The sequence below is a fragment of the Oligella ureolytica DSM 18253 genome, assembly GCF_000373745.1.
Lineage (GTDB): Bacteria > Pseudomonadota > Gammaproteobacteria > Burkholderiales > Burkholderiaceae_B > Oligella > Oligella ureolytica.
In genome coordinates, this window is the sequence record NZ_KB892346.1 from 1 (window position 1) to 57,671 (window position 57,671).

The 57,671-nt window shown below is 45.5% G+C and carries 52 protein-coding genes and 2 pseudogenes (1 of these 54 running past the window's edge); 25 read left to right on the forward strand and 29 right to left on the reverse strand.

What is annotated here, in order from left to right:
- On the forward strand, positions 1-258 hold a 258-nt coding region (locus B092_RS0111820; RefSeq protein ID WP_018574987.1), incomplete at its 5' end, for an IS3 family transposase.
- 73 nt (positions 259-331) lie between these two features.
- On the opposite strand, the gene B092_RS0111825 is transcribed toward B092_RS0111820, so the two are convergent.
- Both B092_RS0111825 and B092_RS0111830 read right to left on the reverse strand, forming a co-directional pair.
- Positions 332-1,396 (reverse strand): c-type cytochrome, encoded by a 1,065-nt coding sequence (locus tag B092_RS0111825; protein WP_197933403.1) that lies wholly within the window; start codon positions 1,394-1,396, stop codon positions 332-334.
- A gap of 11 nt (positions 1,397-1,407) precedes the next feature.
- Positions 1,408-2,079 (reverse strand): c-type cytochrome, encoded by a 672-nt coding sequence (locus B092_RS0111830; protein ID WP_018575441.1) that lies wholly within the window; start codon positions 2,077-2,079, stop codon positions 1,408-1,410.
- A 336-nt stretch (positions 2,080-2,415) separates the two neighbouring features.
- On the opposite strand from B092_RS0111830, the gene B092_RS0111835 reads away from it, so the two are divergent.
- Complete coding sequence (locus B092_RS0111835; RefSeq protein WP_018575442.1) at positions 2,416-3,429, forward strand: asparaginase; 1,014 nt, start codon at positions 2,416-2,418, stop codon at positions 3,427-3,429.
- Positions 3,430-3,438: 9 nt separating this feature from the next.
- On the opposite strand, the gene B092_RS0111840 is transcribed toward B092_RS0111835, so the two are convergent.
- From B092_RS0111840 to B092_RS0111850, 3 genes are all read right to left on the reverse strand, one after another.
- Entirely contained in the window at positions 3,439-3,993 is a 555-nt protein-coding gene (locus B092_RS0111840) for a DUF924 family protein (RefSeq protein ID WP_018575443.1), read from the reverse strand.
- 236 nt (positions 3,994-4,229) lie between these two features.
- Complete coding sequence (locus tag B092_RS0111845; RefSeq protein WP_018575444.1) at positions 4,230-4,778, reverse strand: single-stranded DNA-binding protein; 549 nt, start codon at positions 4,776-4,778, stop codon at positions 4,230-4,232.
- A 116-nt stretch (positions 4,779-4,894) separates the two neighbouring features.
- Positions 4,895-6,097: an MFS transporter gene (locus tag B092_RS0111850; RefSeq protein WP_018575445.1), complete on the reverse strand. Its 1,203-nt coding sequence runs from the start codon at positions 6,095-6,097 to the stop codon at positions 4,895-4,897.
- Positions 6,098-6,292: 195 nt separating this feature from the next.
- Here B092_RS0111850 and uvrA point away from each other — a divergent pair, with 195 nt between their 5' ends.
- From uvrA to B092_RS14440, 3 genes are all read left to right on the forward strand, one after another.
- Positions 6,293-9,214 (forward strand): excinuclease ABC subunit UvrA, encoded by a 2,922-nt coding sequence (uvrA, locus tag B092_RS0111855; RefSeq protein ID WP_018575446.1) that lies wholly within the window; start codon positions 6,293-6,295, stop codon positions 9,212-9,214.
- A gap of 53 nt (positions 9,215-9,267) precedes the next feature.
- A complete protein-coding gene (locus B092_RS0111860; RefSeq protein ID WP_018575447.1) occupies positions 9,268-10,014 on the forward strand; it encodes a GntR family transcriptional regulator in 747 nt (248 codons plus the stop codon).
- 214 nt (positions 10,015-10,228) lie between these two features.
- Positions 10,229-10,519 (forward strand): DUF4148 domain-containing protein, encoded by a 291-nt coding sequence (locus B092_RS14440; RefSeq protein WP_018575448.1) that lies wholly within the window; start codon positions 10,229-10,231, stop codon positions 10,517-10,519.
- A gap of 81 nt (positions 10,520-10,600) precedes the next feature.
- Here the strand turns inward: B092_RS14440 and B092_RS0111870 are convergent, their stop codons facing one another.
- From B092_RS0111870 to B092_RS16060, 3 genes and pseudogenes are all read right to left on the reverse strand, one after another.
- The gene (locus B092_RS0111870; protein WP_018575449.1) at positions 10,601-11,749 is read right to left on the reverse strand and encodes a deoxyguanosinetriphosphate triphosphohydrolase; all 1,149 of its coding nucleotides are present in this window, start codon (positions 11,747-11,749) and stop codon (positions 10,601-10,603) included.
- A 214-nt stretch (positions 11,750-11,963) separates the two neighbouring features.
- Positions 11,964-13,037: pseudogene (aroB, locus tag B092_RS0111875) on the reverse strand (3-dehydroquinate synthase); the annotation flags it as partial.
- The gene (locus B092_RS16060; RefSeq protein WP_018575451.1) at positions 13,034-13,588 is read right to left on the reverse strand and encodes a shikimate kinase; all 555 of its coding nucleotides are present in this window, start codon (positions 13,586-13,588) and stop codon (positions 13,034-13,036) included. The gene B092_RS16060 and the pseudogene aroB, both read right to left, overlap by 4 nt.
- A 173-nt stretch (positions 13,589-13,761) precedes the next feature.
- Here B092_RS16060 and B092_RS0111885 point away from each other — a divergent pair, with 173 nt between their 5' ends.
- The gene (locus tag B092_RS0111885; protein ID WP_018575452.1) at positions 13,762-16,236 is read left to right on the forward strand and encodes a penicillin-binding protein 1A; all 2,475 of its coding nucleotides are present in this window, start codon (positions 13,762-13,764) and stop codon (positions 16,234-16,236) included.
- A 209-nt stretch (positions 16,237-16,445) separates the two neighbouring features.
- Positions 16,446-18,608 carry a fatty acid oxidation complex subunit alpha FadB gene (gene fadB, locus B092_RS0111890; RefSeq protein WP_018575453.1) on the forward strand — a complete coding sequence of 721 codons (2,163 nt, stop codon included), beginning with the start codon at positions 16,446-16,448 and terminating at the stop codon, positions 18,606-18,608.
- 103 nt (positions 18,609-18,711) lie between these two features.
- Here fadB and cyaY read toward each other — a convergent pair whose 3' ends face one another.
- A complete protein-coding gene (gene cyaY / locus B092_RS0111895; RefSeq protein WP_018575454.1) occupies positions 18,712-19,044 on the reverse strand; it encodes an iron donor protein CyaY in 333 nt (110 codons plus the stop codon).
- Positions 19,045-19,138: 94 nt separating this feature from the next.
- Here cyaY and lptM point away from each other — a divergent pair, with 94 nt between their 5' ends.
- Genes lptM through B092_RS0111910 form a run of 3 tightly spaced genes read left to right on the forward strand, consistent with a single transcriptional unit; the run spans position 19,139 to position 21,987 of the window.
- Positions 19,139-19,459, forward strand: coding sequence for an LPS translocon maturation chaperone LptM (lptM, locus tag B092_RS0111900; RefSeq protein WP_018575455.1), 321 nt, complete (start codon positions 19,139-19,141; stop codon positions 19,457-19,459).
- A 44-nt stretch (positions 19,460-19,503) separates the two neighbouring features.
- A complete protein-coding gene (lysA, locus tag B092_RS0111905; RefSeq protein ID WP_018575456.1) occupies positions 19,504-20,811 on the forward strand; it encodes a diaminopimelate decarboxylase in 1,308 nt (435 codons plus the stop codon).
- 39 nt (positions 20,812-20,850) lie between these two features.
- Entirely contained in the window at positions 20,851-21,987 is a 1,137-nt protein-coding gene (locus tag B092_RS0111910; protein ID WP_018575457.1) for a CaiB/BaiF CoA transferase family protein, read from the forward strand.
- Positions 21,988-22,065: 78 nt separating this feature from the next.
- Here the strand turns inward: B092_RS0111910 and ccsB are convergent, their stop codons facing one another.
- The 3 genes from ccsB to B092_RS0111925 form a co-directional block, all read right to left on the reverse strand.
- On the reverse strand, positions 22,066-23,412 hold the full coding sequence (ccsB, locus tag B092_RS0111915) for a c-type cytochrome biogenesis protein CcsB (RefSeq protein WP_018575458.1): 1,347 nt from the start codon (positions 23,410-23,412) through the stop codon (positions 22,066-22,068).
- Positions 23,413-23,423: 11 nt separating this feature from the next.
- Positions 23,424-25,454: a cytochrome c biogenesis protein ResB gene (locus B092_RS0111920; protein ID WP_040608571.1), complete on the reverse strand. Its 2,031-nt coding sequence runs from the start codon at positions 25,452-25,454 to the stop codon at positions 23,424-23,426.
- A gap of 296 nt (positions 25,455-25,750) precedes the next feature.
- A complete protein-coding gene (locus B092_RS0111925) occupies positions 25,751-26,458 on the reverse strand; it encodes a c-type cytochrome (protein WP_018575460.1) in 708 nt (235 codons plus the stop codon).
- Positions 26,459-26,904: 446 nt separating this feature from the next.
- On the opposite strand from B092_RS0111925, the gene yihA reads away from it, so the two are divergent.
- The 8 genes from yihA to B092_RS0111965 all read left to right on the forward strand — a co-directional run bounded on the left by yihA (position 26,905) and on the right by B092_RS0111965 (position 37,782).
- Complete coding sequence (gene yihA / locus B092_RS0111930; RefSeq protein WP_018575461.1) at positions 26,905-27,531, forward strand: ribosome biogenesis GTP-binding protein YihA/YsxC; 627 nt, start codon at positions 26,905-26,907, stop codon at positions 27,529-27,531.
- 69 nt (positions 27,532-27,600) lie between these two features.
- Positions 27,601-28,617 carry a porphobilinogen synthase gene (hemB, locus tag B092_RS0111935; protein ID WP_018575462.1) on the forward strand — a complete coding sequence of 339 codons (1,017 nt, stop codon included), beginning with the start codon at positions 27,601-27,603 and terminating at the stop codon, positions 28,615-28,617.
- 63 nt (positions 28,618-28,680) lie between these two features.
- Positions 28,681-29,025, forward strand: coding sequence for a divalent-cation tolerance protein CutA (gene cutA, locus B092_RS0111940; RefSeq protein ID WP_018575463.1), 345 nt, complete (start codon positions 28,681-28,683; stop codon positions 29,023-29,025).
- Positions 29,022-31,088, forward strand: coding sequence for a protein-disulfide reductase DsbD (gene dsbD, locus B092_RS0111945; protein WP_018575464.1), 2,067 nt, complete (start codon positions 29,022-29,024; stop codon positions 31,086-31,088). Before cutA ends, dsbD begins: the two co-directional genes overlap by 4 nt.
- A 107-nt stretch (positions 31,089-31,195) precedes the next feature.
- Positions 31,196-34,867: a hydantoinase B/oxoprolinase family protein gene (locus B092_RS0111950; protein WP_018575465.1), complete on the forward strand. Its 3,672-nt coding sequence runs from the start codon at positions 31,196-31,198 to the stop codon at positions 34,865-34,867.
- Positions 34,868-34,938: 71 nt separating this feature from the next.
- On the forward strand, positions 34,939-35,913 hold the full coding sequence (locus B092_RS0111955) for a TRAP transporter substrate-binding protein (protein WP_018575466.1): 975 nt from the start codon (positions 34,939-34,941) through the stop codon (positions 35,911-35,913).
- A gap of 14 nt (positions 35,914-35,927) precedes the next feature.
- Positions 35,928-36,488 carry a TRAP transporter small permease gene (locus tag B092_RS0111960; protein ID WP_018575467.1) on the forward strand — a complete coding sequence of 187 codons (561 nt, stop codon included), beginning with the start codon at positions 35,928-35,930 and terminating at the stop codon, positions 36,486-36,488.
- The gene (locus B092_RS0111965; protein ID WP_018575468.1) at positions 36,481-37,782 is read left to right on the forward strand and encodes a TRAP transporter large permease; all 1,302 of its coding nucleotides are present in this window, start codon (positions 36,481-36,483) and stop codon (positions 37,780-37,782) included. Before B092_RS0111960 ends, B092_RS0111965 begins: the two co-directional genes overlap by 8 nt.
- Positions 37,783-37,846: 64 nt before the next feature.
- Here B092_RS0111965 and B092_RS0111970 read toward each other — a convergent pair whose 3' ends face one another.
- From B092_RS0111970 to B092_RS0112000, 8 genes are all read right to left on the reverse strand, one after another.
- Positions 37,847-38,077, reverse strand: a complete 231-nt coding sequence (locus B092_RS0111970; protein ID WP_018575469.1) for a hypothetical protein — start codon at positions 38,075-38,077, stop codon at positions 37,847-37,849.
- Between the two features lie 657 nt (positions 38,078-38,734).
- Complete coding sequence (efeB, locus tag B092_RS0111975; protein WP_018575470.1) at positions 38,735-40,030, reverse strand: iron uptake transporter deferrochelatase/peroxidase subunit; 1,296 nt, start codon at positions 40,028-40,030, stop codon at positions 38,735-38,737.
- A 3-nt stretch (positions 40,031-40,033) separates the two neighbouring features.
- Positions 40,034-40,954 (reverse strand): EfeM/EfeO family lipoprotein, encoded by a 921-nt coding sequence (locus tag B092_RS0111980; RefSeq protein WP_018575471.1) that lies wholly within the window; start codon positions 40,952-40,954, stop codon positions 40,034-40,036.
- The gene (locus B092_RS14445) at positions 40,926-41,669 is read right to left on the reverse strand and encodes an FTR1 family iron permease (protein WP_197933402.1); all 744 of its coding nucleotides are present in this window, start codon (positions 41,667-41,669) and stop codon (positions 40,926-40,928) included. The genes B092_RS0111980 and B092_RS14445 overlap by 29 nt, the downstream gene beginning before the upstream one ends.
- Entirely contained in the window at positions 41,657-41,782 is a 126-nt protein-coding gene (locus tag B092_RS16065; protein ID WP_255313354.1) for a hypothetical protein, read from the reverse strand. The genes B092_RS14445 and B092_RS16065 overlap by 13 nt, the downstream gene beginning before the upstream one ends.
- Before the next feature lie 22 nt (positions 41,783-41,804).
- Positions 41,805-42,152, reverse strand: coding sequence for a cupredoxin domain-containing protein (locus B092_RS0111990; RefSeq protein WP_018575472.1), 348 nt, complete (start codon positions 42,150-42,152; stop codon positions 41,805-41,807).
- Positions 42,153-42,248: 96 nt separating this feature from the next.
- Positions 42,249-42,806 (reverse strand): iron transporter, encoded by a 558-nt coding sequence (locus tag B092_RS0111995; protein WP_018575473.1) that lies wholly within the window; start codon positions 42,804-42,806, stop codon positions 42,249-42,251.
- 197 nt (positions 42,807-43,003) lie between these two features.
- Positions 43,004-43,345, reverse strand: coding sequence for a glutathione S-transferase family protein (locus B092_RS0112000; RefSeq protein WP_083907551.1), 342 nt, complete (start codon positions 43,343-43,345; stop codon positions 43,004-43,006).
- On the opposite strand from B092_RS0112000, the pseudogene B092_RS0112005 reads away from it, so the two are divergent.
- The 7 genes and pseudogenes from B092_RS0112005 to B092_RS0112035 all read left to right on the forward strand — a co-directional run.
- Positions 43,324-43,686 (forward strand): annotated as a pseudogene (locus B092_RS0112005) (hydantoinase B/oxoprolinase family protein); the annotation flags it as partial. The gene B092_RS0112000 and the pseudogene B092_RS0112005 overlap by 22 nt on opposite strands.
- Positions 43,687-43,801: 115 nt before the next feature.
- Positions 43,802-44,671, forward strand: a complete 870-nt coding sequence (locus B092_RS0112010; RefSeq protein ID WP_026253769.1) for a PPK2 family polyphosphate kinase — start codon at positions 43,802-43,804, stop codon at positions 44,669-44,671.
- 281 nt (positions 44,672-44,952) lie between these two features.
- Positions 44,953-46,122 carry a 4-hydroxybenzoate 3-monooxygenase gene (pobA, locus tag B092_RS0112015; protein WP_018575477.1) on the forward strand — a complete coding sequence of 390 codons (1,170 nt, stop codon included), beginning with the start codon at positions 44,953-44,955 and terminating at the stop codon, positions 46,120-46,122.
- 99 nt (positions 46,123-46,221) lie between these two features.
- Positions 46,222-46,566 (forward strand): c-type cytochrome, encoded by a 345-nt coding sequence (locus tag B092_RS0112020; RefSeq protein ID WP_018575478.1) that lies wholly within the window; start codon positions 46,222-46,224, stop codon positions 46,564-46,566.
- 9 nt (positions 46,567-46,575) lie between these two features.
- Positions 46,576-47,076, forward strand: a complete 501-nt coding sequence (locus B092_RS14450) for a hypothetical protein (RefSeq protein WP_018575479.1) — start codon at positions 46,576-46,578, stop codon at positions 47,074-47,076.
- 11 nt (positions 47,077-47,087) lie between these two features.
- A complete protein-coding gene (locus B092_RS0112030; protein WP_018575480.1) occupies positions 47,088-48,653 on the forward strand; it encodes an FAD-binding oxidoreductase in 1,566 nt (521 codons plus the stop codon).
- Positions 48,654-48,725: 72 nt separating this feature from the next.
- Positions 48,726-50,177 (forward strand): aldehyde dehydrogenase, encoded by a 1,452-nt coding sequence (locus tag B092_RS0112035; protein ID WP_018575481.1) that lies wholly within the window; start codon positions 48,726-48,728, stop codon positions 50,175-50,177.
- Positions 50,178-50,311: 134 nt separating this feature from the next.
- Here B092_RS0112035 and B092_RS0112040 read toward each other — a convergent pair whose 3' ends face one another.
- The 9 genes from B092_RS0112040 to ligK all read right to left on the reverse strand — a co-directional run.
- Positions 50,312-51,637, reverse strand: a complete 1,326-nt coding sequence (locus B092_RS0112040; protein WP_018575482.1) for a TRAP transporter large permease — start codon at positions 51,635-51,637, stop codon at positions 50,312-50,314.
- Positions 51,634-52,161, reverse strand: a complete 528-nt coding sequence (locus B092_RS0112045) for a TRAP transporter small permease (RefSeq protein ID WP_018575483.1) — start codon at positions 52,159-52,161, stop codon at positions 51,634-51,636. Before B092_RS0112045 ends, B092_RS0112040 begins: the two co-directional genes overlap by 4 nt.
- 71 nt (positions 52,162-52,232) lie before the next feature.
- Positions 52,233-53,279, reverse strand: a complete 1,047-nt coding sequence (locus B092_RS0112050; RefSeq protein WP_018575484.1) for a TRAP transporter substrate-binding protein — start codon at positions 53,277-53,279, stop codon at positions 52,233-52,235.
- A 62-nt stretch (positions 53,280-53,341) separates the two neighbouring features.
- Positions 53,342-54,328 carry an aldo/keto reductase gene (locus tag B092_RS0112055; protein ID WP_408637653.1) on the reverse strand — a complete coding sequence of 329 codons (987 nt, stop codon included), beginning with the start codon at positions 54,326-54,328 and terminating at the stop codon, positions 53,342-53,344.
- 54 nt (positions 54,329-54,382) lie between these two features.
- Complete coding sequence (locus B092_RS0112060; RefSeq protein WP_018575486.1) at positions 54,383-55,333, reverse strand: Gfo/Idh/MocA family oxidoreductase; 951 nt, start codon at positions 55,331-55,333, stop codon at positions 54,383-54,385.
- A 43-nt stretch (positions 55,334-55,376) separates the two neighbouring features.
- Entirely contained in the window at positions 55,377-56,219 is an 843-nt protein-coding gene (locus B092_RS0112065; RefSeq protein WP_018575487.1) for a class III extradiol dioxygenase subunit beta, read from the reverse strand.
- Positions 56,220-56,223: 4 nt separating this feature from the next.
- Entirely contained in the window at positions 56,224-56,622 is a 399-nt protein-coding gene (gene ligA, locus B092_RS0112070) for a protocatechuate 4,5-dioxygenase subunit alpha (protein WP_018575488.1), read from the reverse strand.
- Between the two features lie 11 nt (positions 56,623-56,633).
- Complete coding sequence (locus B092_RS0112075; protein WP_115148625.1) at positions 56,634-57,557, reverse strand: amidohydrolase family protein; 924 nt, start codon at positions 57,555-57,557, stop codon at positions 56,634-56,636.
- Positions 57,558-57,564: 7 nt separating this feature from the next.
- Positions 57,565-57,671: the 3' portion of a 4-carboxy-4-hydroxy-2-oxoadipate aldolase/oxaloacetate decarboxylase gene (gene ligK / locus B092_RS0112080; protein ID WP_018575490.1), read on the reverse strand. 586 nt of this gene lie beyond the right edge of the window; only the last 107 of its 693 coding nucleotides appear in the window; the start codon falls outside the window, past its right edge — the gene reads right to left on this strand; it ends in the stop codon at positions 57,565-57,567.

Genomic DNA, 57,671 nt, shown 5'->3' on the forward strand with positions numbered 1-57,671 from the left:
GACAGCTATCAGCAAACACTAGCGAGCCATGGCTTTACGCAAAGCATGTCGAGAAAGGGAAATTGCTTGGATAATGCGGTAATTGAGAGCTTCTTCGGTACACTTAAATGTGAATTGTTCTATCGTGAAAAATTTACTAGCATTGAACAGTTAGAGAAACGGATTCATGAGTATATTTACTACTATAATCATGAAAGAGTAAGTACAAAACTAAAGGGGCTGAGTCCTGTGCAATACAGAAATCAGTCCTCCTTATAAAAACTAACCGTCCAACTTTATGGGGTCAGTTCATCATATCCAAGAGGGAGCTTTTAACTTCATCAGTTATTTCTTACTCATCTAACGCCGTGTCTGGTTTTTTACCAAAATAACGAGGCTTCAACACATCGGGCTTTAAAAAATCCTTATAGCCAACATTATCATGATCAGCGAGCACCTTACCATCTACCTCTTTCCCATAATAAGTATGTTGATGGAACGTATCAGCGTAAAGCGCTAGAGTTTCAGCCATATCACCCGTATAGCGAGGGTCTTGTGGACGCTCCTGACTATCCACATAGGCAGCGATATCCCATGCATCCTCATCATTGATTAATGGCGCAGCACCCAAGGGCATGTTGTACTTAATAAAGCCGGCTAAGGTAAATACTCGAGAAATACCGGCACCCCAGTTATAAGAGCCATCGCCCCAAACTGGTGGAAACACAGCCTTTTCACCCGTAAATTGCCCCTGACCGTCTTGGCCATGGCAAACAGCACAATTCTGAGCATACAGCTCCTTACCGCGGATACGATCAGGCTCTCTACCCTCCGGCAGAGGTTCAGGTCTTGGGTAGCCGCGACCGTAGATTGGTGCATCAGGATAAACCGGCACCCCCTTGGCTAACCACTGATGATAGGCTGTTAAAGCCACCATTTCATCACTGCCATAAGCAGGTGGTTTACCATTCATAGAATAAGTAAAGCAACCGGCAATTCGCTCTTCGAAGTTGTTGACATGACCATTTTTACCACGATAATCGGGTAATGTAACTAAAGCAGGCCAGACCGGACCCGCAAAAGGTCGCGAACCAGCACCTACGTGACAACTTGAGCAATTCATATCATTAAAGACATTTTTGCCGCGTAACTGCTGCGTATCCACGAAGAGATCGTAGCCGTAGCGAATCACCTCTTTCAGGTTTTCGTTCATATCGGCCGCATCTAAATCTTCCATAGTTGGCGGGATATGTATTAACTGACCATCCTTTGGCTCCGGGAAACCAGGTAAAAGCTGTTTGAGCATCTGACGATCTTCTTCTGTCAGATCAGCGCCCATTTTAGTAAGTTGAGCGGCAGCGGGACTGGTTAATGCTAAACCCAAGCTCATACTCAATATGACAAATATTTTCTTCATTTTTGGCCTCCCTAATCCTCTTTAACAGCAGGCTGAGACGCCAAATAGGCGGCTACTGCTTCTATATCTTTTTCAGTTAAACGCTTTGCAACACGCGACATTAACTCAAGAGGATCGTTAGAACGAATCTCTTCCTTCCAGTCGTTAATCGCTTTTTTAAGATAGGCAGGATTTTGACCATTAATATTAGGAAAACTGACACCAATGCCATAAGCGTCTACGCCATGACAGGCCACACAAGCTGGAATATAGCGGTCCCAATCACCTTTATAAATTAATTTCTTACCATGAGCTAAGACATCATCACTCACTATTACTTCAAAATCATCTGCTTTAACAGCAGGTAATGAAGCATAATAATGACTGACATCATGCATTTGCTCATCCGTCAATAAGTCAGCAAAAGGCTTCATGCTGGCATTAACGCGTGTGCCATCTCTAAATGATTGAATTTGATGAATCATATAGTCCGGATTCATCCCTGTCAGTCGAGGTCTATATTCAAAGCCCTCGATACTTGAGCCCGAACCGGACTCCATATGACAGGCTATACAAAGCGCTGATACTTCTTTGCCGCGGTCTAACACGGCTTGATCGACCTCCGCACCGGTAGCAGTAGCAACTGCTAGTACACCGCTCATAAGTAACAATGCGTTAGCCATCTTCTTTGGCATAAACACCATACCAATCTCCTCCTCAAGAATAAAATAAATTGATTAAACTCACTTCCATAAGTAAATCAAAATGAAAGAATTAAATACCTCCTCTCTAAAGACTTACGTAACTGAACCACAAGCTGTGTATTGTTGTTTTGTTTTATTATAGACTTCTTATAACTAGAAGCTATTAGCATATATCAAAAACAAACGATGAAAATTACCTCTTAGACACGCTCTTTTCTCCAGCTACTTCAGATCACAATCCCCCCACTGCAGCCACTTCAACCTCTTCTCTAAACTTGCTAAACTACGTTGAACAATGGCGCCAATAGCCTAATAAATACAAACTAAGGGGGAAATATGTCAAATAATCATTTACCAACGATCGCTATAGGTTCTTTAGGCGGCACGATAAGCATGACGCAAGCGCATGGGCAGGACGGTATTATTCCCACACTCTCCGCTTCCGAACTCATCTCTTCTATCCCCGGCGTCAGTCAATTTGCCACTGTGCAGGCAAGCGCTCTCAATCAAGTCGCCAGCATTCACCTCAAACGAAGCGATCTCTTAGCTGCTTTGGATTGGGCTGAGCAACAAGTTGCCGCCGGTGCGGCGGGTGTCATACTCAGCCAAGGGACTGATACCTTAGAAGAAAGTGCATTTTTACTGGATTTGCTCTGGGTTCACGAGGAGCCTCTGATTTTGATGGGGGCAATGCGTGGCGCAACGGCCGTAGCGGCGGATGGTCCGGCTAATTTACTCAATGCCATTCAAGTGGCTGCAAGCAACAATAGCCGAGGTCGCGGTGTTTTGGTTGTCATGAATGAGCAAATTCATTATGCTCGCTGGGTTCAAAAAAAGCATAGTCTGAGCTTAGCCGCCTTTGTGTCCGATGTCGGCCCGGCCGGGACAATTGTTGAGGGTCGAGCGCTTTATTTTTCCGCTCCCCCTAAACGTATGACCTTCGCAAGACCTGCAGCTACGACTAAAACTGTCTTGCTATGGCTCAATCATTTAGATGAACATACTGAATTACTTAGCCAACAAGATATATTAGATCCGCTCGGTGAAAAATTTGATGGAATTATTTTTGCGGGAGTGGGTGCCGGCCATGTCAGCACATTGACAGCCCAATGGATCGCCAAATGGGCCAAACTAAAAGCAGTCATTATATGCACGGGAACCGGTTCTGGATCCACTAGCTTTGCTACCTACGGCTACCCGGGTGGTGAGATCGACTTACAAAATCACGGCGCCATCATGGGTGGCTTTTTAAGCCCTAAAAAAGCACGTTTACTACTTTGGATTATCTTAGAAAATGGCCTGAACCCCAAGGTAGCGGTTAGAGACTACCTTGGCAGTATGATTTACTAAAATAATAAGCTAGAACGAGGAGTTAGGCTCTTCTAAAAAGGCTAATTCCTCAGCTGACGATTCGCGACCTAATATCGTATTACGATGCGGATAGCGCCCAAAGCGATCAATTATTTCTTTATGCATAATTTCAAACTCCAAGGAAACCGAGTCTCCTAACTCAGTAAATAGCCTCAGGCCCTCTTCGTGAATCAGTGGTGATTCCGAATGCATATACGGCATAAGCGCCCATTTCTGTAGCGACGGATCGAGGGAGTGATACTCATCAGGCATATCGATCAGTGTCTGAGCTAAGGTCAACGCCATCGGGTCTTGTTGAAAGGCTTTAGACGTACCGCGAAAAATATTACGTGAAAACTGATCCAATACGATAATTTCTGCCACTCGACCTAAAGCAGACTGACGCCACCAATACAACTCGCCCTGTGCTGCCTGCTTAAGTGTGGAGCCAAAACGAGCCCGCAAGTCTTGGTCAAAACCTTCTGATACATCAAACCAAAAAGGCTGGGTTTCTTCGTCTAACCAAAAATCGATCACTTCTTTTGCTTCAGGGGAAATGCTCATCGTGACGCTCTCATCATGATAAAAGGAAATTTTATCTTAAACAAATAAGATGACGGTGTCGAGTAGCTGTGAAGGGACTTAAACAAAATTACAAACACTCCTGCCCCTACTTCAGATCGAAAAAAAACTCCAAGCAATCGACTTGGAGTTTTTTACTTTGGCATATTTTATTGACCTAAATCAGCTCTTAACGAGCGATATCAGACAGATGAAACGCCGGACGAACAGGCACGATATTAAAACGGCAGATCGTCATCTAAGTCATCAAATGAATCCACCGGTTTAGGCTGAGCTCTTTTTTGAGGAGCAGGAGTTTGGCTACGCTGAGCACCGCCGGAGCCCGGCATTGGGCGACTATTATCCTCAAAGCCGCCGCTACTGCCGCCAAAGCCGCCATCATCACCGCCATAACGACCAAAATCACCGCCGCTGCTGCCGCCAAAACCGGAGTCATCGCTGCGGCCACCTAACATCTGCATACGCTCACCAACCACTTCGGTTGCATAGCGCTCGATACCGTCACGATCGGTGTATTTATTAGTACGCAAGCGACCTTCAACGTAAACCTGACTGCCTTTACGTAAGTACTGCTCACACACCTCAGCTTGGCGACCAAAGAACACCACGCGATGCCACTCCGTGCTCTCATTTTTATTGCCATCTCTATCGTAAGCTACATGGTTCGTAGCAACTCGTAAGTTACTGACCTGAAGGCCACCCGGCGTGGCACGCGACTCGGGATCGGCTCCTAAACGTCCGACAAGAATTACTTTATTAACTGACATGCTCTCAAATCCTTAAAATATTTTAATTAATCCGTCAATCAGTGATCGACTTTATCCATCGCTTAATACGACCGGCGACTGCTTAGCAAGCGCCCTCTTTAACTCTTTTTATTTGGCTATTGTACAAAATTGATTTGTACTCGACGAGTGGCAAGGTAAGCGATAGCACATAAAACCATGGCCATAATAAAAACGCTGATACTGCCATAGTTGGCCGCCATGAAGCCGCCAAAAAAACCACCGGTCGCGACACCTAAAGCTTGGGTCATATTAAACACTCCTAACGCCAAACCCTTTTGTGCGGGCGGGCATGTACGAGATACGGCAGATGGTAAAAGCGCCTCTAATATATTAAAGGGGATAAAGTATAGCAATAAAGCAAACACCAGCATCACCAAACTGTACATACCCGAGATCATGATGCCAAGTGAGATGATAATACCCAATAACGTCAGTCCGATCGCTTCTTTGTGCTTACGCTTTTTCTCGGTCATCATCACAGCAGGAATCATAAAGATCAGTGACACCACAATGACCGGTAGATAAACTCGCCATAAATCGCCAATACTCATATCACCCAAACGAACTAAGACAGGCGGGATCACTACAAAAATGGCCATCAACACAAAGTGTAAACTAAACACGGACAGGTTCAATAACCACAAATCTTTGGAGCGAAAAACATCAAACATGGTCAATGAGCAATTAATCGCCTGATATTCCTGTGGCACGACCGGCACTATCCAAACCGCTAACAATAAGCACAAGAAACCTAGCAAGCTGATAGTCCAAAATAAGCCCGACAGCTCAAACCACTCCACTACTAAAGGTGCCATCACCATCGATACGGCAAAGCTGAGTCCGATAGACGCTCCGACCATAGCCATCGCACGCGAGCGCACCTCCGGGCGTGTCGCATCAGAAACCCATGCTGTAATGGCCGCGGAGACCGCGCCAAACCCCTGCACACCACGACCAATCGCTACCCACGTAACGCTGGGCGCTAACGCACAGATAATACCGCCGATAACAAATAACGCCATCCCGAAAATGACCACCGAACGGCGCCCAAAGCGATCAGATAAAATCCCCATCGGAATCTGCATCACTGATTGGGTCAACCCATACGCACCAATGGCAATACCAATCATGAGGGGATTATCCCCCTGAACTAAGGTTTTTGCAGCATCTGCGAATACCGGCGTCAGTAAAAACAGCCCCAACATACGAACAGCAAACAGCAGGGCTAGCGTAGCACTGGCTTTGCGCTCTAATGGGGTTAATTTAAGTTTTGTTTTGTGGCTTGTTTGAGTACTCATTTAGGCTCTTTTAAAAAAGGCTGAGCGCTGAAGGCTGAGCATAAAGGGACTAAGATAAATCGTCATGATCGTTTTATTATATCATTGAGCCCGATTTTTTAACGGTGTCATTTAACAAGTACAGCTCTTAACCATCGCGGCTTGCTAGTCTGGGTTATAGTAAAGGGTTCACATTAATCCCCGTTAGTAAAGTAGATGAGTAATCAATCCCCCTCAGACGAGCAGCATTATCTAGGCAACTCAAATAACGTGATTCGCATTCGCGGCGCACGTACACATAATTTAAAAAATATCGATTTAGATTTACCTAGAAATAAATTAGTGATTCTTACCGGGCTCTCGGGCTCAGGCAAGTCTTCACTTGCCTTTGATACGCTATATGCCGAGGGGCAAAGGCGTTATGTTGAAAGCTTGTCAACCTATGCTCGCCAGTTTTTACAAGTCATGGACAAACCGGACGTCGATTTGATTGAAGGTCTTTCTCCTGCGATTGCCATTGAGCAAAAGTCGGTTAGTCATAATCCTCGCTCAACCGTTGGTACCATTACTGAAATTAGCGACTATTTACGCTTATTATTTGCTCGTGTCGGCACTCCCTACTGCCCCACACACAAAGAACCTTTACAGGCTTTTTCTGTATCACAAATTGTTGATTTCGTACTTCAGCTACCGGCTGAGTCACGCATTATGATTCTAGCGCCTATTGTACCTGCGCCCGATCAGTCGTTACTCAGCCTAGTCCAAAGCTTACAAGCTCAGGGCTTTATTCGTGTGCGTATCGCCGGGGAGCTCTATGAGTTAGACCAATTACCGAGTGACTTGCCGGCAAACACCAGTCAAATAGAATTAGTCATTGACCGACTGCGCGTACGTGAAGAGCAAAAGCAGCGCCTTGCCGACAGTATTGAAACGGCACTTGAAGCAGCCAATGATCGCGTGCTGGTTGTCGATATGGAGCAAGCACAAGATCATGCGTTTTCCAGACGCTATGCCTGCGCTCATTGTGATTACCAATTGCCCGTCCTAGAGCCTAAGATGTTCAGTTTCAATAGCCCTGAAGGTGCATGTCCGAGCTGTGATGGGATGGGTATGGTGCAGGTATTTGACCCGGAAAAAGTCATTATCAGTGACGACTTGAGCTTACTCAATGGAGCGATTAAAGGCTGGGACCGTCGTAATCTTTTTAGTATGGCACTGCTTAATAGCCTTGCTACACATTATGACTTTGATTTAGAGCTGCCATGGGCGCAACTCCCCAAAGAAATTCAACAGATCATTCTCTACGGCTCCGGTGACACCGAAATTGACTTTGTTTATTTTAATGACAAAGGGAAAAGCACGATCAAACGCCATACTTTTGAAGGCGTACTGCCCAATCTACAGCGTCGCTGGGAAGAGACTGACTCTAATGCCGTACGAGAGGAATTAAATCAGTTACGCTCAACAATTCTCTGTCCATCTTGCGAAGGTTCACGATTACGCGAAGAGGTTCGCTATGTTAGGGTGGGTGATGTCATCGAAGGCAGTGCTCACGCAAACGCCGGTGAGCAATTACCGGGATACACCATTGGTGACATTAGCCACCTCTCCCTACGGCACGCTCAGTCTTGGTTTGAGGATCTGACACTAGACGGGGCGAAAGCCGATATTGCTCAACCCATTGTGTTAGCCATCCAATCCCGTTTACGCTTTCTAAATGACGTTGGTTTAAATTATCTCTCTTTAGATCGCAAAGCCAATACTATCTCCGGCGGTGAGGCGCAGCGTATCCGCTTAGCCAGCCAAATCGGATCCGGCTTAAGTGGCGTCTTGTACGTACTGGATGAGCCATCAATCGGTCTACATCAACGCGATAACGATCGTTTAATCAATACCCTTATCCATCTACGTAATCTGGGCAATACCGTCATTGTGGTTGAGCACGATGAGGATATGATCCGTGCCTCAGACTGGGTTGTCGATATCGGTCCGGGCGCCGGCGAGCATGGCGGTCAAATAATAGCGAGCGAGACACCGACTGAGCTACAAAAAGACCCACTCTCCTTAACAGGCCAATATCTGAGTGGCGCTAAAAAAATTGCTTTACCGACTCGCCGCCCGGTTAACCCGCTGGGACCCCTACCGTGGTTGCATCTTAGCGGTGCTACCGGTAATAATTTAAAAAATGTCGATTTACATCTGCCGTTACAACGCTTTGTCTGTATCACCGGCGTTTCGGGTTCCGGTAAGTCCACGCTCATTAATGACACCTTAGCGGCCGTTTTGGCTCGTAAATTAAATCGAGCCCACAGCGAATCAGCCCCTTATAAATCAATTAGCGGTTTAGAGCATCTTGACAAGATCATTACGGTTGACCAGAGTCCGATCGGCCGCACACCGCGTAGCAACCCGGCAACCTATACCGGCCTTTTCACACCCATTCGCGAGCTCTTTGCCGGCACACCGGAAGCTCGCGCACGCGGCTATGATGCCGGCCGTTTTTCTTTTAACGTCAAAGGTGGTCGCTGTGAACACTGTCAAGGCGATGGCGTGATTAAAGTAGAAATGCACTTTCTACCTGATGTTTATGTACCGTGTGACATTTGTCATGGCAAACGTTATAACCGCGAAACGCTGGAAATTCGCTATCGTGGCTTAACAATTCATGAGGTACTGGAACTCACTGTTGAACACGCCCTCGAGCACTTCTCTGCCGTACCGGCAATTCAACGACGCCTCCAAACGCTCAATGAAGTAGGCTTGGGCTACGTTCGTCTAGGCCAAAGCGCGACCACACTGTCAGGCGGTGAGGCGCAACGCATTAAACTGTCTTTAGAACTGTCCAAACGCAGTACGGGCAAAACGCTCTATGTTTTAGATGAACCGACAACCGGTTTACACTTTGCTGATATTGAACTGCTATTAGATGTCTTAAACCGTCTGGTTGAAGCCGGTAACTCCATGGTGATTATTGAGCACAATCTCGACCTTATCAAAACGGCCGACTGGATTATCGATATGGGTCCAGAAGGCGGTAGCGGAGGTGGTCAAGTGGTTGCTGAAGGCACCCCTGAAGAAATTGCTAAGCACCCTGACAGCTACACAGGGAAGTATTTGGCCCCCTACTTAAAGAAATAACACGATAAAATCCTTAAATGCTATAGTCTTGCCATTATCATGTAGAGACAAAAATGACTGTGAACAAACCTAATAAACAAGCAGATGCTCGCGCCAAAGAACAAGTGGACCCTAGCGCCTCTCCTGATAGAAAAACACTGTTGGAAGAGACGCTGCGTCGCCGTATTATCAGTATGGAGTTACCTCCAGGTGGCGTCATTGATGAATTGAGTCTTAGCAAAGAGTTTGGTCTTTCCCGTCCGCCTGTTCGGGAGTTGATGCGGGAGTTAGCAGCAGAAGGCTATATTGAATTAGAAGCTAACCGACCGGCGCGCGTGTCATCGATGAATTATCAGTCAATGCGCAGCTTCTTCCAAGCAGCTCCTCTTATCTACATAGCCACCACACAACTGGCCGCAACTCACGCCACACCAGCAGATATTGAAAACTTGCAGGCGATTCAAAACAATTTCAAAGATGCAATGGAACGCAATGACACGATAGAACGTGTACATTACAACGACCTTTTTCACTTTGAAATAGGAAAAATTGCACGAAATGCGTATTTAATGCCCAGCCTCAGAAGGTTACTGATAGATCACGCTCGCTTAGGCAATACCTTCTACCGCTCACCAACGACTGACGACATGAAAAGCGATATGGAAAAAGCGGTACAACAGCACGATCAGATTATCAATGCCATTGCTAATCACGATGCAGATGCTGCTGCTGAACTTATCCGAGAGCACTGGGAGCTATCGCGCCGCCGCATGGCAGAATATGTGATGCCGGATGGTGTAGAGATCCCACTGTCCTTTTGATATTAAGCTCCACGTAGATTGTCATAAAAAATTCACAAAAATTCATCACCTTCTAATTATTTCTATTTTTGGAATAATATATTAATTTAATCGCCATTTATTCATCTAAATAGCTTTGTTAAAGTAGTTACATCGATAGGGAAGAGGAAACAACTCAATAAGGAGTTCCTCTCCCGAACGACAAATACATGAAATTATTTAAAGGATGAATAAAATGAAACGTACGCAAATTTCTGCTATCGCTATTGCTTTTTCAACTCTTTTTGCCGGTCAAGCGATCGCTGCAGATACAGCGCCAGTGACACGTGCGCAAGTTAAAGCGGAACTAGTAGAAGCAATTAACAACGGCTATACCGTCGTCACCGAAAGTGGTCGTCTAGCTAAAGATGTTTACCCTGCTAACTACACGCAAGAAAGCAGCGTTGCCAAAAGCCGCGAGGAAGTACGTCAAGAACTAGCTGAAGCCATTGAAAGCGGCTTACTTGATAAGCACATTTCTGCTTAATAAGTTTCATCGCAAGTTACAGACAAAGAAGCCAGAGCGTATATCCGTATGCTCTGGCTTCTTTAATTGAATAAACCGTCTTTAAATCTTATATATCCGTCGGTGCTCTTTAATCGCATAACGATCTGTCATGCCGGCAATATAATCGGCAATCCCGCGAGCCTGACGATTAGCATCTTTGAAGCGATGATCCGGCGGCAGCAATCGCGGCTCATCTAAAAAAGCATCAAATAACTCATGAATCACGCGACGTGACTTGACTGCCATACGCATCACTTTATAGTGCCTATAGAGGTTTTGCAAAAGAAACTGCTTTAACTCATCTTGTAATCCGCGCATCTCCGGTGAAAAAGCCACCAGTACCGGCGCGTTAGCAACGTCTTCAGGCGTTTTAACCCGATGCTCATTGATTTGACTTAGGGTGTACTCAGTGACATTTGTAATGAGGGTATTAATCATCCGCCTAATGGTCTCTGAAATTAAACGCTTACCCCCTAATGTCGGATACTTCTGCTTCACATCCGCATGATGTTGGGAAAAAATCTCAACCCGACTTAACTGATCTAAGTTTATCAACCCTGAGCGCAAACCATCATCAATATCATGATTGTTATACGCAATTTCATCAGCTAAATTAGCTAGTTGGGCCTCAAGTGACGGTTGTGTGCGGTCAAGAAAGCGCTGACCTACCTCACCCAAGTCTCGTGCGTTTTTTAAAGAGCAATGCTTCAAGATACCGCTACGTGTCTCAAAGGTTAAATTGAGACCGTTAAAATCCGCATAGCGCTCTTCTAGCTCATCAACCATCCGTAAACTTTGTAAATTATGCTCAAAGCCACCGACCTCTTCAGGCAAGTGCTCGCGCATATAGTCATTTAGCGCATCTTGCCCTGCATGGCCGAAAGGCGTATGCCCCAAATCATGCGCTAAACAAATCGCCTCAACTAAATCCTCATTAATCAATAAGTTGCGTGCCAACGCTCGACCGATCTGCGCAACTTCAAGACTATGAGTTAAGCGGGTTCTAAATAAGTCGCCTTCATGATTTACAAAAACCTGGGTCTTATACTCTAACCGTCTAAATGAATGGCAATGAATAATGCGATCCCTATCACGCTGATAAGGATTACGCTTAGGATCGCTTTCTTCAGCGTAAGTACGCCCACGTGACGCCTCAGGATGACTCGCATAAGAAGCTAAATTGGCAACGCAAATCATCGAATCAGTCATCAGAGTCAGGCCTTTTACCATCAACGCCGTAAATACCGCCGGTACGACCTGTACCCGCCCCGGCATCTCTTGCCATTTGCGCACGTCTGGCCATTTCAGCGGCAACCTCAGCACTATCAACGACGGTGCTCTCGACAACTTCCGGCGCTGCAGCCTTAACTGTTTTAGGCACTTCCGAGGCAGTGCTTGTAGACGTCGTCTCGACGTCCGCCGACGTGGTATTTTTTAGAACCAACGACACCAGCTCTTGAGGAGCCCCCTGGACCTTGGCTTGACCAATTTTATCTAAAACAACAAACTTGATCTTACCGGCAGTCGCTTTTTTGTCCAGCTTCATGGTTTCAAACCATTTATCATTACCGCCCAAGGTAGGCGCAACGGTAGGACAACCGATTTTTTCAACTAAGGCGCGCACACGTTCAACATCCTCTTTGGGAAACTGAGTAACTAAGGCTGAGAGCTCTGCCGCCTGCACCATACCGCAGCCAACCGCCTCACCATGCAACCATTCTCCATAGCCTATGCCATTTTCAATCGCGTGTGCAAAGGTATGTCCAAAGTTTAAAATCATGCGTCGATTTGACTCTTTTTCATCCTCTTCAACCACTTGCGCTTTTAACTCACATGAACGATGAATAGCGTAAGTAATCGCTTCCGGCTCCAACGCAATAAGCTCATCTGCAAATTCCTCACACCAATCAAAGAACTCGCTATCCATAATCAAACCGTATTTGATCACTTCGGCTAGACCGGCAGATATCTCCCGCTGAGGAAGTGTCTTTAGCACATCAATATCAATATCGACAGCGATCGGCTGATAAAAAGCACCAATCAGGTTCTTACCTAGAGGATGGTTTACAGCTGTTTTACCACCGACCGACGAATCGACCTGAGCCAGAAGCGTCGTTGGTACCTGTATAAAACGAATACCGCGCATAAAGGTGGCAGCAGCAAAACCGCCTAAATCACCGACCACGCCCCCGCCAAGCGCAACCAATACCGATTTACGATCCAGCTTATTTTCCAGCATAAAAGTAAAAACTGAATTAAGCGTGTCTAAGTTTTTGTATTGCTCACCATCCGGAATATCAAAATGATAAATGTCCTTCCCGGTAACCTTTAATGCATTGAGCGCGGCATCACCATGGAGCGCACGCACCGTAGGATTACTCAAGACAACAATGGCGCTCGCATCAGGGGGAATGGACGTACCAAGTTGCCGAAGAATATTTTTACCAATTTGAATTGGGTAACTACCACCAGGTACATTTACTCGCACAATACTCATTTATCGTCTCTTTTGGCTAATAAGTTAATAATCTGTTCAACAACGACACTCTGTGAGTCCCCTGTTGAATCAATAATATAATCCGCTGCTCCCTCATAAATCGAACGACGCTCTGCAAGCAGCTCAGTTAAACGCTGTTTAGGGTTTGGTGTGGCTAATAACGGACGGTTTTTATCACGAGCCACGCGTCGATATAATTCATCAACCCCTACTCTGAGGTAAAAAACCTGCCCACACTGCCTCATCAATTCGCGATTTTGTGGATATAACACGGCCCCACCGCCTGTTGCTAAGATCATATCACCCTCAAGAAGCACGTCCCGCAACACTTCATTTTCGCGTTTACGGAACCCTTCCTCACCTTCGATGTCGAAGATGGTGGGAATATCTACACCGCAGCGCTCGACAATGGCATGGTCCAGATCAACAAACTTACGCCCTAATTTTTTGGCCAGAGCACGACCAACCGTTGTTTTACCGGCACCCATCATACCGATCAGGATTATGATGTTCTTTTCAGGTAAATCACCGGGTGCTACAGTGATATTCATTGTATTTTCAAAAATTTAATATAATTTATAGTTAGTAAATATTTACACTTTAGGCAAATTTTACACATTTCCCGCTGTCTTTGTCGTTATTTTAACGCTAAACTAGGGGCTAAGCTTAAATTAGCAGCATTGTACATAGCTTCTCACGTCGCTTCTAAGCGCATTAATTACTCATGAGTCAAAAAAAGCAATCTCCTAAAACTTCCGGATTCGGTTCTTTCATTAGCCGTTTTTTTGTTAAAACCCTATTTTTTGGTTTGGGTTTGGCGGTATGTGGTCTGATTTTCGGCACCCTAGTCGTCAGTTCCGTCTGGCCAAACTTGCCCAATCTCACCGCAATGACGGATTATCGTCCGCGCGTTCCCTTACGTATCTACACAGCTGACAAGATTCTTATCGCCGAATATGGCGAAGAGAGACGCAATGTCCTCCGCATTGATGAGTTCCCGGAGCATATGAAACTAGCTATATTAGCCGCCGAAGATGACAACTTCTACGAGCACTCCGGCGTTGATTGGCGAGGTGTCATACGTGCTGCGTTAGCCAATGTCTCCTCTGGTGGCCGTGCTCAAGGCGCCAGTACCATTACGATGCAGGTAGCGCGTAACTTCTACTTAAGTTCAGAAAAGTCCTACTTACGTAAGTTTTATGAGCTTTTATTGACATATAAGATCGAAGAAAATCTTAGCAAAGATCAAATTCTAGAGCTCTATATGAACCAAATCTATCTTGGTCATCGTTCCTATGGTTTCTCGGTCGCTGCGCGCACCTACTTCGCCAAACCTTTATCCGAGGTGACCTTAGGCGAAGCCGCTGTGTTAGCCGGCATCCCAAAAGCACCATCTGTTAATAACCCACGTACAAATCTGCAGGGTGCTTTAGATCGTCAACATTATGTCTTAGGGCGTATGCTGAGCTTAGGTTTTATTACCCAAGAAGAATATGATGAGGCCAAGGCAGAAGAAATCACCACGCGTTCTCTTCACGAGATCGAAAGTGAAGAAGCTTCACGTATCACCCAAGTCCAACGCCAAGGCCAATATGTCGCAGAGTTAGCACGCCAATTGATGTACTTAACCTATAAAGACAATGTCTATGGCCGAGGTCTTAATGTATACACCACCGTTGACTCCAAAGATCAAGCAGCTGCTTACCATGCCTTACGCAAAAATATTATGCAATTTACGCGTAATCGCCCCTATCCCGGCCCTGAAGGCGAAGTTGAGCTAGCCGAAGGGATTGAAAAAGATGATGAGGCAATGGAAAGAATTCTCTACGACATTCGTAAAGAGCACCCAAATGACGATGATTTATTGGTCGCCGTTGTCCTTTCTTCTGCTGCCGACAAAGTGACACTAATGCGCCGCGTTGGTGAGGTCATTGAATTGACAGGCGACGAACTAAACAATGCTCGTCGTGCGCTTCCACCTAAACCAAACAATGCCGAGCCTATTTTACGTGGCTCCATTGTGTATATTCAGCGTTTCGGCAAAGACGGTTGGTCTATTGTTAACCAACCCGCTGTCGAAGGTGCCTTTGTTGCTTTAGATGCCAACGATGGTGCTATTCGCTCAATGATCGGTGGCTTTAACTTCAATCGAGGCGACTTTAACCGTGTGACCCAAGCGTGGCGTCAGCCGGGTTCCACCTTTAAGCCTTTTGTCTACGCGGCAGGTTTAGAGCGAGGCATCACGCCTGAGACCCATATTTCGGATCAGCCCTTTGTGCTAACTGCCAAACAAACCGGCTCAGCACCTTGGCATCCTAAGAACTATGGCGGTCGGTACACCGAAAGTCAAACCATGCGTCGCGGTTTATATCAGTCGCGTAATATGATTTCTATTCGTGTACTGGAAGCAGTGGGCGCTGACTTTGCCCGTGATTACATTGCCCGTTTTGGTTTTGATATTCGTCGTCAACCACAAAAAAGTGCCTATTTAACCATGGCCCTTGGTGCCGGTAGTGTGACACCATTACAAATGGCGGGCGCTTATGCAGTATTTGCTAATGGCGGTTATCGAGTTAATCCTTACATTATTGACTATGTACTGGATCCCGAAGGCAATGAAATTATGCGCACTCAGCCACAAAAAGCAGATGATGAGTCCAACCGTGTGTTGGACGAGCGCACAGCCTATTTGATGAATAACTTATTACATGGTGTCGCAACCTCAGGTACCGCTGCTCGTACAAGCAGCACCTTGGGGCGCAAGGATCTCCACGGCAAAACCGGCACCACCAACCAATCGTTTGACGCATGGTATGCAGGCTACACCCCTAATTTAGTAGGTATTGCCTGGATGGGTTACGACCAACCACGCTCCCTAGGTAGCAACGCGACCGGTGGTCAATTAGCCATGCCTATCTGGATTGAATATATGCAAACTGCCCTCAAGGGTGTGCCTGAAGAGTCTGCGGGCCCAGTACCCGATGGATTAACGAGCATGGACGGTAACTTTTACTATGATGAGTTTCCAAAAGGCAAAGCCTTCGTTAATCTCGGAACCAAAAAAGGGTCAACAACAGATAGCGGCAGCTTCATCGGTAGCGACGGTCAGCGCTTCACACCCATTCAACCTCGTCGAGATCCATTACAACAAACAATCGAGTCATTTAATCCGACGGGCGGACCTCCTATCCGCTTCTAAATCGTCTCACACTTGACATAGATTTGATAAGAAGAGTCGTTATAATCGGTTGGTACTATCTAAGTTGCCAACCGATTTTTTTTGCTTTTTAGCAAATGAGGTTTTTAGTGCTCATGTAAAAGTCTATGGTAATTACTGCATTGCAACACTAAGTAAAAACTTTTATAGTCTATTATGTTGAATCAATAATAATTTTTTAGGAGTAGGCAATGATTTATTCAGGACCCGCAATTACTGTACAGATGTTAGAAGATGGTATTGCAGAGTTTAAATTTGACTTAGAAAACGAATCAGTTAATAAATTTAACCGCGTCACCTTAGATGACTTAGCGGCCGCTATCCATGTGGTCAAAGCAAACCCACAAATCAAAGGCTTATTGGTCACTTCAGCCAAGAACTTCTTTATTGTAGGTGCTGATATTACTGAGTTTGGCGATGTTTTTTCGCATGGTCGCGACTATATCAAAAACTGGGTCATGGATATTCATCGCACTTTCAATGCATTTGAAGATTTAAATATTCCAAAAGTCGTTGCCATCAATGGTTTTGCTTTAGGCGGCGGTTTAGAAATGTGCTTAGTAAATGACTACCGCGTGATGAGCGATAAGGCACAAATCGGTCTACCTGAATTAAACCTAGGCCTTATTCCCGGCTTTGGCGGCACAGTACGTATTGCCCGTTTAGCAGGTGCAGCCAAAGGTATTGAGTGGATTAGCACATCCTATCCTCGCAAAGCCCAGCAAGCGCTTGCTGATGGGGTAGTTGATGAGATCGCTCCGCATGACGAACTCAGAGAGGTCGCATTACAAGCCCTCAAAAAAGCCATCGCGGGCGAAATTGATTGGCAAGCAAAGCGTGCTACCAAACTACAGCCAATCGCTATGCCGCAGGGTGATTCTAAGGATTTTTTTAATAGCGTTCGAGCCGAGCTCACTAAAAAAACCAATCCTGAACAGTACCCGGCCAGCAAAGCCTTTTTAGACGTCATTGAAGAATCAGCGGATATGCCGCGTGACCAAGCAGTCGAAGTGGAAGCCAAGCACTTTGCTGATGTATGTGTAACACCACAAGCTGATGCCTTAATCGGTTTATTCCTTTCCGACCAAGTCATTAAGCGTATCGCAAAGAAAAACTCCGCCGATGCGCTGGAAGTTAATAAAGCAGCCGTTTTAGGTTCCGGTATCATGGGCGGCGGCATCGCTTACCAAGCAGCGACTAAGGGCACACCAATCATCATGAAAGATATTGGTCAAGACGCATTAGATTTAGGCATGGCAGAAGCCGAGAAGCAGCTAAATCGCCAGCTCCAAAGAGGCCGTATTACTGAAGACAAAAAAGCCGCTACATTAGCCTTAATTACGCCTCAACTCTCTTATGACGGTTTTGACGAAGTTGATATCGTCATTGAAGCGGTCACTGAAAATAGTAAAGTAAAAGAAGCGGTCCTTACAGAGGTAGAAAACGAAATCCGTGACAATGCTATCTTAGCGTCAAATACCTCAACCATTTCTATCACGGAACTGGCCAAGACACTAAAACGCCCGGCTAACTTCGTAGGTATGCACTTTTTTAACCCGGTTCCGCTCATGCCCTTAGTCGAAGTCATCCGCGGCAAAGAAAGTTCACCTACCGCTGTTTCGACGGCTGTTGCTTTAGCAACAAAAATGGGCAAATCGCCTATTGTGGTTGAAGACTGCCCCGGCTTCTTAGTCAATCGCGTCCTGTTCCCTTATTTTGATGCCTTTGATTTACTGCTCAAAGAAGGTGCTTGTATCCAAAAAATCGACCAAGTCATGGAAGACTTCGGTTGGCCTATGGGTCCGGCGTATTTATCCGATGTAATTGGCTTAGACACTTGTGTACATGCCTCTGATGTATTGGCTGAAGGCTTCCCTGACCGTATGAAACCCAGTTTCAAGGGAGCTACTAAGGTGCTATTTGAAGCCAATCGCTTAGGACAAAAAAATGGCAAAGGTTTTTATATGTACGAGGCTGACGAAAGCGGTCGCCAACGCAAAGCCTTTGACCCTGAGATTAAAGAGTTACTAGCAGAGCATATAGATGCCGCAGATGGTCCGGGCTCAGTGGAGTTTTCTGACGACGCGATTAGAGACCGCCTCATGCTGACGATGTGTAATGAAGTCGCTCGCTGTATTGATGAAAAAATTGTCTCTAGCCCTGATGAAGCAGATATGGCCTTGATCATGGGTCTTGGCTTCCCTAAATTCCGCGGTGGTGCCTTACGCTACATTGATCAAACCGGTCTGAGCGATTATGTGGCCCTCTGCGATCGCTATGCGCACTTAGGTAAAGCCTATGAAGCACCACAAATCTTACGCGATATGGCCGCCAAAGGTGAGACCTTCTTTTAAAGAGGTCCTAAGCACAATCAGCTAAAGCAGAAGAGCCGCTCTATGTATGTTATAGAGCGGCTCTTCTGTAAACTGAAAGATAGTCGTGTAGCGTAAGCTAGGTTTAAGGAATTGTCACCTTAAGCTCTTGACCGGCTAACTGCGTACAGAGCTCAGACAAGCGCTCATCCAAGTTAATACCGCCACGGGTATCAACCCACTTACCATCTTGGTAGCCATAGTGCCAAGCGCCGCTAGGAGCAGCTAACCACATCTCTTGTAACGGGGATTGGCTATTTAGCACTAAGTGATCGGTACGGTTAAAGACGATAGTTAAAACTTGGCCATCAATGGTGGTGTCCAAGTCTAAGTCTAAATCTTCAAACCAACCCTCTGCTTGATCTTCTACTTCTGCCAAAATAGCATCCGCTAAGGCAAGGAATTCAGATTCTGTCATAATGTAATATCTTCTAAATCAATCGGTTTAAACAGGTAAAGCTTTTAAGATACTATAACAAAGCATCTTATCATTTACTGATTACTTAGAATTTATGTTAATAAAATTATTTAATCAAACCAAGAACGTCCTTGAGGTCGGTGTGGCTACTCAGAAAAACATAATACTTACGCTGGCTTTGGTGCTACTGCTTTCAGCATGCGGTCAAAAAACGCCTGTCTATTTACCTTCTGCCAGCCAACAGCGTGAGTTGGATGAGCGAGATGCCCGTATCAAAGCACGCAAAGAAGCGCTTAAAAATGAAACTGCTGAGCAAAAAGCTGCTCGCAAAGCTCGCATTGAGTATGGTCGTCAACGCGCAGAAGACTACCGAAAATCTCAAGAAGCACTAAAAAGCGATACCCCTCAACACTAAACAAAAATAATCAATCAACACCTTAGCAAAATTTTATTATTAAAATGATGAGCAATTTTTCTACCAATACAAACAGCATTGCCCCTGTCGGTCAACCTCATTTTTACTACCAAGATCAGACTCTATTTGTAGAGCAATTGTCGGTTAAAGCATTGGCCAAAGAGCATGGCACTCCATTATTTATTTACTCCAAAGCCGCACTCAAAGCCGCTTGGGACAGCTACCAAGAAGCCATAGACAATCGCGATGTCCTGATTTGCTACGCAATGAAAGCCAACTCAAACTTAGCCATCTTAAATTTATTTGCCCAATGGGGCGCCGGTTTTGACATTGTCTCCGGTGGCGAGTTAGCACGCGCTCTCAAGGCAGGTGCAGACCCACAAAAGATTATTTTCTCAGGCGTCGGTAAGCAAACTTGGGAAATAAAAGCCGCACTCGAAGCCAATATTAAATGCTTCAACGTCGAGTCCATTCCTGAGCTCTCTTTAATCCAAGAGGTCGCTTCTTCGTTAGACAAAAAAGCAGCTATTTCCCTACGAGTCAATCCTGACGTAGACGCAAAGACGCACCCTTATATATCGACAGGCTTAAAAGACAATAAATTTGGCATTGCGATGGAAGATGCTCTCGCCACCTATGAGCATGCCGCGACCTTATCGCATATTAAAATTGTCGGCCTAGATTGTCATATCGGTTCCCAAATCACTCAGATCGAGCCTTATTATGACGCTTTAGAGCGCCTACTGAAGCTGATGGATCAACTTCGTGGCAAGGGCATTGAGTTAGCGCACTTAGATATCGGTGGCGGCTTAGGTATTCGCTATCAAAACGAAGAACCTCCTCACCCTCGTGAGCTTATCGGTCCAACACTCAACGTACTTCAAGAGCGTGGCTATGGCCATTTACAACTGACGCTAGAGCCTGGACGCTCTTTAGTCGGTAACAGCGGCGTGTTAATTACTGAGGTGCTCTTTTTGAAGGATGGCGAAACAAAAAACTTTGCCATTGTTGATGCAGCCATGAACGATTTAATTCGCCCTACCCTATACGATGCGTATCATGGAGCACTCGCTGTAGAGATCAGAGATAGCCAAACAACAACCTATGATATCGTCGGTCCTATTTGTGAAAGCGGTGACTGGCTCGCCAAGGACCGTGAGTTTGCGCTTATTGCAGGTGATCTGATTGCTATCGAATCTACCGGTGCTTATGGCTTTGTTATGAGCGGTCAGTACAACTCTCGACCACGTGCAGCCGAAATACTTGTTGATGGTAACCAAAGCTTCGTCATTCGCCGCCGTGAAACAATTGACGAGCTATTTGGACACGAGCTCATTCCTACTATTTCTTAGTCGCACAAACCCTGCAACCTAAAGCCCATGGAGCCAATGATGACCAACAGACCCCTTAGCGGTATCCGTGTAATTGAAATGGCAGGCATTGGCCCTGCTCCTTTCTGTGCCATGATGTTGGCTGATATGGGCGCTGAAATTATCCGTATTGACCGCCACAGCGACACGTTTTTAGGTGGCGGCGGTACGGCAATTGAACGTGGTCGACGCAACCTTATCTTAGACCTCAAACAAGAAGAAGCTAAAGACATTGTTAAACAGCTGGTCGCTACAGCTGATATCTTAATCGAGGGTTTTCGACCCGGTGTGATGGAAAGACTTGGTCTAGGACCCGACGATTGCTTTGCGATCAATCCGGCACTGATTTATGGTCGTATGACCGGTTGGGGCCAGGAAGGTCCCTTATCAAAAACGGCCGGTCATGATATTAACTACATTGCTGTCACCGGTGCATTACATGCCATGGGTGATGCCACCTCCCCACCCAATCCACCACTACACTTAGTAGGTGATATGGGCGGTGGCGCGATGATGCTTGCTTACGGCATTGTCTGTGCTTTACTTGAGAGTCAACGCTCCGGACAGGGTCAGGTAGTCGATGCTGCCATCACTAGTGGCGCCTCACTGAACAGCACCATGTACTACGCATTAATCGAACAAGGTCTCTGGAACCTTAACCGTGGAGCTAATTTATTAGACGGAGCCGCGCCGTTTTATAGCTGTTATCGCTGTCAGGACGGGAAGTTTATTGCGCTCGGTGCCATTGAGCCTCAGTTTTACCGACTGCTTCTCGAACTATGCGGTGTAGAGGATGAAGCTATTTTTCAAGAGCAAATGAATCGTGACTTATGGCCTGAGCAAAAAGCAGCATGGGCGGCGTTGTTTCAGACCAGGACTCAAGCACAATGGTGCGAGCTACTGGAGGGTACCGATGCTTGCTTCTCCCCTGTTTTGGACTTTAATGAGGCTGTGAGCTATGCACACCATCAAGCAAGAGGTTCTTTTCAAGAAATCAATGGCAACCTGTATCCCGCTCCCGAGCCTATTTTGAGCCGCACACCCGCCCAAGCAGGCAGTATCAGTCCCGCGGGGCATCATAGCCATGAAATCTTAGCTGAGCTAGGATTTAGTGAGGAAGCGATCCAAGCCTTACGTGAGAAGCAGATCAGCAACTAAGCAAAGAACCAAAAAAATAGCGTTGATAAATGAATATCAACGCTATTTTTAATCAATCACTACTTAGCCCGTGTATAACTACAGCTCACCATAAGAATGTAGACCGGATAAGAAGATATTAACCCCTAAGAAAGCAAAGGTGGTAACCACCAAGCCGGCTAAGGCCCAGTATGCCATGACCTGGCCACGCATACCTTTCATCAAGCGTAGGTGCAACCAAGCGGCGTAGTTTAGCCAAACAATAAAGGCCCAGGTTTCTTTAGGGTCCCACTGCCAATAGGTACCCCAAGCATCGGCAGCCCAAAATGCACCTAACACTGTTGCTACTGTAAAGAAGGCAAAACCGATAGAGATGGCACGATACATAATATCGTCAAGTACCTCAAAGCTTGGGAGGCTAGCTGCAATGCGCTTACGGCAAACTAAAATACCCGCCACCACGATAACGCTTAAGCCAAAATAAATAAACCACAAGGCATAATCGCCTCGCGAACTGAACATCAATGGCTCCGCCACTAAAGCACCACCGATTAATAACAGTGGAATCATCGGGCGCCAAGTGGTGGTTTCTCCGTGTAGCTTAACCAAATAAGCAAAACCGACCATGGCTGATAAGGCAAAGGTTCCATAGCCTACGAAGTTAGCCGGTACGTGGAGCTTCATCCACCAGCTGTTTAGCGCGTTATTAAGTGGTTGAATAGTCGCTGCATCACGCAAGAAGGTATACCACAGCAAGAAGGTCACCGCCGACGCAACAACCAACATAATAAAACCGCCTAAAGCCCGCGTGTTATAGCGACGCTCATAGTACAAGTAAAACAGCACAGTAATTAAGCAGAAGAGTACAAATACCTCATATAAATTACTGACGGGAATATGACCCATATCGAAAGCGATTAAATGGCTTTCGCGCCAACGCACTAAGAGACCAACAGAACCCAAGACAGTACCGGCCCAAGCAAAAGCAGAACCCATCCAGGCTAAGTTCTTATTGGCAAAAGCAAACCAATACACGATAGTCGACATAAAGTACAAGGCACACATCCACAAAACGGCGGACTGTGAAGACAATAGGTACTTTAAGAAAAAGTTGCTATCGCCTTTTGATAAATCACCACTGTAGACTAGCACCGCAAAGGCTGCTAAAACAAAGGTGGCGATCATGTAGGCGCGCAAAGGACGCCATAACCAACCCACCCAAACAACAGCGAAAGGCGAACAGAGCAAGATAACTTTTTCATAGATATCCATGGAGTCCGGCCACTCGACTAAAAAGTAAATAGCCGCCGCCATCAGGGCAATGAAATAGACGATATCGGTCCAGTTAAAACGACCTCTTAGACTCTCGGTATTAACACCCTCCGAAGCCCTTTCCCATTTAGCCGCTACTGCAGCTGCTTTTGAATCTACTAACATATCACTCATTTTTAATACCCCTAACTTCTTGCTACGTCGGAGAAGTCATCCTTAAATTTATTAAATTCCTTGCGGAAATCTAAGGTACGTTTGTGTGAAGTCATTGCCGCCCTAATGGCACTACCACCATCGTCCTGCTTATTAACCCAGAACCAAATGCGACGGTCACGAACATATAACATCATAAAGATGCCTATCATTAAGAAAAATGTACCTAAATATACCACCCATTTACCGGGTGAGCGTGTCGCTTGTAGCACACTGGCTTGTACATGCTCATATGTCTTGAGCTGCAACGTCATCGGTACCGGATAATGAGGCATATCTGATAAGCCTCGGATAGCGAGATTAAGCCAATCAGCATTCTGCTCAACCGCTTCAATATCATCAAATGAGAGCGCCGGATAGCCAAGATCCGCACGCACATACTCTCGCGCTTTCATTGTACTGAAAACAATATAGTCTCGCATCATACGCTGCAAAGGCTCTCGTAAGCTTTCGGGTACACGTTCGGCCTCGGATAGCTCCTCGCCACTGATATAGCGATCCAAGCCATGGAAGCCACCTTCAGCAAAAACATTTAAGGCAGTGTCCGCCATCGTAATAATAGCGGCCGTAGGCACCTCCGGATTTTCCATCAACTTAGCATATTCGAGTGCAATGCGTGTACGGACTGATTGATCATTAATCGCCGCTCGTATACCCATAAACTCATCTAATGCGCCTTTGTCGTCAGCAGGTAAATAGATATAGCGGAAACCACCATTTTCCTGATCGCCAATACCAAACAAATAAACTAAGCCCTCTTCCAAAGGAATTGGCAACATATAGTTTTTAAACTCCATTGGCTGATTGGACTCATTGGTCAAGGTATAAGCAAAGCTTGGACCGACATTATGAATCTTTTCGTTATTTTTACTGGCGGCACTACCGGTCACTGCGACCACTTGCTCTTGTAAGGTGCGATGTGATTCGCCCGGCTTAGATAAATCCTCAACATTGATTGGTGAAAACTCAGTCAGGGTTAAGCGATACATTTCGCCATTTTCGGTAAATCTCAGCTGCGTCCCATTGGCTGAACCCACCTCACCAAATACTTCGAATGGTGTCAAGCCATTGTCGCGCATCGGTATCGCCGTCATATATAGTCTGGAGCCACCATCATCAAAACTGGACTGGTACAGAGTGACACCATTTATTTTATGAGGGTGATTAACTTCAATAATTAAATTTTCAGTTTTACCGGTTTTGTAATCGGTGATATCAACATCACTGGCAAAGCGCTTAGGCTGACCATTGGTTTCATAATACTCAATGATAAATTTATTGAGCTTAACTTGGAAAGGCATTTCCTGCATAAAGTAGTCGCCGCCCATGCTTAAAAGCGCATAGTCGGTCGCCTGTCCCTCAGAAATCAACATATTGCCGCGGAAACTCGGGTTATTTGTACCATAGCGTGATGTTGACTCAACCTCAGAAACGAAGCGCGCTTCATCAGGAATCGCTTTTTTATAGCCGGTCCAAATCTGTAAGCGATTGGGTAGCTCACTATCTAATAAACCACCAATACAGATAACAACAATGGCCATGTGCGCAAAGATAAAACCCAATCGGTTGCTACTGCCCTTTTTGGCTGCTAATAAAACCGTATCACCGTCAACTTTTTCTTTGAACTGATAGCCATGGTGCTTTAACCATGAGCGCCCTAAAGCGACACCTTCCTCCTGGCTGAGATCAGATTCAATATCAATTTTATGTGGAAAAGCTCGGAGACTGGTTTGGCGAACATACTCACGGAAGGTGCGCATATCCTTGATCATCTTGGGCGTATTACGAATCAGGCATACCGTCGTAGAAACCACTAAGAAGGCCATAATCAATAAAAACCACCAGGTATTATAGATTTCGGCTACACCAAACTTCCTAAAAACGGAATACCAGTAGGTACCAAACTTATCAATATACTGAATCTCTGTTTGGCTTTGTTCCAACACAGTCCCGATAATGGTCGCAATAGCAATAAACGTCAAAAGACTAACGGCGAATCGCATGGAGCCTAGGAGCTCATAAATATCTCTGCCTAAATTTCTTTTGCGCCTAGCGCTTATGGTCTTATCGTTTTGCATAAAAAAGAAAAGCTCGATCCATGAAGGAAACGAAAATTGAGTTGTTTAGTTAAAAAATGGAACTACCTTGTCGTTCCTGTAGTAAATACAAGAAGAAACAAATGTTACGGAATGTTTGATTAAAATAAGGCTCTAGAGTTCCCTAGAGCCTTATGATTTTTTGATCCCGCACAAAACAACTAGGATTAATAGTGATAGTGTTTTGCCGTTGAGCGTTGAGCTTAACGAATACCGGCTGCGTAATCAGCAACCGCTTTAATGTCTTGACGGCTCATGCGATTCGCAATCTCTGCCATGTGATTATCTGCACCCGCATTATCACGCTCGCCATCAGCAAAAGCAATTAATTGCTCATGCAAATACGATGGAATTTGACCACTCAGACGAGGGTACTGACCAGGGATGCCGTTACCATCAGCGCCATGACAAGAAGCACAGGCTGGGACATTACGATCGGGGATACCACCACGCCAGATCTGACGACCACGTTGGACTAACTCTTGGTCGGCAGCGTGCTCAGCGATAGCCGGTGTTGTAAGCTCTAGGCTACTAACATATAACGCGAGATCTTTCATCTCTTCTTCAGTCATCTGAATCACGTTAGGTGCCATTAGCATCGCATTTTGATTACGACGATGGCTATGATTCTTGCCCTCAATATTTTTAAAATTCTTTAATTGAGCTAAAACGTACTCATAAGACTGACCTGCAATGTGCGGATAAATAGGCACCATACTCATACCATCCGTACCATGACAAGCAATACAGGTAGCAATGCCACGAGCAGGATCACCGTTCATATATAGCTGCTGACCGCGCTCAATATCAGGCTTTGCTGGACCAACTGCAGTTTGAGCAACGGCAACACCACTAGTTAAACCTAAGGCTAAACCACAAGCCATGACAACTTTTGAAATAACGTGCTTCATGAATTTCCTCTGAGACCATACCTAATACCAGATAGGTGCCAATATAAATACTAATAGTACTAATAGCTGGTTAAAGACAACCTAAAGACAATATGAGTATGATTTGTCTAAAGTAGATACACAACCCGCCAAATTTAAATAATCGTCTTGTATTTTAATGCAATATAAGACAAATAGTTGCAAGAAATAAGCTTTGTAGTAAATTTTAGCGGTCTTAACGGTTACTTAGGGGAAAAACCCAAACGGTATGGTGATTATTCATCCGAAGTTTGTCTTAGCGCAATGTCTGCTTTGCGCTAGTGATTCTCTGTCAGCTAACATGTTAAAGTCGAATAAGAAATATGACATTTCTTGCGACTGCTACCGTTAAATGACGACAAAACGACAAAACGATACAATATAATAATTAATCACGATAATTCTAATTATTATACAAACGGCTCATTATGTCGATATTACACCGCGCATCTTTCTACCAGTCTGCGAGCAAAGTTGTCCAGCTCCCTGCCCCACGAGGTCCTGAGGTTTGTTTTGTTGGACGTTCCAACGCTGGCAAATCGTCTGCTATCAACGTGCTCACTAACCAAAAGCGCCTTGCTTACTCCAGTAAAACACCTGGTCGCACGCGCCTGATTAACATCTTTGGTATTCCCGACTCCTTGGATCCGGACAATCCTTTAGGCTACTTAGTCGACTTACCCGGCTACGGTTATGCTTCTGTTGCCCAAGAGGCCCAACAAGAATGGGGCAAGGAATTAGGTGACTACTTAATTAAGCGACCGTCACTTGCCGGAGTGGTACTGCTCATTGATATTCGCCGCGGCATTACTAAGCATGACTACGGCTTAATTGATTGGATTGCCCAAGCCAAGCGACCGGTCCTTATTCTCCTGACCAAAGCGGATAAGCTACCTTATGGGCAAAGACAAAAGGCGATTGCCGCCATTCGCAAAGAGATTGCCAGCCAACTGGGCGATGTTGAGGCGATTGCTTTTTCGGCGACTAACCGTATCGGTTTAGAGGAAGCTAATGAGAAAATCCTTAATTGGATTTCTCCACGCGTAGTACCTTAGCGCCGGACTTAAGCTTTTCGCTACGCACACAAATCTTTTAAATTTAAATAAATTTCGGAGTTAACCATTATGTCATCCAGTTTTATTCTCGCCGACTTCCCAGCTGCCCGCCCTCGTCGTAATCGCAAGCATGAGTTTTCTCGTCGTTTAATGCGTGAAACAGTGCTGACGACTGATGATTTTATTTATCCCGTCTTTGTTCGTGAGGGCCAGGGTGTCGAGGAAGAAATCGGCTCTTTACCGGGTCAAAAGCGTTATTCTCCTGACACCATTTTAAAAGTCGCCGAGCAATGTGTTGCCTTAGGTGTACCGGTCATTTCTTTATTTCCAAATATTGACCCCTCGATCAAAACACCTGACGGCATCGCTTCCACCGATCCCGATGGACTCATTCCACGAGTGACTCGTGCGATTAAGCAGGAATTTCCGGATTTAGGTGTGTTATGTGATGTGGCTTTAGACCCATTTACAAGCCACGGACAAGATGGCGTCATCGATGACACTGGTTACGTGCTTAATGACCCGACATTAGACGTCTTAGTCAAACAAGCGCTGGTTCAAGCCGAAGCCGGTGCCGATTGGATCGCACCAAGCGATATGATGGATGGCCGCATTAAGCTCATCCGCGAGGCTTTGGACCAAGCTAATCTGATTGATACCCAGCTCATGGCCTATTCAGCTAAATACGCCAGCGCCTTCTATGGTCCGTTCCGTGAAGCAGTCGGTTCCGCATCAAACCTGGGTAAATCTGACAAAATGACCTATCAGCTCGATCCGGCAAACCGCTTAGAAGCATTACGTGAAGTCGCGTATGACATCAAAGAAGGCGCAGACTCAGTCATGGTCAAACCCGGCATGCCTTACTTGGATATTTTACGCGACGTCAAAGACGAGTTCCGTATGCCAACGTACGTTTATCAGGTGAGTGGTGAGTATGCGATGCTTAAAGCAGCTGCTCTTAATGGCTGGTTAGACAATGACAAGGTCATGATGGAGTCTCTACTGGCCTTTAAACGCGCCGGCGCTGATGGTATTTTGACCTACTTTGCACTCGAAGCTGCACGCTGGATAAGGGATCATCAGTAATTAATCGTTTTTCGTTTAAAGGGGTTGAGGCAGCAGGCTTAACCCCTTTTTTAGGAGTTTTTGATGTTAGACAATCATTCCACTCTTTCTGAGGCAAAGGCCTTAATTATTCAGACCACAACACCTACAATAGAGTTAGCCAAGCTGATCGCCGAGAAGTTAGTCGGGGAATCTTTAGCTGCTTGTGTGAACTTAAGCGCCCCCTCTTTGTCTATCTACTCGTGGAAGGACACGCTCCACAGCGATGAAGAATATACCCTTACCATCAAAACCAGCACCGCTCGTCAAGCAGACTGTATTGCTCGCATCCAAGAGCTGCATAGCTATGATGTACCGGAAATTATCGTATTACCGATTATTGGGGGCTCCAAGCAATACTTGCAGTGGATCGCCGATGAAACGAGATGAATAAAACACAAAACCACCTAGCTTACTTACTACCTTTAATTGCGTTTTTCTTCTTCAGCACCTCTTTTTTTGCTGTAACTCAAGCGCAAGAGGATTTTTTACCACCTGAAAAAGCCTTTGCGATTGAGACCTCTACTCCCGCGCCCGATCAACTTCATATCCGTTTTAACATTGCGCCCAACTACTACATGTACATGGAGCAAGTTAAGTTTCATGTCGTCGGCGATGATCAACAAGAGACATTCAAACAGGCATTAATCGGTGAGCCTGTGTTTGGTGAACCCATCGTCAAATATGACGAGACCTTTGCTAAAGACATGCCGGTCTTTTACGACCCAATGGTTATTGACGTCCCTCTCAAAGCAACAGCCCAAAGCCAAACAATACGCCTCGTGGTCACTGCTCAAGGTTGTGCAGATGCCGGTCTTTGCTATCCACCTGAAGAGTATCCTATTGATTTAGAACCGCTTGACGCCGGTTATAAAATCGCCCATGCGCCCGGTCTATTAGGTCGCATGATGGGCAACCAATCCACTGAAGTCGCCGCTTTAGACTTTAGCGCCTTAGCTGCAATCGCTGGTAATACAGAGACGATTGACATGTCGAACAGCCAAAATATGGCTACCGATAGTTCCTCCAGCGTTCAAGCGTCTAAAACACCTGCACGCAGCCTAAGTACGGCTGGTGATACTCAGATCGCCGATTGGTTAGATGAGTCCAGTTTTTTAAATATCATTTTAATTACTTTTGGCTTAGGGCTACTCTTGTCACTAACCCCTTGCGTACTCCCCATGCTGCCAATTTTGTTAGCCTTAGTCGTGGGTCAACAAAACCAAACTAAGGCCGATGGCGCCGACGCGAATACCCCCAAAGCCCGCTTCCGCGGTTTAGGCTTAACTTTAGTCTATGTCTTAGGGACTTCGATTGTTTATAGTTTATTAGGCGTAGCAGCAGCTTCTGTCGGTGCCGTACTTTCTGTTTGGATCCAAAACCCATGGGTCCTCAGTGTCTTTGCTATCGTTTTAGTCCTACTTGCCTTTGCCATGTTCGGCAGCTTTAATCTACAAACCCCAACCGGTGTGCAATCAAAGCTTAACCAGCTGATGGACAAGCTACCCGGCGGACGCTATGGTAGTGCATTTATTATGGGCATGGTATCGGCTCTGATTGCCGGCCCTTGTGTCGCTGCTCCATTAGCGGGCGTTTTATTATTTATCTCCCAGACTGGCGATATGCTCACAGGGGCGCTAGCACTCTTTGCTCTAGCGTGGGGACAAGGAGCCTCATTAATTGTGATTGGTACAACCTCAGGCGTCCTGATGCCTAAAGCAGGTGGCTGGATGGAGGGCGTTAAGCAGTTCTGCGGCTTGTTATTACTCGCTGTGGCACTGTGGATGATTCAGCCACTCATCGCAAGCTGGATTAGCATCTTATTATGGGCAGTTTTAGCGTTTAGCTTAGCAATTATTTTAGGCGCCTTTAAGTCGACAGACGCTCAGCGTAGCGGTGTTTTTACCATTTTCGCTAAAGCTATTGCCTATTTAGCCCTGCTATGGGGGGTATTATTAGTCGTTGGCTTAGCTACCGGTCATCCCAGTCTATTACAGCCACTACAGGGGCTTCGCTTAGCACAAAGCACTGCCACCACCCCGCTTGCAAACACTCAAGCTGCACTGGGCAGTGGTCCTATCAAAAACCAAGACTTTACACGAATCTCTTCAATTGCCGAATTAGAGCAAGCCATCGCAGCCAACGCAGGTCGTCCTGTGATGCTGGATTTTTATGCCGATTGGTGCGTCTCTTGCCATCAAATGGAGGCCTTTACCTTTAGCCAACCCGAGGTCTACCAAAAAATGGGGCAAATGGCTTTACTGCAAGCAGACGTGACTCCCAACACTCCTGAGGATCGTGAGTTGCTTAAACGCTTCCGTTTATTTGGTCCTCCAGGCATCATCTTCTTTGATGCCGAGGGACAGGAGCTAGACACTCGTGTGGTTGGCTTTCAAAATGCCGAACGCTTTGCCGAAAATTTAGATCAGGTATTAAACCATTTCAGTCATTAACCAAGCATAGGGCTTTACTCAACAACTTGGGTAAAGCCCTATTGAATTTCAGCCGATAATTTCTTAGAATCGGGCTTTGTTGTAATCTCTTTTTCTATAGGTAAATGATGGACACAGCGGCTGCACACCCCAACAAGCAATCCCCACAAGACAGCGCCTTATGGCAATTCTGGATTGACCGAGGTGGCACTTTTACCGACATTGTTGCAAAGAAGCCGGACGGCTCGCTTATCACCCACAAGCTGCTCTCAGAAAATCCGGAACACTATCCGGATGCGGCACTTGCCGGCATACGCCATCTTTTAAATCTTAATCCCGATACTGCTATCCCAAGTAGCACTATCGAAGTTATTAAGATGGGCACAACCGTTGCCACCAACGCCTTATTGGAGCGTAAAGGTGAGGCAACTGCCCTCTTTATTACTGAGGGTTTTCAAGACGCTCTGAATATTGCTTACCAAGCGCGCCCAAAACTCTTTCAGCGTCATATTATTAAGCCTGAACTACTCTATGGCCGGGTTGAGGGTGTTAGCGAGCGTGTCCTGGCCGATGGTACGGTTGAAAAAGCGCTCGACATAGAAAAAAGTAAAGCTCAACTTCAACGCACATACGATGAAGGCTATCGCTCCATTGCCATCGTTTTAATGCATGCTTATCGCTACACCGAACATGAAAACCAATTAGCTGAACTCGCTAAAGAAATCGGCTTTACGCAAATCTCTGTCTCCAATCGCGTTAGCGCACTCATGAAAATTGTAGGCCGTGGCGACACCACCGTGGTCGATGCTTATCTATCACCCGTATTGAGAAGCTATGTTGATCGTATTGATGCAGAAATTGATGACACTCGCCTCATGTTTATGCAGTCAAATGGGGGCCTGACAGCTGCTGATAATTTCCAAGGCAAAGACGCCATTCTCTCCGGTCCCGCAGGTGGTATCGTTGGCATGGCTCGCATTGCCGCTGCGGTGGGCTCTAAGCAGTTAATTGGCTTTGATATGGGCGGCACGTCAACCGATGTTTCCCATTATGATGGCGAATTTGAACGCCTATTTGACACCTCGGTCGCCGGCATACGCATTCGCGCACCAATGATGAATATTCACACGGTTGCAGCGGGTGGTGGCTCTATTGTCTACTTTGATGGTCAACGTATGCGAGTTGGCCCTCACTCCGCCGGCGCTTATCCCGGCCCCGCGGCCTATCGTAATGGCGGTCCATTGACCGTCACTGACTGCAATATCATGCTCGGTAAATTACAGCCGCAGTACTTCCCCAGTATCTTTGGCCCGGAGGCTAATCAACCGCTGGACGTTGATTTAGTCAAAGAAAAGTTCACGGTTCTCGCTGATGAGATTTACCAACAAAGCGGTGTCCGCGCGACGGCAGAGCAAACCGCAGAAGGTTTCCTGCAAATTGCCGTTGCTAATATGGCTAATGCCGTGAAAAAGATTTCAATCGAACGTGGCTATGATGTCAGCAAATACACTTTGGTCAGTTTCGGTGGTGCCGGTGGTCAGCACGCTTGCCTAGTGGCCGATGCCCTTGGTATGCAACAAGTATTAATTCATCCATTTGCAGGAGTTCTCTCTGCTTATGGCATGGGTTTAGCCGATATTACCGCCATGCGGGAAACTTCGGTGGAGCTGCCACTAAACACAGACGCAATGCCTGCAGCAGAAGCCTCTCTCGACACCTTAATCAAAGAAAGCACCACTGAAGTACTCAATCAAGGCGCACAAGAAACACACATCCGGGTAATTAAGCGTGCTCACATCCGCTATGAAGGTACTGACTCGCACATTGTGGTAGATTTTTCAACAGTGGAGGCCATGGCAGATGATTTTTTCAAGGCCTATTTGCAACGATATAGTTTCTTAATGCACGATCGACCGTTAGTCATCGAAGCCGTATCGGTTGAAGTCATTGCCAAGAGTGGCGTTGATCTAGAACCTTCATCAGCACCAACTGAGCGCATTGAAGTGCCACCTGCTTTAGCCAATATTCAGTTATTCACCCATGAACAACATCATCTATCGCCTATCTATAATCGTGATGACTTAAGCTCCGGGATGTCCATTCAAGGCCCTGCAATCGTCTTTGACGCCAATGGCACAACCGTGATCGAGCCGGAATGGCAAATGGATATTCTCAGCGGTGGTGAACAACTCCTAAGTCGAAGCAAAGCCAAAGAAAGCAAAGTAGCCATTGGTACCACGGTCGATCCTGTCATGTTAGAGATTTTCAACAACCTCTTTATGGCCATCGCTGAGCAAATGGGTGCGACACTTGCCAACACAGCATTTTCTGTCAATATCAAAGAGCGTTTAGACTTTTCCTGCGCATTGTTTGACCATGACGGCAATTTAATCGCCAATGCCCCCCATATGCCGGTTCATCTAGGATCCATGGGTGAAAGCATTAAGACCATCATTTATAAGAACCAAGGTCGTATCAAACCCGGTGACACATTTGCCCTTAATGACCCTTATAACGGCGGTACTCATTTACCCGATATCACCGTTGTCACTCCCATCTTTGACAATCATGGCAAAGAGATTCTGTTTTTTGTGGCGTCACGTGGCCATCATGCAGATGTGGGCGGCATCACTCCGGGCTCCATGCCCCCCAATAGTCGTAACGTCATTGAAGAGGGTGTGCTCTTAGATAACTTTTTGTTGGTAGAAAATGGCGCCATGCGTGAAGACGCATTACGTGAGGTATTTCTTGGTGCAACCTACCCTGCTCGCAACGTCAACCAAAACATTGCCGACCTACGCGCACAAGTGGCTGCTAATGAGCGAGGCGTACAAGAACTGCGTCGTATGGTGCAAAACTTCGGTCTGGACGTGGTTCAAGCCTACATGCAGCATGTACAAAACAATGCCGAAGAGTCCGTTCGTCGAGCTATCGATGCCCTACAAGATGGTGAGTTCTGCTACGAAATGGATAATGGTGCCAATATTCGGGTCGCTGTGCGCGTTGATAAAGATTCACGCAGCGCTACAGTCGATTTTACCGGCACCTCAGCACAACTGGAGAGTAATTTCAACGCGCCCAAAGCGGTATGCATGGCGGCTGTCCTCTACGTTTTCCGCACCTTAGTCAATGACGACATCCCGATGAATCAAGGTTGCCTAAAGCCTATTGAGGTTATTATCCCTGAAGGCAGTATGCTAAACCCCCACGCCCCGGCAGCCACCGTCGCAGGTAACGTTGAAACCTCACAATGCATTACTGACGCTATTTATGGTGCTTTAGGCATCATGGCGGCCTCTCAAGGCACAATGAACAACTTCACCTTTGGTGATGAGCAATACCAATATTATGAAACCATCGCAGGTGGTAGCGGTGCGGGTAAAATCATCCATGAGGACGGTGGTGAAGAGCTATTTCACGGTACAGATGTCGTGCAAACCCACATGACCAATTCACGCCTAACCGATCCGGAAATACTCGAGTTCAGATACCCCGTCGTATTAGAGGAATTTTCTATACGCCATGGTAGTGGAGGCGGCGGCAAAGTCAGTGGTGGCAATGGTGGTACTCGCCGTATTCGCTTCTTAAAACCGATGACAGCTTCTATCCTTTCTAACCGTCGTCGAGTTGCTCCGTTTGGCGCATTAGGCGGGGAAGATGGAGAGGTAGGAGCAAACCATGTAGAGCGCACTAACGGAACCGTAGAGCAGCTAGGATTCAGTGCCTCAACCAGCATGCAAATCGGTGATATTTTTGTAATTAAAACCCCGGGTGGCGGAGCTTACGGCAAAGCAGAGTAAGCACGGGTTCGCCAAGCACACGCTATCAGCGGTCTTGCAACCACCCTAATAAAGACCAAAGGAGACACACAATGACTTTAAAACCATTAACGCTCGCCATTGCTGCGACAGCCTCTATTTTTACGGTTACCACAGCGCATGCAGAAAACTGGCGGATGGCCACACCCTACCCTGAGCAGAATTTTCATACGCAAAATATCAAGCAATTTGTTGCGGATATTAAGGAAGCGACGCAAGGTAAACTGGATATTACTGTGCACCCCGGCGGTTCCTTAATTAAACCCATGGAAATTAAGAATGCGGCACGTTCGCGTCAAATTGAGATGGGCGAGTTTATTCTTTCCGGTATGGCTAATGAGCATCCGCTCTTTGCACTCGACTCCGTGCCCTTTTTAGCCACATCACACGATGCTTCTTGGAAGCTTTACCAAATTTCCAAACCTTCTTTAGAGCAATTACTGGAAAAACAAAATCTGAAGCTTTTGTATTCCGTGGCTTGGCCTCCGCAAGGTATGTACACCACCACACCGGTGAGCAAAATAGAGGATCTGAGCGGTATGCGTATGCGTGCTTATAGCCCACAGACCGAACGCCTGGCTCAATTGTCGGGAGCCATTCCGACACAGATTGAAGCAACCGATGTGGCACAAGCCTTCAGTACCGGTCGCGTTAATGCCATGATCACCTCTTCCTCAACCGGCGTTAACTCTGCGGCTTGGGACTTTTTAAAGTATTACTATGATGTACAGGCCTTTTTACCTAAAAATGCCGTGGTAGTGAATAAACGCAGCTGGGACGGCTTAGATGAAGCTACCCAAAAAGCCGTTTTAGATGCTGCCGCCAAAGCGGAAGAGCGTGGTTGGGAAATGTCTAAAGAGGATATGGTAAAACAAAACCAAACCTTGGTTGATAATGGCATTGAGTTAAGTCCCGGCAGCGAGGAATTACGCCAATCTTTACGTAAAATCGGTGAGCAGATGGCTGCCGAATGGAGTAAACAGGCGGGCGCTGAGGGTGAAGCCATCATCGCTAAATTCAATAAGTAATCATAGGATTTGTGATGCGCAAAAGTCTCGATTTTTTATATAAACTAAGTGGGGCCGGCGCTGCATTATCTTTATTAGTGATTGTGATCATTCTCTTTGGTCAAGTCACATTTAATATTATTGATTATGTAGCCCATGCCTTGTTCGACAAACGCTTTGGGCTACTTATTCCCTCCTATGCCCAGTTTTCCGGCTATGCCTTAGGACTGGCCACTTTTTTATCGTTGGCGATTGCCTTAAGACATCATTCACATATACGAGTAACGCTCTTGGAGATGCGTTTTAAAGCAACGCTGCGCCGTTGGACGCACACCGTGGTTGCCTTACTCGGTGTTGCCATCGCCCTTTTAATCAGCTACAGTCTGATTGAACTTACGTTCGACTCTTGGCAATGGAATAGCACTGCCACAGGTTTAGTACGGCTTCCGCTCTGGATTCCACAAGCAGGCTTGGCCTTAGGCTCGGTGATTTTCAGCATTGCCTGCATTGATACCTTTATTGAAATGATACGTTATGGCCGCTCCGACGCACTAGTCACTATCGACCCCGTCGATGTGGGAGACAGCAATGACTGAGGTTATTTTTTCGCTGATTTTAGTCTTTAGCTTAATAGGCGCTTTAGCCCTAGGGGTTTGGGTCTCAGTCTCTCTTTTTCTTACCGGTATTGTCGGTATTTTATTATTCTCAAATGCCCCCTTAAGCAATGTTCTCGCCACTAATATCTGGAGTTCTTCTTCCGAATGGTCTTTAGCGGCCCTGCCTTTATTTATTTGGATGGGTGAAATTCTTTTCCGCTCACGTATTTCCGGTGACCTTTTTACCGGCTTAGCTCCCTGGATGCGTAGGTTTCCCGGTGGTTTAAGTCATGTAGGCATTGTCGCATCGGGTATTTTTGCGGCAGTGAGCGGTTCTTCAGCAGCGACTTGCGCAACGGTTGCTAAAGTTACCCTCCCTGAATTAAAAAGTCGCGGCTACAACGAAAAGCTGGTTATCGGCACCATTGCCGGCTCAGGCACCTTGGGTCTTTTAATTCCCCCATCAATCATTATGATTGTTTACGGTGTGGCGGCCGATGTCTCCATCACCCGTTTATTTGTTGCCGGCATTGTTCCGGGGCTGTTGATGATTAGCCTGTTTATGGGCTTTGTGGCCATTTGGTCCATCCTTAATCCGAGCCAAGTGCCTAAAAAAGATCCACCGATTTCCTTTATCCAAAAAATCAAAGCCAGTGGTAGTCTGATTCCGGTAACCCTACTGATTATCGGCGTAATGGGTTCAATTTATTTGGGTATTGCCAGCCCCACCGATTCAGCGGCTGTGGGTGTGGTGATCTCATTGATTTTAGTTTGGATCTATGGCGATTTGAATTGGCAAACCTTTAAGGAGAGCTTAATTTCTGCCATGCTGACCTCCTCCATGATTGCCTTTATCCTCGCGGGCGCGGCTTTTTTAACCGTTGCCATGGGCTATTCAAATATCCCCATGCTATTGGCACAATGGATCACCGATTTGGGACTTAATAACTATGCGCTGATAGCCGTATTGGTAGTCTTTTTTGTGATCATGGGCTGCTTTCTTGACGGCATTTCCATTGTGGTACTGACCACCTCTATCCTGCTACCGAGCATTCAGGCTGCCGGTATTGATCCACTCTGGTTCGGCTTATTTCTGGTTATCGTGGTTGAAATGGCACAGATTACGCCACCGGTAGGATTAAATCTCTTTGTACTCCAAGGCATGACCGGCAAAAACATCTGGTATCTCTCGTTGGCCGCCCTGCCATTTTTCCTAATATTGCTATTAGGCGTCATCCTAATCAGCGTATTTCCCGAGATTGTTATGTTCTTGCCGAAAATGATGTATCGCTAAAGCGCCATGGGATGGTCAGGCAACCGTCCCGCTTTACCAATCCACCCCAATACCTGCGCTACTATTAGGAAAAGGTCGAATCGTCACCCCCGTAGAGGCTCCGCACCTTTTTGCCCTTAGACCAAGGATAGAAACGCACGGCATTGGTCACCCAAGCTGAAGTGCCGGTGCCCGTACTGATGGGTATGCTATGACCGGCACCCGCCGAAACCCGCGGTTTGGAGGGATTATAAGCACAGGCCGCCAATAGAAAAAGCAGCGCAATGGCTGTAAAAATCTTAATTAAATAAGGCATTTAAAGCTACCATGTAAAAGCGTCCGGATTAAACAGCTTAACATAGTTTCTCCAATCATTGCCTAATCAATCATCAGTAAAAAAGCCCTAAACAAGGGTAAGCGTTAAGGCGCACTATTTGGTGGTAAGTGTGCGTCAATCGTATACTCGATTATCAAAAAAGAGGGTGGACAAAAAGCGCCCATTGGCTCTTTTATGCTTGTGGATCGCTTAGGATAATCTTTTATGGATTATTCTGATGAGTAGCAGGTTATGAGTAACAACACAACAAACAAGCCCTCGGCGGAGACAATCGATAGTCGCCTTGATAAGACATTCAATCAGCCTTTTGATTTTAACCATATTGACCTCAGCCGTGTTTTGAAGAGGTGTTAAGCCTCATGGATATGTCCACAACTTGAGATCGCACAGAATCTCAAATCACGAGGTTACTCATTGACGGAGATTAAAGAGATCACCGGCATACCCCAGCAGTTACTTGAACGTTTACATTAAGCGCCCGTTGAATTCCGATTGACTACAAAAATAGAGCCCTAACGTCATGCAAAATGCTAGGGCTCTGTGTTTTTTTCCTTGTCGGTTGTGCACTAAGCATCAAATTAATACATATGTTCACCGTCGCTGACGCTTGGCGTAACGGTAGCCTCCTAACTCACCCTAATCCTTCATCAAGCCCTCACCGAGATATGTATTGTCATCCTTCATGCCCGGCAAGACAAAGTAGTAACCGCCACCGAAGGGCTTGATATAGCGTTCCAAAGGCTCACCGTTCAGGCGGGTTTGAGCATGAATAAAGCCATGGAGTAAGTCATTTTGGAAGGAAATAAAGATTAAACCCATATCCAGCAAGCCGGAAGGATGCAACCCCAGTGAATAGCTGAAACTGCGACGTCTCATCTTAGCGACATGACGCTCCGGATCGCGCGGCTCGGCACGACGTATATGAGAATCGTATAAAATACGGTCGCCATGCGGATCCTTTAGCATTTCTGGATCGTCAAACTCACCCTTCATACCGATAGGTGCGCCGCTGCGTTTATCGCGACCGAAGTCATTTTCCTGATCCTCTAAAGGCGTACGATCCCAGAACTGCAAATTAAAACGAATCAGTCTGACAGCCATATAAGACCCGTCACGACACCAAGCCTGCTCCTCCTGCTTCGCCGTGACCCAGACCAGATCGTCCATCAAAGCGGCGTCCTTGCTGTCCGCATTACCCGTGCCGTCTTTAAAGCCGAATAAATTAATCGCCGTCTGACCGCGGTCAATATCACGCGCCGGTAAGAAGCCGTCGATTTTCCACAGCGGTGACATATAGCGCTCAGTGTGTCTTACAATATCACGCAACGCATAAATCACACTTTCACGGCTATTGGCACAGAACTGCAATAACAAATCACCGCCCACCCATTTAGCTTCCAGACGATCATTAGGAAAACGGTTCATTTCCATCAAGTGCTTAGGCTTACGATCCTGAAGACCGAAACGATCGTCAAACAAAGTGTGACCGACAGCCACCGTCACCGTTAATAAATCAGGCTCTAATTTACCGCCCAAAATACCGGACTCCATCGGCGGTAAACGATCGTCCTTATCCACCGGAATATCTTGGGGGACCGTTAAAAAGCGGATGCGTCGTGAAATAATTTTAAAGAGCTCGTTCAGCTCCTGCACCGTTTCAACGGTCAAATTAAAGGCAATCACAATCGCTTCCTTATGATCCGGGGTAATGACGCCCTGTTGATGCGCACCATGAGCATCGATATGCCGCGCATAATTCGGCATACAACTCGTACCATCGGCCGTCTTTGTCGCGTCATTGGCGTCCTTAGCAAAAGCAAGCTGTGTTGCCGTCACTCCCAAGGCACTCATACCTAAACCGAGCTGTCCGAAGCGTCGCAATGCGCCGCGACGTGCTGATGAAAAATGGCTGTTATTCTGATTAGTCGACATACGCTACTCCGACTTGTACTTAAAATAAACTTCAATATCCAATAAAGCGCGCAACTCAGCCAGCTGCTGAGCCTGCTTCGTGACAAGCGAGTAGAGACGTGCTTTATCAGCAGACTTTAACTGATTAAACTGCTTAAAGCCGTCGCCCTCACGATAGCCATCCATAATCGCCTGAATACGCTCAAATAAAGCGTTGATATTAGCCATCACAGGCTCGTCGATAAAGGGTTTAAGCAAAGTTACGACCTGTTGTGAACCGTCAAGATTAGCCTGAATATCTGCCAGATCGGAACCGGCATATTGATTTTCAATGCCGAGCAGCTTCTTTTCCAGAATCATTTCCATAAAATCAGCGCCGGACTGCACTAATTTGGCAATTTCCAAAGTCTCAATGGCAATGCGTTTATTGACATCACGCAAATGATGCAGTAAATGCTGCGTATCATGCACCGTTTTCTCCACATCAGCGAGCACAAAAACATCATACTCAACGCGGTGATAACCTTTAAAACCCGGATTGGCCTCACGATCCAGAAAATAATCCGCGCGTGAATTCACCATCTTATCAATAAAGCCGAAAGACTGCAGCGCCGGGCGCACACGCTCATAGGCTTGATGCGCTTTAATATACTGCGCTTTAGCATCGTCCAGATCGCCGGCCTTGGCAAGCTCGACAATCATAGTTAATGCAGCAATGGACTCGGCAATCGAAGACTCCATATACTGCATATACGCCTCAATCGCCGGCATAAACTTTTGAGGGGTAGGAATATCACCCTTGGCAGCGGCAATATCGCCGCTGTTCATCACCGGCGCCCGCACCGCCTGTGCCGGCGTCATCAGCGCCAGCAGACCGCCGACCACCAACGTCATGGTCACCGCTTTGACCACATCACTAAGCTGTTTTAACTGTTTGCGCTTCATAACGATTAGACCGTTGAAAAATAAAGGCAATAATAAGCCAAAATAAAACAAAGACGATCACATTAAGCAAGGTAGGCTGATCGCGATAAGCAAAGAATGAGCCTGCCAAATTACCCACAAAGCCCGAAGTACTCAAGATATCCGAACTATTCCATAGCTCGCTGCAAGTCCATGCCGGCAGTAACTCAACACAATCACTTTCGACCAGTAAATTCACAATATCTTCGACCGCGCGCATCAGCAATGACAGCCCTAAAAACAATAGCAAAAAGCCCGTCACGCTAAAGAATTTCTTCCATGACACCACGCGACCGGTCAAAATAAATAAGTAAAAAGTCACAAAGGATGCGATCACACCGACAAGCACTTCAAGACTAAAAGCACCGATATTGTCTGAGCTTAAGGCCATAATCTGTGCCGATAAGAAAACCACTATCTCCGAACCCTCACGCACAATGGCCACTAAAATCACCACCAAAGCGCCCCACCAAGCGTAGTTTTCTCGACTTTTAAGCATCTCCGCTTCGATGGCCGATTTCATATTGCGAGCGTTTTTGTGCATCCAGTAAACCATTTGCACGGTCAAAACGCACGCCAAGCTTTGCATGATGATCATAAAAATGCTTTGCGGCGCCCCCTCTAAAGCGCTGAATACACCATAAATCACCAAGGCCAAAACCACCGCCACCAGCAGACCGAGTGCTACCCCACCCATAAGTAACGCATACTACTGCGATCCTCCTGCTTAGCCATCCAAGCATAAATAATGCCGATCACCAGCAAGGCCTCAAAACATTCCCGCCATACCACAAAAGCCACATGACCCATGGTCACGCTCCCTGTTATAAATTTACTTAATGATTAATTTACCCTTAGGCTTATCCAGATGAAAATCATCAAAAAAATCATACTCACCGGGCTTTTTAGGTGGAATCACCACCACCGAAGTCACGCCCGGTGCCAGTACTTTTTCCTTGCGCAATTGCAGACTTTCAAACTCAGCCGGTCCGCTACCGATATTGCTCACCTCAATACGGATAATCGTATTAGCCGGCGCTTCCAAAACCAAAGGAATCAAATCACCGTCTTTCATCTGCAGCTGAATCGTATGCTTTTCTTTATCTTTAGCCACCGCCGCTTGAAAACTCAAGAAAAAGGAAGTAAATAACGCCACCAAAAGAAATGCATTTTTTCTCATTGCTTCACCCCATTAAAAAAGCAAAAGCTCACAGCCTTACCTGTCAGGGTACTCTGTGAGCTTAAAGACTAAAGATCAGCCGTAACGGCTATGCTCTTAGTAACCACCTTTACGTCCGGTACCGCTAAAGTCAAATTCCCAAGACACGTCAAACGGCTGGAACCAAGGACCGACACCGGTCTCCTTATCAATATGGCGACCCATTTGATTAGGGTTGGGAGGAGCAATATTAAAAGTCACTTTGTACTTACCATGACCGTCCAATTTAATATTGTCACCGTAGTGTGGACCGTCGTTCGCAACCATCATCATAAAATGACCGTCCTGATTGAACTTACTGTCACCATCAAGCTTTTGGATGTTGTAGGTGATGTTAAGATTAGGAATCCAATCACCCTCGGAGAAACCGTTAGGGTTATCCTCTAAAGCATGAATATCAGCCTCTAAGTGAATATCGGAGTCCTTAGCGGGACGGTGCTGATGCTCAGGATCTACACCCTCGTTATCCATCGTGATAGGCTGTAGATAAACACCGACGATTTCCATACCGTCCTTGAGAACCGGCTCACCGACCGGATACTCTTGTGCATTAGCCGCAGAAGCAAATAATAATGCGGTTGCACTTGCCAACATAACACTGCTTAATAACTTCATATTTAATTCCTCATAAATTCAATAAATTAACTCTTATTAAGAATGATTCTCATTGCTAGTGTACGCTCATTTACTTTTACTTTCAACAAGTAATAATTCAGAAATAAAATCTGTTGCTTATTAGACAAACATGAAAAAAGGCCAAAGCAATCTGATGACATACTGCTTCGGCCCCGGCTTTTTTAGCACTGCACTGCTTAGATTGACTTCGCTTCACCCATTTGTACGTAAGTCGGCACCTTAGAGGCGGCGCTCATTAAGTCCATATACGCTTGAGTCACGGGCGGAAATTCAATCCCCGCAGCCGCTGAGATATGCCTTAAAAAGGGATATAGGCGAATATCGTCATACCCATAGTGTTGGGCTTGAATACGTGCCAGATCAATATGCGGTATCAGCTTTTCCAAGGCCGCTTGCCCCTGCTGCAGCAAGGCCGGCGCTTCCTCAGCTAAGCGTCCAAAATCATCCACGCGCTTTTCATGAATGGTTTTATAGTGTTCACGTGCCGATGTTGTGGCAAACCCACATGACCAATTCACGCCTAACCGATCCGGAAATACTCGAGTTCAGATACCCTGTCGTATTAGAGGAATTTTCTATACGCCATGGTAGTGGAGGCGGCGGCAAAGTCAGTGGTGGCAATGGTGGTACTCGCCGTATTCGCTTCTTAAAACCGATGACAGCTTCTATCCTTTCTAACCGTCGTCGAGTTGCTCCGTTTGGCGCATTAGGCGGGGAAGATGGAGAGGTAGGAGCAAACCATGTAGAGCGCACTAACGGAACCGTAGAGCAGCTAGGATTCAGTGCCTCAACCAGCATGCAAATCGGTGATGTGTTTGTTATTGATACGCCGGGCGGTGGTGGCTATGGAAAGGCGTAATAACCTCAAGCGCTTAGTTGCTAACTATCAGTAAGCTCAACCCTAGTAGATAACATTTCATCGCTACCACACTATACTTTTAACCAATAAAGCTTAAGCCACGACTCATCCACTTATTAAAGACGGCTTTTCCGCCCAATATCGTGTCACCGATGGGAGCAACTTCCACTTAGAGAGTTTTAACACAGCCCCTCCGGAGCACCTCGCCAAGGATCTCCTCACAAAAAGGAAAAAGTCACTCGTTAAACGCATTGCTAAGCTTCAAGACATTTTGTATGCCAATGATCGACACGCCCTACTCACCATTTTTCAGGCAATGGATGCGGGAGGTAAAGACTCTGCTATTAAGCACTTATTCACCGGCATTAACCCCCAAGGTTGTGAAGTACATTCATTTAAGCGTCCGACCTTCCTTGAACTCGACCATGATTTCATGTGGCGTAGCAACATACGCACCCCCAGTCGTGGCAAGATTGGCGTTTTTAACCGTTCTTACTATGAAGAAGTGCTGGTGGTTAAGGTTCATGAGCAAATATTAAACAGCTCGAAACTGCCAAAAGAACTTATTCACGAGGATATTTGGGCAGAACGCTTTGAATATATACGTGCTTTTGAGCGCTCTATGCATCAAAACGGGACCAATGTATTGAAGTTTTTCCTCTATTTATCGCCGGATGAACAGAAGAAACGCTTTATTTCACGCATGAAAAATCCAGAGAAAAACTGGAAATTTGATCCTAATGACTTATACGAACGAAGCTTTTGGGGCGAGTATATGCAAGCTTATGAAGAAGCGATTCAATCAACTGCCTGCCAAGACTCCCCCTGGTACATCATCCCCGCTGACGATAAGCCCTATAGCCGAGCAGTCATCGCCGATGCCGTATGCCAACACTTGGCGAGTTTAAATCTCGAATATCCAACCCTAAGCGAAGAAGTACAAAGTAATTTACAGAGCTATATTGAGCAATTACAAAATGAATAAGCGTATTTACTCTTATTTTGCACTGATCGTGAAGAACTCCGGCCGTATTACTGAGAGCTACTCCGTCACGATACGAGGCCACCTACGGTGCCTTATTTAAAATTTACCTCGCTTGACTTTGCCCTAAAGAGCAGAGCGGTCGCATAGAACCATAGTCAAACAAAACAAAAAGGCATAACTGATAGTACACTTGTGCAATTGTTTCTTTAGTTTTTTTTATTGACAATGAATGATAATTAATAATACTTATATCGTCGTCATTATTTATGAGGAGACATAAAATGCGCACAAAAGTAGCAATTATTGGGGCAGGTCCATCAGGTTTATTGCTTGGTCAAATTCTATCAAAACATGGTATTGACAACATCATTTTAGAGCGTCAAACAGGTGATTATGTATTAGGTCGCATTCGTGCAGGTATTTTAGAAAGCGTCACCATCGATGGTTTAAAACGTGCCGGTGTAACTGAAAACCTAGAAAAATATGGCTTAGTTCATACTGGTTGTGAGCTTGTTTTCGATGACAAATCCTATCGGGTAGACTTTGAAAAAGAAGTAAATCGCCATGTCGTAGTGTATGGTCAAACAGAAGTTACTCGTGATCTTATGAATGCTCGTGAGTCTATTGGCGCAACAACTATTTACGAAGCCGCAGACGTCGCTTTACATGATGTAGATGGTGAAAATCCTTATGTCACATACACTAAAGACGGTCAAGAACACCGTTTATACTGTGATTTTATTGCTGGCTGTGATGGTTTCCATGGTGTATCACGTCAAACTATTCCGGCCGACATTCTTAAAACATACGAACGCGTTTACCCTTTTGGATGGTTAGGCTTAATGTCTGAGACGCCTCCTGTTGCCGATGAACTTATTTATCTAAAACACGAACGTGGCTTCGTATTATGTAGTCAGCGCTCTAAAACCCGTAGCCGTTACTATCTCCAAGTACCTCTAACTGACAAAATTGAAGATTGGAGTGATGAACGTTTCTGGGAAGAACTACGCACTCGCCTTGGCCCTGAGCGTTCAGCTAATTTAATAACCGGTCCAAGCCTTGAAAAAAGTATTGCGCCTTTACGCAGCTTCGTAAGCGAGCCAATGCGTTATCACAAATTGTTCTTAGCGGGTGATGCAGCACACATTGTTCCCCCTACCGGTGCAAAAGGTCTTAATCTAGCGGCTAGCGACGTATTGTACTTGTCTGATGCATTTATGGATTTTTACACAAACGATGATATGACCGGTATTGAAGGCTATTCAGAACGTTGCTTAAAACGTATCTGGGGTGCAGAGCGTTTCTCTTGGTTTATGACCAACATGCTACACACCTTCCCGGAAAATGATGCATGGAGTAAAAAAATGCAAGAGGCTGAATTCAATCAGTTATTTAACTCTGAATACGGTGTGCGCTTGTTAGCTGAAAATTATGTAGGTTTACCTTACTAATAGTCTATAAGTAAATTAAGAGGGGTGAGAAATTAATTTCTCCCCCCTCTTATTCTCTCAAACAATTGAAGCTTAAACCAACTCCAATTAGGTAGAGCAATGAAAACAGAAATAAAACGCCGTGTAACAATGGCATATAAAGGACTGGGCCTAGGCGCTGTAGTTTGTGTTTTAATGAGTTTTTCTAGTACTGCTTCTGCAGCTGATGAGCAAGAACTGATTAAAAGAGGTGAGGCACGTTACAACAAATTATGCGCTCTTTGTCACGAAGTGGGCACAGGTACCTATATTAAAGGTCGTCAACTACATCCCGATTTTATCGCCGCTATAGTGCGTAATGGCCTTTTGGCTATGCCGGCTTTCCCTCATACTCACCTCAGTGACGAGGATTTGTTAGCGGTGGGTAAATATATCCAGCAATCATCGGCTCCTGAAGAGAAATAGGAGGCAATTATGAACATCACACGTCGTCAAGCTTTAAAATCTATGGCAGCCGTGGCAGGTGTCAGCGGCACCGGATTATTGATGGGCTTTGGACCGATTGCGGTAGCTGAACCGGCTTTCTCGCCGAAAACAACAACTGTTATAGTTAGTCTGGATACCATTGGCCAAACTTTTTTAAACCGTATCCGAACACAACGAGATACGCATATTTCTCAAGTACTACGTGCAAGCACCGATCTTTCTTTTGTGCAAAATCTGCAACGTATCTTGACTAACGGCCAAGCACAACGAATTGTGGGTCTAGTAGATGACGCATCAGCTACGCTAATACTTGACTTGGCTCGCAGTGCGAATGCTAAGCTTATTTGGGATAAGTCTCACAGCCAGCTTTCCGAAATTGATGCCGCCTTATTGGGTCTGACTCTCAATGGCTTTGAAGCAAAAGCTACTTACACTAAAAACGGACGTCAGAGCAGGGGACATTATGTGTCCTTTATGTTAGAGATTTAAAAGGATTAGAGATGAGTACAGATAATAATCAGGTTTTACCGCTAAACGTAGATCGCCAAGATTTTGATAAAGCGCTTGTAGCCTTTAGAAAGTTATTAGGTGAGGAAAATGTCCTTATCGAAAACGATAAGCTTACCCCCTATCGTAAAATCATGATGTCCGTGGAAGATGCGGAACATGCGCCATCTGCTGTTATTACAGCTTCCAGCGTTGAAGAAGTACAGGGTGTCGTTAAAATTTGTAATGAGTTCAAAATTCCTGTTTGGACGATTTCCACCGGTCGTAACTTCGGTTACGGCTCTGCTGCTCCTGTTAAGCGTGGTCAAGTTATCCTAGACTTACGTAAAATGAATAAAATTATTAACGTAGACCCTGAGCTATGTACTGCCTTAGTTGAACCAGGTGTCACTTACCAACAGCTTTACGACTACCTAGAAGAGAACAATATCCCTCTGATGCTCTCCTTCTCAGCACCATCAGCCATTGCCGGCCCATTAGGCAACACAATGGATCGAGGCGTTGGCTATACTCCCTATGGTGAGCACTTCATGATGCAGTGTGGTATGGAAGTTGTGATGGCTAACGGTGAAGTACTACGCACCGGCATGGGTAGCGTAGAAGGCGATACTGCTTGGCAAGTATTTAAATGGGGCTACGGTCCAACCTTAGATGGTATGTTCACCCAATCCAACTACGGTATTTGTACTAAGATGGGCTTCTGGTTAATGCCAAAACCACCTGTCTACAAACCCTTCGAGATAAAATTTGAAGAAGAATCTGATATTCACGATATCGTGGAGATGATTCGCCCCTTACGTATTGCACAAGTTATTCCCAACTCTGTTGTTATCGCTAACATTCTTTGGGAAGCTGCAACTTGTGATACACGTCGTAGCGACTACACCGATGAGCCAGGTCACACCTCTGATGCTATCTTAAAACAAATCCAAAAAGATAAGAATTTAGGAGCTTGGAACGTATACTGCGCTTTATACGGCACTCAAGAACAAGTTGATGTTAACTGGAAGATTGTTCAAGACGCTGTGAAAAAACTAGGCAAAGGAACTATCGTTACTCAAGAAGAGGCTGGCGATACTCAACCATTTAAGTATCGTGCTGAGTTAATGTACGGCATCCCTAATTTACAAGAGTTTGGTCTATACAACTGGCGTGGGGGTGGCGGTTCTATGTGGTTTGCGCCAGTAAGCCAAGCTCGTGGTACGGAATGTGATAAACAAAAAACCTTAGCTAAAAGCATTCTAAACAAATATGGCTTAGATTACGTAGGTGAGTTTATCGTGGGCTGGCGTGACATGCACCACGTTATTGATGTAGTTTACAACCGTGCCGATCCTGAGGAGTTAAAACGCGCTGATGCCTGCTTTAATGAACTTTTAGACGAGTTCGCTAAAGAAGGTTATGCGGTATATCGTGTAAACACACATTTTCAAGAAAAAGTTGCAGAAATCTACGGCACAACCAAACGTCGTGTTGAGCACGCCATTAAACGAGCTTTAGATCCAAATAATATTTTGGCTCCTGGAAAATCTGGCATTGACTTAAACAATCCTTTTTAATTAGTTAACAAGTAAAAGAGCCAATCACAACAATATAAAAATTGGCTCTCAGTCTATTAGGAGATAGAAGCTGTGAATACAGTAAAATTACTCATCGACGGTCAAATGCGCGATGCCACAGGTCAAAAAACATTCACACGCATCAATCCAATCACAGGTGAAGTTGCCAGTGTTGCTGCTGCAGCTCAGTCTGCAGATGTTCAGGCGGCTTTAGAGTCGGCTGAAAAAGCGTTCCAAACTTGGTCTAAGTTAGGCCCTACTGAGCGTCGTATGCGTTTACTTAAAGCCGCTGATATTATGGATCAACGTGCTGAAGAGTTTGTGTTAACTGCTCGCCAAGAAACAGGCTCAACAAACTCGTGGTATGGTTTCAACGTTCACTTATCAGCAAATATTTTACGTGAAGCAGCAGCCATGACTACCCAAATCGACGGGTCTATTATTCCCACCGATTTACCCGGTAGCATTTCCATGGGTGTGCGTACTCCATGCGGGGTAGTTCTAAGTATTGCCCCTTGGAATGCCCCTGTTATTTTGGCTACACGTGCTATTGCAATGCCTCTGGCTTGCGGTAACACAGTGATCCTTAAAGCCTCTGAAATGTGTCCTGCTACTCACACCTTAATTGGCGAAGTACTTAATGATGCCGGTATCGGTCCAGGTGTAGTCAATGTAATTACAAATGCTCCTGAGGATGCGGGGCCGGTAGTTGAACAACTGATTGCTCACCCAGCAGTTAAGCGCATAAACTTTACCGGTTCGACTAAAGTAGGCAAGATCATCGCTACCACTTCAGCTAAATATCTGAAACCCGCTCTATTAGAATTAGGTGGTAAAGCTCCTGTTATCGTGTGCGAAGACGCTGATTTAGAGCAAGCAGTCGCAGGGGTTGCTTTTGGTGCTTTCTTTAACCAAGGTCAAATTTGCATGTCCACTGAGCGTTTGATCGTTAGCAATAAAATTGCTGATCAATTCTTAGAAAAACTGGTGGCTAAAATCAAAACCATCAAAGTTGGATCTCCGGATCTTGAAGACACCACTTTTGCTTACTTGGAAAGTGCACAGTCTGTACAGCGCATTCGCGAACTGGTTGAAGATGCAGTATCCAAAGGAGCAACTCTGCCTGTACCTATGACAACAGATGGTGCCTTAATGCACCCTTTGATTATCAATGGCATTACACCTGAGATGAAGCTGTACGCTCAAGAGTCCTTTGGTCCTGTCGTGACCATGACGACCTTTGAGACAGTTGAAGAAGCGATTCGTTTGGCCAATGATTCAGATTACGGCTTATCTTCTGCGGTCTTTACTCAGAACATAAATACCGGTATTGAAATCGCTAAACAGATTGATAGTGGTCTATGTCACATCAATGGCCCTACTGTCCATGATGAGGCTCAAGCTCCATTTGGTGGTACTAAAGATAGTGGTTATGGCCGTTTCGGTAGTAAATCCGCTATTAACGAGTTCACTGAGTTACGTTGGGTTACTTTACAAACCACTCCTCGTCAATATCCTATTTAGATATTTTAATCCTCAGCGTCCGGTGAAGGCGCATTCACAAATAAATTTACGGGGTATCGATATTATCGATACCCCGTAAATTTTATGGTCTTATTGCTTTGCGACGCCCGCCTAGCAACGGCACAATTAACACCTTAACCGAAGTAACGGACTAGGACTAAGGAGATACTCGGGAACAACGCAAGAATCACAATTCGTACTATATCCCAAGTCAGAAAAGGCACCACCCCACGGAAAATAGTTCCTGCCGAAATATCGCGTGCAATATTATGGATAATAAAGACATTCATGCCTACCGGCGGCGTGATCAGTCCCATTTCCATCACTACTAGGGCCAATATACCAAACCAAATAGCTTTCTCATCCATACCTAAGCCCCAGAACTCCATACCTAAAACGACCGGTAAGAAAATAGGAACTGTGAGTAGAATCATGGATAAACTATCCATCACACAACCCAGTAAGATATAAACCAGAATAATCGCAAATAAAACAGTTAATGGACTTAGACCTAAACCCTGCACCCACTCAGCAAAACTCACCGGAATCTGACTAACCGCTAAAAATGCATTGAGCATATCAGCCCCAAGTAAAATCAAAAACATCATACCCGTACCAATGGCAGTGCCTTGAATGCAACGCTGTAAACCACCATTCCTTAAACCACCTGAATACCAAGCAACTAAACCCGTCGCTACAGTACCAACCGCAGCAGCTTCAGTGGGTGTAAATACACCGCTATAAATACCGATAATAACTGCACCGAAAATTAGGATCACGGGCCACGTTGCAAATAACGTTGATAAACGTATTTTCCAACTTTGAGCCTCAGCACGCGGACCAGCTAAGTCAGGTTTATACCAAACAATTAGAGCAATAACGACGAGATAACCTGCAACAGCCAACAAACTGGGTAAAAACGAAGCCATAAAAACTTTAGCGATATTTTGCTGAGCTAAAATAGCATAAATGACGAGAGGCACTGAAGGCGGTATTAACATGCCCAACGTACCACCGACTGCTAATGAAGCGCCTGCTAAACTTGGTGCATAATTATGACGACGCAACTCCGGTAACACCACGTGTGACATAGTAGCGGCAGTAGCTAAAGAAGAGCCGCAAATAGCACCGAAACCTGCACAAGATGCCATGCCCGCCATAGCCATACCACCACGCCAGTGGCCTATAAATGAGTTTGCGGCTTTAAATAGTGCCTGAGAAAGTCCACCTTGGGTCGCAAACTGCCCCATCATTAAAAACAAGGGCACAACAGATAGGTCATAAACTGAATAGCGGCTAAATACAGAGTGCTTCAAATGCGCCATTAGTGGATCATAGCCACTAATCCATAAATAACCCAGCGCACCGGCTATAAACATGGACACGCCGATATGAACTCGGATAACAAGTAGAAATAATAAAAATAATAAAATAATTATGCCAATCACAGTGCCTGTCATACCAGCACCTCTTCGTCAGAAGCACTTTTTTGTCTACCGTGTTTCATGGTATAAAGTGCAGCAATACCAAAAACCACAAATGAAGGGGCAATAGGAAAATAACCCCACCAAATTGGCATACCCAAAACCATGGTACTTTCTTGGTATTCATAGATATCAAGCATGCCATCCCAGCTTCGCCAAGCTAATAAAAATGCCAATAGAGCCAACAGTAAACATGCAAAAGAGTCTAAATAACGCTTTAGTTTCTGAGGCGCCCAAAGTGTAAAGAAATCTACAAAAACGTGACCATAAGATAGCTGACAATATGGCATACATAACGTAATACCAATGGCAGAAAACATTTGAATGAGTTCGTAATCGCCGGGTATGGGTGTTGAAAAAAATGTGCGTCCTAGAACACTGATTACTGAGATCACGGCTTCAATAATAAAAAGAGCACCACCAATATAGGCTAGTGTCCTACACACATGCTCTAAAACAGATCCAAAACTACGCGCCATTGGAGTAAATAAGGTTACCATAATGCACCTCTCAGGCAGTTCTTGGGCAGAATCCTGCCCAAGAAGGATTGATAAGTTTAAAGTTAAAGATATTAATTTGCGGTTTCGCCAGTGTATTTATTAACTAAGGCACGCGCTTCATCAACTAACTGCTGCCCACCTTTTTTTCCTTTACTGCCTAACTCTTTAACCCACTCTTCAATCACTACAGCGGTAGCTTGCTTCCACTTCTCAGTTTCCTCTTCGCTGAGTAAAATAACTTGATTGCCACGTTCTTCAGCGGCTGCTTTACCTCCAGCATCTGCCTCTCGGTATTGCGCAGAAATCCATGCAGAAACATCACGACCACTGTTGTCATCAATCACTTTTTGTAAATGCTCCGGCAAAGCTTTATAACGCTTTTCATTCATAACGTAGACCATCGTAGCAGTGGTCATGGTTTGTCCAAGAGCAGTGTCTGTATGGTATTTGGTCAGCTCATGTGCTTTAGTGGCTGGCAATACTTCCCAAGGTACTAAAGCCCCATCAATCACGCCACGAGATAAACTTTCAGCCATTTGCGGTACAGGCATCCCTACAGGCGTGGCACCCAAAGATGACAAAACGCGATTCCCTAAACGAGAAGGCGCACGAACTTTTAGTCCGCTCAGATCTGCCAAACTATTGATTGCTTTATCACGCATATGGAGCTGGTTTGCGCCATTAACCCAAGTACCAATAAGCTTCACACCACGGTACTCATTGATGGCGTTTTCATTGACAAAATCCCACAAAGCCATGGAAGAAGGTTCATGCGTAGTAGTAATAAATGGCAATTCAAATACTTCTGTGATAGGGAATCGACCTGCCGTATAACCCGGTAAAGTCCAGACGATATCAGCTACACCATCGCGAGCTTGGTTAAATAGCTGCACAGGAGTACCACCCAATTGCATCGCAGGATAGATTTGACACTCCAGTTCACCATTAGACTCAGCTTTGATCTTTTCGCACCAAGGCACGATAAACTTAGTATGTCCCGGGGCACTCGGGGGTAAAAAATGTGCTACTTTTAAAGTGATAGTTTGCGCTTGGACGCCCATGGCAGAACAAGATGCGGCAACAAAAAATGCCGCAGATAAAATGCGCTTGTGTAACATAACTCCAGTCTCCTACTCCAAAGGTATTTAGTATTTATGAATTAATACCTTGACTAACAAAATTAGATTTCTTCGGTGTCTATTTCTTTTAAAGTTGCCTCTGGATAACGATTGCCTGCTATTGTTTGCTGGCTAATCAGTTCTCCGGCTTTGTTTATGACTTCAGCGCCCAACTGTAGCTGAGCGGCTTTGATATTTTCTTTTAAATGCTCTACTGAACGTGTACCCGGGATAGGGATAACGCAAGAATCTTGAGCTAATAACCAAGCCAAGGCCAACTGAGCCGGTGTGCATTCAGCTTCTTGAGCTAACACTTCATATTCCTGCAAAACCTGCAAATTATGAGAAAAATGAGGTTCCTGAAAACGTGGCATATTAATACGGATATCGTTATCCCCTAACTGCTCTAAGCTACGCAAAGTAGCCGTTAAAAAACCGCGTGCCAAAGGGCTAAAAGCCACTAAATTAGCACCTATCTCTTTACATGCCTTCAACGCACCATACTCAGCATTACGTGACCATAATGAATATTCATTCTGTACTGCTGCAACAGGGTGGATTTGATGTGCCTTATGAATAGTTGGCCCAGAGACCTCAGATAATCCTATATGACAAATTTTGCCTGCCTCAACTAAATCAGCGAGAGCCCCTACGCTATCTTCGATAGGCACAGACTTATCCCAACGATGCAAATAATATAAGTCGATAACATCTGTCTGCAAACGCTGTAACGACGCATCACATTGCTCCTTAATCGTTGCAGGACGACCATCTATAACGCGCTTACCATCTACACCTGCCATACCACATTTGCTCGCCAAGAAAATTTGGCTACGGTGGTTTTTAAGCACTGAACCGACTAAAGTTTCATTTTTACCGAAACCATACAAAGTTGCGGTATCAAAATGATTAACTCCAAGGTCTAAGGCTGATTCTAATAAATGCGCGCCGTCTGCTTCAGAAAGTGGCTCTCCATAAGCATGGCTAAGATTCATACAACCTAAACCAATGGGAAACACTGACTCGTTCGCAAGGGTTCTGTTCATAATATGTCCCTAAAAGCAATTCCCCCTAAAACTGATTAAGCTTTAAGGGGAAAAGAGTTAAACTAATTGCTGCTCAAGCTCGTGCAAGGTGCGATAGCACGGGAGTACGGACGAAACGCTAGAGTTAGGCTCACGCCCTTCAACAATAGCGGCAATAAACTCGCGGTCTTGTAACTCAATACCATCCATTGAGACAGCGACTTTTGATACATCAATCGCTTCTTCTTTGCCAGTATAAAGATCATCGTAACGAGCTATATACGTGCCGTTGTCACAAATATAACGGAAGAAAGTACCAAATGGGCCTTCATTATTAAATGACAATGACAAGGTACACACAGCGCCACTTTCAGTCAATAACTGAATGGACATATCCATCGCAATACCTAAATCAGGATGAACAGGTCCCTGAATAGCATTGGCTTTAACTACCTTAGAAGCGGTTTGGTATTGAAATAAATCTACCGTGTGTGCAGCATGGTGCCAAAGCAAATGGTCAGTCCATGAGCGTGGCTCACCCAAGGCATTGGTATTAGTACGGCGGAAGAAATAAGTTTGAACATCCATTTGCTGAATATTCAATTCACCAGCGGTAATTTTGTTATGAATCCACTGGTGGCTCGGGTTGAAACGGCGAGTATGACCCACCATAGCCACTAAACCCTTTTCCTTTTGTAAGGCAACAACCTCTTCCGCATCAGCTAAGTTATCTGCTAAAGGGATCTCAACTTGTACGTGCTTGCCGGCTTTTAGGCATGCTAAAGTTTGTGAAGCGTGCATTTGTGTAGGTGTACACAAAATAACTGCATCCACATCCGGACTCTGAAGAACGTCGTCAAGATCAGCAGAGGCATTAGGCACACCATATTTATCAGCCACAACTTGTGCTTTTTCCTTTGTGCTAGACACCACATAGGTGACTTCAGCCTCAGGAATACGTGCTAGACCGTCTAAGTGTTTAATACCAAAGGCGCCAGCACCAACTAGTGCTATTTTAACTTTTTTCATATGTATCCATTTTAATTCGGAGTGAAAAACCGCAAGCTGCGATTTATTCTTTGTTTTCAAGAATCAAATGTCCTACGGCTGTATTAGAAGCAGGTACGTGGTAGAAGCGCTTAATAACATCTACGTCCACATCCATAGCACCGCGAGCAATTAACCACATGACCAGTTCAATGCCTTCGGAACCGGCTTCACGCACATACTCTACGTGTGATACCTTGGCCAACTCGTCAGGATTAGCGATCAGTTGGTCAAGAAAGTTATTGTCCCATTCTTGATTAATTAAACCGGCACGTGGCCCCTGAAGTTGGTGACTCATACCACCTGTACCCCAGATTTGTACATTCAGATCTTGATCAAAAGAATCAACTGCACGACGAATCGCACGACCTAAATCCAAACAACGCTGACCTGACGGCACAGGGTATTGCACCACGTTAACGTGCAATGGAATAACCGAGCATGGCCACTCCTCAGGCTGACCAAACATCAATGAAAGCGGTACAGTCAAACCATGGTCCACTTCCATCTTGTTGCACAAGGTAAGATCAAAGCCATCTTGAATAACATAGTGCGCAATATGGGAAGCTAATTCAGGATGACCAACGACATCAGGTACTGGACGCTTGCCCCAACCCTCATCACTGGTTTCAAAATAAGCACCGGTCCCTAAAGCAAATGTAGGAATTAAGTCTAAGCTGAAGTTGTTAGCGTGATCGTTATATACCAAAATAATCACATCAGGCTTATTGTCTTTTACCCATTGTTTGCCAAATTCGTAGCCATCAAAAACTTTTTTCCAATAAGGCTCTTTATCTTTACCTAAGTCGAGCGCCGCCCCAATCGCAGGAACGTGGGATGTATAAACTGAATGTTTAATTTTTGCCATGGTCTCAGTCCTTTTTCTCTTGTTCGTGTAAGTAGCGATTACCCTCAGGGGAACGGCCGCCATTTAACATCATGTCACGATATTCTTCTTCACTCATACCGGTCATACTACCCGCCATTTGTTGGAAAGAATGACCATCGGTAGCACCAATTTTTGCCAAGAAGTAAATGTTGCCACCTAATTCCATACAACGATTTAGGTCGCGATCAATAACCGCTTGCTTTTGATCTTCGCTGATATCCCACTCATCTAAGTAAGCACGCTCGTCAGCTTTAAAGCGTTCACGATTTTCAGCTTTCATCAAGGACATGCAAAACTGATTTAGTTGATAGCCCTTGCGAGACTGCTCGGCATCAAAAATAATTGTCCCTGGAATATCTTTATAAGGCTTGTCTATTGCCACTATTCTCTCCTTTAAGTTGAATGTTCTTCAGGCCAATATAAACGCATTGGATTATCAACAAGCAAGGCTTTTTGCTCCGCTGCTGTTGGCGCGATTTGCAATACATAATCAACCAATAAGCCATCGTCTGGCATATGATTTTTTAGATTAGGGTGCGGCCAATCCGTGCCAAATAGCACGCGATCAGGAAATTCTTGCATTAAGCGACGTGCAAAAGGAACAACGTCTTGATATGCATTTTGCTCACCGTCCAAAGCCGGCGGTCCGCTTTTACTTAAACGCTCAGGGCATGAAAGCTTTGACCAGATATTTGAATGCTCACTAAGCAGACGAGCAAATAAATTAAACTCTTCGCCGTCTACAGGCTTTGAAACATCCGGTCGCCCCATATGATCAACCACCACTGTCGTGGGAAGTTCTGTAAAGAAATTCCATAGCTCAGGTAAATCTTGAGCTTCAAAATACACCACTACATGCCATCCTAAAGGTGCAATTTTATTTGCTACTTTTAATAGTTCTTCTTTAGGGGTGAAATCGACCAGTCGTTTAACAAAGTTAAATCGTACACCGCGCACACCTGCTGCATGCAGTTGTTGTAACTCTTCGTCCGAAACGTCAGAAGACAAAGTAACTACACCTCGTGCTTTACCATCGGCAGATAATAAAGCATCAACTAAGGCGCGATTATCTTTACCGTGACAAGTGGCTTGTACAATCACATTACGATTAAAGCCCAAATGATCACGCAAAGCAAACAACTTATCTTTGCCGGCATCACATGGCGTGTACTTACGCTCTGGTGCATATGGAAATTGATCGCCAGGACCAAACACATGACAATGCGCATCCACTGCCCCAGCAGGCATCGCAAACTTGGGTTTGCTGGGGTTTGGATAATATGCTAACCAACCGGGCGTTACTTCAAACTTCATGATGTACCTATTAGTCAATATATTTTAAACCAGCTTTGGCTAAAGGCTCGCGCATGTTATACATGTCTAAACCAAGCACACCATCAGCCAACTTTTGGCGCTTATCCGCTTCGTTAG

Bases quoted from the DNA above. Each gene is read 5' to 3' on its own strand.
- B092_RS0111825 (WP_197933403.1), bottom strand. From the start codon at position 1,396: ATGAAGAAAATATTTGTCATATTGAGTATGAGCTTGGGTTTAGCATTA.
- B092_RS0111830 (WP_018575441.1), bottom strand. From the start codon at position 2,079: ATGGTGTTTATGCCAAAGAAGATGGCTAACGCATTGTTACTTATGAGC.
- B092_RS0111835 (WP_018575442.1), top strand. From the start codon at position 2,416: ATGTCAAATAATCATTTACCAACGATCGCTATAGGTTCTTTAGGCGGC.
- B092_RS0111840 (WP_018575443.1), bottom strand. From the start codon at position 3,993: ATGAGCATTTCCCCTGAAGCAAAAGAAGTGATCGATTTTTGGTTAGAC.
- B092_RS0111845 (WP_018575444.1), bottom strand. From the start codon at position 4,778: ATGTCAGTTAATAAAGTAATTCTTGTCGGACGTTTAGGAGCCGATCCC.
- B092_RS0111850 (WP_018575445.1), bottom strand. From the start codon at position 6,097: ATGAGTACTCAAACAAGCCACAAAACAAAACTTAAATTAACCCCATTA.
- uvrA (WP_018575446.1), top strand. From the start codon at position 6,293: ATGAGTAATCAATCCCCCTCAGACGAGCAGCATTATCTAGGCAACTCA.
- B092_RS0111860 (WP_018575447.1), top strand. From the start codon at position 9,268: ATGACTGTGAACAAACCTAATAAACAAGCAGATGCTCGCGCCAAAGAA.
- B092_RS14440 (WP_018575448.1), top strand. From the start codon at position 10,229: ATGAAACGTACGCAAATTTCTGCTATCGCTATTGCTTTTTCAACTCTT.
- B092_RS0111870 (WP_018575449.1), bottom strand. From the start codon at position 11,749: ATGACTGATTCGATGATTTGCGTTGCCAATTTAGCTTCTTATGCGAGT.
- B092_RS16060 (WP_018575451.1), bottom strand. From the start codon at position 13,588: ATGAATATCACTGTAGCACCCGGTGATTTACCTGAAAAGAACATCATA.
- B092_RS0111885 (WP_018575452.1), top strand. From the start codon at position 13,762: ATGAGTCAAAAAAAGCAATCTCCTAAAACTTCCGGATTCGGTTCTTTC.
- fadB (WP_018575453.1), top strand. From the start codon at position 16,446: ATGATTTATTCAGGACCCGCAATTACTGTACAGATGTTAGAAGATGGT.
- cyaY (WP_018575454.1), bottom strand. From the start codon at position 19,044: ATGACAGAATCTGAATTCCTTGCCTTAGCGGATGCTATTTTGGCAGAA.
- lptM (WP_018575455.1), top strand. From the start codon at position 19,139: ATGTTAATAAAATTATTTAATCAAACCAAGAACGTCCTTGAGGTCGGT.
- lysA (WP_018575456.1), top strand. From the start codon at position 19,504: ATGATGAGCAATTTTTCTACCAATACAAACAGCATTGCCCCTGTCGGT.
- B092_RS0111910 (WP_018575457.1), top strand. From the start codon at position 20,851: ATGACCAACAGACCCCTTAGCGGTATCCGTGTAATTGAAATGGCAGGC.
- ccsB (WP_018575458.1), bottom strand. From the start codon at position 23,412: ATGAGTGATATGTTAGTAGATTCAAAAGCAGCTGCAGTAGCGGCTAAA.
- B092_RS0111920 (WP_040608571.1), bottom strand. From the start codon at position 25,454: ATGCGATTCGCCGTTAGTCTTTTGACGTTTATTGCTATTGCGACCATT.
- B092_RS0111925 (WP_018575460.1), bottom strand. From the start codon at position 26,458: ATGAAGCACGTTATTTCAAAAGTTGTCATGGCTTGTGGTTTAGCCTTA.
- yihA (WP_018575461.1), top strand. From the start codon at position 26,905: ATGTCGATATTACACCGCGCATCTTTCTACCAGTCTGCGAGCAAAGTT.
- hemB (WP_018575462.1), top strand. From the start codon at position 27,601: ATGTCATCCAGTTTTATTCTCGCCGACTTCCCAGCTGCCCGCCCTCGT.
- cutA (WP_018575463.1), top strand. From the start codon at position 28,681: ATGTTAGACAATCATTCCACTCTTTCTGAGGCAAAGGCCTTAATTATT.
- dsbD (WP_018575464.1), top strand. From the start codon at position 29,022: ATGAATAAAACACAAAACCACCTAGCTTACTTACTACCTTTAATTGCG.
- B092_RS0111950 (WP_018575465.1), top strand. From the start codon at position 31,196: ATGGACACAGCGGCTGCACACCCCAACAAGCAATCCCCACAAGACAGC.
- B092_RS0111955 (WP_018575466.1), top strand. From the start codon at position 34,939: ATGACTTTAAAACCATTAACGCTCGCCATTGCTGCGACAGCCTCTATT.
- B092_RS0111960 (WP_018575467.1), top strand. From the start codon at position 35,928: ATGCGCAAAAGTCTCGATTTTTTATATAAACTAAGTGGGGCCGGCGCT.
- B092_RS0111965 (WP_018575468.1), top strand. From the start codon at position 36,481: ATGACTGAGGTTATTTTTTCGCTGATTTTAGTCTTTAGCTTAATAGGC.
- B092_RS0111970 (WP_018575469.1), bottom strand. From the start codon at position 38,077: ATGCCTTATTTAATTAAGATTTTTACAGCCATTGCGCTGCTTTTTCTA.
- efeB (WP_018575470.1), bottom strand. From the start codon at position 40,030: ATGTCGACTAATCAGAATAACAGCCATTTTTCATCAGCACGTCGCGGC.
- B092_RS0111980 (WP_018575471.1), bottom strand. From the start codon at position 40,954: ATGAAGCGCAAACAGTTAAAACAGCTTAGTGATGTGGTCAAAGCGGTG.
- B092_RS14445 (WP_197933402.1), bottom strand. From the start codon at position 41,669: ATGGGTGGGGTAGCACTCGGTCTGCTGGTGGCGGTGGTTTTGGCCTTG.
- B092_RS16065 (WP_255313354.1), bottom strand. From the start codon at position 41,782: ATGGGTCATGTGGCTTTTGTGGTATGGCGGGAATGTTTTGAGGCCTTG.
- B092_RS0111990 (WP_018575472.1), bottom strand. From the start codon at position 42,152: ATGAGAAAAAATGCATTTCTTTTGGTGGCGTTATTTACTTCCTTTTTC.
- B092_RS0111995 (WP_018575473.1), bottom strand. From the start codon at position 42,806: ATGAAGTTATTAAGCAGTGTTATGTTGGCAAGTGCAACCGCATTATTA.
- pobA (WP_018575477.1), top strand. From the start codon at position 44,953: ATGCGCACAAAAGTAGCAATTATTGGGGCAGGTCCATCAGGTTTATTG.
- B092_RS0112020 (WP_018575478.1), top strand. From the start codon at position 46,222: ATGAAAACAGAAATAAAACGCCGTGTAACAATGGCATATAAAGGACTG.
- B092_RS14450 (WP_018575479.1), top strand. From the start codon at position 46,576: ATGAACATCACACGTCGTCAAGCTTTAAAATCTATGGCAGCCGTGGCA.
- B092_RS0112030 (WP_018575480.1), top strand. From the start codon at position 47,088: ATGAGTACAGATAATAATCAGGTTTTACCGCTAAACGTAGATCGCCAA.
- B092_RS0112040 (WP_018575482.1), bottom strand. From the start codon at position 51,637: ATGACAGGCACTGTGATTGGCATAATTATTTTATTATTTTTATTATTT.
- B092_RS0112045 (WP_018575483.1), bottom strand. From the start codon at position 52,161: ATGGTAACCTTATTTACTCCAATGGCGCGTAGTTTTGGATCTGTTTTA.
- B092_RS0112050 (WP_018575484.1), bottom strand. From the start codon at position 53,279: ATGTTACACAAGCGCATTTTATCTGCGGCATTTTTTGTTGCCGCATCT.
- B092_RS0112060 (WP_018575486.1), bottom strand. From the start codon at position 55,333: ATGAAAAAAGTTAAAATAGCACTAGTTGGTGCTGGCGCCTTTGGTATT.
- B092_RS0112065 (WP_018575487.1), bottom strand. From the start codon at position 56,219: ATGGCAAAAATTAAACATTCAGTTTATACATCCCACGTTCCTGCGATT.